Here is a 41,912-nt window from a genome sequence, read left to right on the forward strand (position 1 = left end):
ACTGAAGTTTCTAGTTTTCGCCATCGTCTTCACCTGATTCATTATGTGAGTGATCATACACTCAAAATCAGGTGGCCAGATTTACTATGCCACTACAATAAAAGGACTTAACGGCCAGGTGCACCTGGTTATTCACCGTTGGGCCCAGCCTAGCTGCAGGCTCCAATGAAGGAGAAAGAAAGGCAAGATTTGAGGAATCATCGGCCATACCACTCAGATGGTAAGGCAGCCACTCAAGGAAACGATCATAGTCGGAAACAGTTATCCCGGTGATTTCCTTACTGTTTGAGTGGAGGTAAGTCCCAAGACGAGCAACATGACGTGCATATGCCTGGATTGTATTGGGAGAGAGATTGATCTGTTCAAGATGCACGATCCAATCACGAATCTCGTCTACTGGGTTTCCGTGATCATCTATAACGGTCCATGAATAGTTAGAATCATCAAATCGGATCTTTACGAGTTCCAGCACAAGCTGCTTCCATGCAGAGTGGACAAGGTGTGCATATACTGACTGGCCATTCTGAGAAGCTCAACTACATCCTCATAATGTACACAGTGGACATAGACATGCTTGGTGTCTATATTAACATAATATACATTATGCATAGTTATCTATGCTCTCACTTGATCTAATCCAGCCACGGCGGATGACTGCCAATACGCTCGATCAGGAAATCGATAAACACCCTGACCTTGGCCGTCAGTACGTTGGATTTGGGATAGACAAGCCATAACGCAGGCTCTGCATCCATTCGATATTCTGGCAGCACCTGAACCAGGCTGCCTGCAGCCAGCTCCTTATGAATGCTCCATAATGAATGTATTGCAATGCCGGCACCGCAGCGTGTGGCAATCTTATAGCTGAGTCCGTCGTCTATGGTGAGTCGGTGTCCGGGCACGCGAGTATTAAATTCTCCACTCTTTCCGTCGAGGCCAGTCAGTTTGATGCTGGATGCAGATTTGAACGCGATCAGTTGGTGATTTACCAGGTCATCCGGGCTTTCAGGTGTGCCGTGGGTGGCGAGATATTCCGGTGAAGCGCAAAGCATCCGTTTGTCCGCAGCAAGCTTTCGCGCATGAAGATTACTATCTGGCAAAACAGCATTGCGTAAAGCCAGATCAAAGCTCCCCTGTATCAGGTCCAGTTCCATGTCAGACAGCCGCAAATCCAGGCTGATTCCCGGATGCAATGCCAGAAATTCGGGAATTAACGGAACAATGAACTGTTGCGCGAAAGTGCTGGATGCCGTGAATCGTAGATTCCCGGAAACCGTTTCATTGCCGTAGCCCAACGCCGCCAGTGCGGCGTTTTCCTGAGCCAGAATTTCGCGGGCATAAGGCAGGAATTCTGCCCCTTCCACAGACAGCGCCACCTTACGGGTAGTCCGCTTCAACAAATCTGCGCCAACGCCCTTTTCGAGCTTTGCCAGCTTGGCGCTGGCGACCGCCGGAGGCATGCCCAGCTCGCGCCCTGCGGCACTGATATTGAGCTTCTCAGCGGCCAGGACGAACAGCTTTATCCCTTCTGTGTCCATCTTTATATCCGAAATACGAATACTGAAACCCAATAGTGCCCATTTATACGTGTTAAGCGAAGCAATATGGTTGCTCCAACGAAATAATTTCCGTCCCACAAAGCTGGAGCAAGTCATGAAAGCGATGGTTCTCAATCAATATGGTCCCGATGCCAGGTTTGAGCAGGCAGAAATCAACACCCCGCAAGCGCAAGCGGGACAGGTGATTGTCCGTGTGGCAGCAGTCAGCGTTAATACCGTGGACACGATGATTCGACAGATGGGCGTGGATCTCCTCCCCCTTTCTCCTGAACTTCCTGCTGTTCTGGGCATGGACTTTGCCGGGACTATTGAATCGGTGGGAGACGGCGTAACCGGTTTTGCCCCGGGGGATGATGTCTACGGGTGTGCCGGTGGTCTGGCAGATTTGCAAGGTGCCTTGGCCGAATACATACCGGCGGATGCCCGCTTGATTGCTCACAAACCCAAAAGCCTGTCCATGCGTGAAGCCGCCGCCCTCCCCCTTGTAGGCATTACGGCCTACGAAGGCCTGCAACGTGCAGGTGTCGGTGCCGGGCAGAATGTCCTGGTTCACGGTGGCACCGGCGGTGTCGGGCATGTGGCGGTGCAGCTGGCCGGGTATCAGGGTGCCCGGGTGTTCACAACAGTATCCGGCGGCCAACCATTTGAAATTGTCCGTGGCTACGGCGCGACCCCTATTGATTACAAGAAAAACAGCGTGGCTGACTATGTCACTGAACACACTGACGGAGCCGGTTTTGATGTGGTTTTCGATTCCGTGGGTGGCGCCAATATGGCGAACAGTTTTGAAGCGGCCGCATTGAATGGTCAGGTTGTTACCACGGTTGCGATGCTGGAGCTGGATCTGAATCCAGCCCATTTCAAGGGGCTCTCAATTCATGTGGTGTTCATGCTGATCCCAATGCTGCACAACCATCAACGTGAGGACCATGGCCGGATTCTGGCTAATCTGGCAACGATCGTTGACGAAGGTGCGCTCTCCCCTCTTCTTGATGAGCAACGTTTCAGCTTCGACGAGGTGGGGCTTGCCTACGAACGCCTGACCAGTGGCCAAGCCACCGGAAAGGTGGTGGTGGAAATCTGATTTCAGACCCTTTAACCACGGTTCTAACCGCGTTTTCAGACGTGGTCACTTCGGGCCGGTGCCAATCCATTTGGGTTTCCGGTCCGGCATTAGCGCACTGATAAAACACTTGTGTGCACTGGAAAGCATCGGCTGCAAAAAGGGTAACCCACAGGGAAAATAAGGCCATACGGACGTAAACGATTCAGATTTGCATCTCAGCTCCCAGAAACGTTAAATCCCCCTGTCCGGCTTGTTCATTGTACTTTTGGGGTCACTCCATCCTATGTCCGCTTTACGCCTCTGCCTGCTCGCCATTCTGGCCCTCCCCTTGCTGGCTCTAGCAGCAACACCTGTCACCGTTGCGACTGTTGAGATGAAACAGCCTGTCCGTGAGTTGCTGATTAACGGGACACTTGCTGCCGATCAGTCTGCACGCTTATCGGCGTCCGTATCCGGTCTGGTTGACCGTGTTGGCGTGGATATTGGCGATACGGTTGGGGCTGGCGATGTGTTGCTGGAACTGGATGCAGAGTTGAATCAATTAACCCTTCAACAAGCACAGGCGAGTTATCGACAGCAGGCCGCCACGCTGAATGATGCAAAACGGCGCCTCACAGAAGCCAACTCGCTAAGCCGCAGTATTGCGGCCAGTGAAATTCGTAGCCTGCAAGCGGAAGTGGAAACCAGCACAGCCTCCCTGGCTGCCACCCAGGCGGAAGTTTCACGGCAAAAAGCGCTGCTCAAGCGCCACACGCTGTCTGCCCCTTTTGCCGGCGTAATCAGCGCGAAACTCACAGAAGTCGGTGAATGGGTTACACCAGGAACACCGGTGCTTGAATTGGTTGGCAGTAATACCCTGCATGCAGACTTTGCCGTTCCTCAGCGTTATTTTTCGCAAATCAGCCGGGAGACGCCGCTAACCATTCGCTTGGAAGGCGCGACAGCCAACCGGCCAAACAGCACGGCCCAAACGGACATTCAGGCCGAAATTGCCGCCATCGTACCGGTAAATGACCCGTCGGCACGCACCTTCGTGCTGCGTGCCAGCTTGCCTTCCAAGGGGCTGACACCAGGCATGGCCGTGTTCGGCAACCTGGCCATCCAGTCATCCAGCGCTGAGCCCGTAGTGCCCCGGGATGCCCTTCTCCGTGATGTTCAGGGCAATGTGTCGGTCTGGGTGGCGGTCCCGGAGGGCGACGCCTTGATAGCCAGTCGCCGGGCTATCAAGGTTCGGCCCGGGCAGGCTGATCCGGTGATCGTTCAAGAGGGCTTGAGCCAGGGTGACAAGGTCGTTATCCGTGGCAACGAAGGGCTGCGTGACGGTGACCAAATCCGGGTGACGAACTGATGTTTGAGCGGATTGTTCGTAACGGCACCTTGATGACGGTGATCGTCCTGATCATCACCCTGCTGGGCATTCTCGCCGCGCTGCGTATTCCGGTGCAGATGATTCCGGACCTGGAGGTTCGCACGATCAGTGTGCTGACCCGCTGGTCCGGGGCCACGCCCCAGGATGTGGAGAAAGAAATTCTGATTGAGCAGGAAGAATACCTGCGCAATCTGCCCAATCTGCGTCGCCTCACGGCAACTGCCTACAGTGGCGAAGCGGAAATCGAGCTGGAATTTCCCTTTGGCGTAGATATTACCGATGCGTTGATCCGGGTGAACAACGCGCTCAGCCAGGTGCCGGCCTACCCGGATACGGTGGACCAGCCGCAGATTCTTTCCTCCTCATTCTCCAGTAATTCCTTCATGTATTTCAGCGTCTATCCACAGCCCGGCAACCCCCGCGGGCTGGACATGGACATGATGCGTGACTTTATTGACGACGAAGTCCGCCCACGCATGGAAAGCGTGCAAGGCGTCTCCATGGTGGAAATGCGCGGTGGCGCAGAACGGCAGATCCAGGTGTTGCTCGATGCCCAGGCGTTGGCCCAGTTCGGCCTGACGGTGGTGGGCGTTCGCGATGCCCTGCGTGAGCGCAACCAGGATGTCTCCGGCGGTGAAGTGGATAGTGGCAAACGGCGCTACCTGCTGCGTACAGTGGGCCGATTCGAGAATCTGGATGATCTCAATGAGCTGATCTTGCTGCGTCAGGGCGATTCCCTCGTGCGTCTGCGGGATGTGGCGACCGTGGTTATGGATCACTTCCCGGTCCGGCAAATTTCCCGGTTCAATGGCAACCCGGTGATCATGCTGGCAGTGCGCCGGGAAACCGGCTCCAACGTGATCGATATCAAGCAGGAAATGTTGAAACAGGTCGCACTGATTAAAAAGGAGGTGCTGAAACCCGCAAGCATGGACATGTCGCTGATGTCCGATGACGTGCGTTACGTGGAAGCATCCGTGGCCAATGTGTGGATTAACCTGGGTATCGGTGCGGTGTTTGCTACCCTGGTGATGTTCCTTTTTTTGCGCTCAGTGCGCATTACTGCGGTCGGTGTCATCGGCATTCCGATCTGCACCATCGCCGCTTTCCTTGGGCTGCTGCTGGCCGGGCGAACCATCAATGTAATTTCCATGGCAGGCATTGCCTTTGCCATCGGCATGACCCTGGATAACTCCATTGTGGTGCTGGAAAGCATCGAGATGGAACGGCGCAAAGGCCTGGATCGGTTCCGCGCTGCGGTGAGCGGCATCCAGAAGGTCTGGCCGGCCGTATTTGCCTCCACCATGACCACGGTGCTGGTGTTCCTGCCGGTGGTCTTTATCCAGGAAGAAGCCGGGCAACTGTATTCCGATATCGCCATCGCCGTTTCCGCTTCGATTCTGGTATCCATGCTGGTGGCCATGACAGTCATCCCCACCCTTTCCGCCCGGCTGGATTTTGCCGCCGTGATGGAACATGACGGCGAACATAGCCGCTGGATGCAAGCAATCAACCGCTGGGCGACACGGCTATCAGCCACCCGCCCCCGTCAGCTTGCCACGCTGGCCGTTACGTTACTGATCGCCAGCGCTATCGTGATATTTCTGACTCCCCCGGCGGAATATCTGCCCGAAGGGGAAGAGCCCAAGACCTTCGCCAGCATGAATGCCCCGCCCGGCTATAACCTGGAAACCATGGCCGCAATCGCTGATGAAGTAGAAGCACAGTTGCTGCCATTGGTCGGCCAAGACCCGCAAGCCTATGACCGTGGCGAACTGGACATGCCGCCACTGAAGTACATGAACATGGGCGTCAGTGCCGAGAATCTGCGCATCATCGCTGAACCCATGGACCCGGCCCATATGGAGCCGATGATGGACGGGATCACCCAGGTTTACCGGCAATACCCTGGTATGCGCGCCTTCGCGGCACGCGGCTCGATCATTTCCAGCAACGATGGCGGCACCCGCAGCGTAACGCTGGATGTGGCGGGTAAGGATCTGGCTGAGATTTATGAGGTGGCCAGAACACTGTATCGAGAAGCGGAAGCTATCTTCGACAACCCGCGCATCCAGTCCCAGCCCGCCAGCCTGTCGTTGGCCCAGCCACTGATTGAGGTCCGTCCGATCTGGAGCCGCGCGGCGGAGGTGCGTTTCTCTACCCGAGATCTGGGTTATACCGTGGCAGCACTCACCGATGGCGCCTTCCTGGACGAGTTTTTCCTGGGCGATGACAAGGTGGATATCTACGCCTATAGCGATCGCACCGGCAGTAGCCCTTCGTTAACAACCCTCCCAGGCTTGCCAGTGCATACGCCCATTGGCGCAACGGTGCCGCTATCCTCCCTGGCGGACCTTCAGGAAACCGTAGACACCAGCGTAGTGCGCCGGGTGAACGGTCGCCGCACGGTGACGTTGAATATCATCCCGCCCCGTTCCGTGCCGCTGGAAAGCGGCGTGGCACAAGTGCGCGCCATGGTGCAGCAATTACGCGACGACGGGATCATCCCCGACACCATCAGCATCAGCCTGTCCGGCGCCAGCGACCAGCTTCAGGCCACCCAGCAATCACTCAGTGGCAACTATGTGGTCGCCCTGCTGCTGGTGTACCTGCTGCTGGTGGCGATTTTCAAGCACTGGGGCTACCCGTTGCTGATCATGACCACCATTCCGTTAGGCATTGCCAGCGGCTTGCTCGGCCTGGCGTTAATGAATGCGGCGGGGATCAGCCAGCCTTTCGACATGATCACCATGCTGGGCTTTTTGATCCTCATGGGCACGGTGGTGAACAACCCCATTCTGATTGTTCACGAAGCCACTCTGAATATTCGTGCCGGTAGCGGCGCTGCCCAGGCGGTCAGCGACGCGGTGGCATCACGACTGCGGCCGATTGCCATGACCACCATCACCACCGTGTGTGGCCTGGCGCCGCTGGTGCTCATTCCCGGCGAAGGCACTGAGCTCTACCGTGGTGTCGGTGCCATTGTTCTGTTTGGTCTGCTTGGCACAGCCATCGTGACGGTCACTTTCCTGGCATGCCTGACGGCGCTAATTTTGGGCCTGTCACGCAATTCCTGCCGGTAGATTCAAAATTATTCCACCTTCCCGTTGACCTCACCCCTTAAATTGCCCACAAAGAGAGTGTGCATTTAGACATAAAAGGGGTGGGGCAAAATGTCCTGCCTGGAAGTGTCGTATCCCTATCGCTATTTCTCTTATCGCGAAATAGTATAGCGATATACCCGTACGGTATTTATGGCTACTGCCCACTAATACCTCGGGCGCCCAGGCTTGCCGGTTAAGGCGCGAGCAACAGTCAGTGCGACTTGATCTGCATCAAAAAGGACCGCGTTTGTGCCTGCTACAGTCAGCTCGCACAAAAATCGGAAGGAAACGCACATGGAAAATGCTGTCGCTTCGCCGGATTACAACTACAAGGTTGTTCGGCAATTCACAGTTATGTCTGTGGTTTGGGGGATCGTTGGTATGGCTGTGGGGGTCTTCATCGCCGCCCAGTTAGCCTGGCCCGCCCTGAACTTCAATATCCCCTGGTTGAGCTTCGGCCGTTTGCGGCCCCTGCACACCAACGCGGTCATTTTTGCCTTCGGCGGCTCAGCCCTCATGGGCACTTCCTACTATGTAGTCCAGCGTACCTGTAGCGCAGTGCTGGCTTTCCCCAAGCTGGCGGCCTTCAGCTTCTGGGGTTGGCAGGTAGTCATTGTTGCCGCGGCCATTACGCTCCCCATGGGTTTCACTTCCACCAAGGAATACGCCGAGCTTGAATGGCCCATCGACATCCTGATCACGCTGGTCTGGCTGGCCTATGCGGCAGTGTTTTTTGCCACCATTGCCAAACGCAAGACGTCGCACATCTACGTGGCGAACTGGTTCTACGGCGCCTTCATCATCGCCATTGCGCTACTGCATGTGGTGAACAATCTGGCGGTGCCGATTTCCCTGATGAAATCCTACTCTGCCTATAGCGGCGCCATCGATGCCATGGTGCAGTGGTGGTACGGCCATAATGCGGTGGGCTTTTTCCTGACTGCCGGCTTCCTTGGCATGATGTACTACTACGTGCCCGTTCAGGCCCAACGGCCGGTGTATTCCTACCGTCTTTCCATTGTGCATTTCTGGGCGTTGATTGCCGTGTACATGTGGGCTGGCCCGCACCACCTGCATTATTCTTCCCTGCCCGACTGGGCCCAGTCCCTGGGCATGGTGTTCTCCATCGTGCTGCTGGCCCCCAGCTGGGGCGGGATGATCAACGGCATGATGACCCTCTCCGGGGCCTGGCATAAGCTGCGCACCGACCCGATCATCCGCTTCATGATCGTGGCGCTGTCCTTCTACGGCATGAGCACGTTTGAAGGCCCAATGATGGCCATCAAGACCGTGAACGCCCTGAGCCACAACACCGACTGGACCATCGGCCACGTGCACGCCGGCGCCCTGGGCTGGGTCGCCATGATCACCATCGGGGCGACCTATGTAATGGTGCCTCGCCTGTTTGAGCGCAAGCAGATGTACTCCATCGGCTGGATCAACACGCACTTCTGGCTCAGCACCATCGGCACAGTTCTCTACATCGCCTCCATGTGGGTGTCCGGCATTATGCAGGGGCTCATGTGGCGCGCGGTAAACACTGACGGCACCCTCACCTACAACTTCGTGCAGGAGCTGGTCGAGCGCCACCCGTTCTACATCATTCGCCTGCTGGGCGGGATTATTTTCCTGAGCGGCATGATCCTGATGGCCGTCAATGTCTATAAAACCGTCCGTGCCGAGCGCGACTGCCACGGTGAAGACAACGTGCAGCAGGCTGACTGAGGAGAACGACATGTCTAACGCTCATGAAGTAGTAGAAAAGAATGTCGGCCTCATGATTGTGCTGACACTGATCGCCGTCAGCTTTGGCGGGCTCGCAGAAATCGTACCGCTGTTCTGGCAGAAGGCGACCACCGAACCACTGGAAACGCTGGAACCCTACACCGCCCTGGAAATGGAAGGCCGGGATATTTATATCCGTGAAGGCTGCCACGTCTGCCACACCCAGATGGTGCGGCCGCTGCGCGCTGAAACCGAACGCTTCGGCGCGTATTCCGTAGCCGGGGAAGATGTGTGGGAGCACCCCTTCCTCTGGGGATCAAAGCGCACCGGGCCAGACCTGGCGCGAGTGGGGCTGCGCCCGATCACTGAGCAGTGGCACCGCGAGCACCTGCGCGATCCTCGACAGGTAGTGCCCGAGTCCAACATGCCCGCCTACCCCTGGTTACAGGAAACCCCGGTGGACTGGGATCTGACAGAACGCAAGCTGTCCGTATTCAAGAATGCCTTTGGTGTCCCGTACACGGATGAAGGTATCGCTGAACAGATGAGCAAGGTCAACGGCGAGTGGGCCAACGCCACCGAAGAAGACGCCCTGGTGGCCTACCTGCTGTCACTGGGACAGGAACGCAAGGAGGCTGTGCAATGAGCTATCACGCCCTGTTTACCCTGGTGTTCTTCCTGGCCTTTGTCGCCATGGCGGCGTGGGTGTATCGCCCCAGTCGCAAAAAAGATTACGAAAAACTCGGCTATATCGCGTTGGAAGCGGACGAGCGGACAGCCGGGAACCTTGATAAGGGGGACGAGCAATGAGTGACTTCTGGAGTTGGTTCATTATCGTCATCGTCGTTATCAACCTGCTGGGTTGCGGCGGCCTGCTGCTGTGGAATAACCAGATTTCTGCGGAGGAAGCCGCCAAGGAAACCACGGGCCACAGCTTCGACGGCATTCAAGAGCGCAATGCCCCTCTGCCCCGTTGGTGGCTGTTCCTGTTTATCGGCACGCTGATTTTCTCTGCGGTATATCTGGTGCTGTACCCGGGCTTCGGGAAGTTCGACGGAGTGCTGGGCTGGACCAGCGATAACCAGTACCAGAAAGAAGTAGCCGTGATGGAAAAAAGCACCGGCCCGCTGTTCGAGCAATATGGGCAGGTGGCCATCGAGGAGCTGGTGGAATACCCGGAAGCGTTGGCTGTAGGCGGTCGCCTGTTCGCGAACAACTGTGCCATTTGTCATGGCTCCGATGCCCGTGGCGCCAAAGGCTACCCCAATCTGGCCGATGACGACTGGCTGTACGGTGGCGAGCCGGACCAGATTGTTACCAGCATAACCAAAGGGCGCAAGGCAGCCATGCCGCCCATGGCCGCCGCCATCGGCAACACCGACGAAGCTGTACGTGACATGGCGCTGTATGTGCAAAGCCTGAGCCGTCCGGACCTGGCCAAGGACAGCCAGAAAGCGGCAGCGATTGAGCGCGCCAAACCCAAGTTCGCCATGTGCGCCGCCTGTCATGGGCAGGATGCCAAGGGCAATATCATGATGGGCGCGCCCAATCTCACCGATACCACCTGGCTGTACGGTCCGCGAGTGGAGGATATCGAATACACCATTCGTCATGGCCGCTCAGGGCACATGCCACCCCATGAAAGCCTGCTCAGCAAAGAGCGCATTCATGTGATCGCGGCCTACGTGTACAGCCTGTCTCAGGGCGCCAACTCCGCAGAATAATCTGCGGATCGGTTAACGCACGCCAGGCAAAGCGCCCCACCTACCCTCACAACACGTGAACGGCAGGTGGTGGCGGAATGGGTGTTAGCGGAGAGTAGTCATGTCGGACCCCAAGCGCATCAAGGTGACGGATGCCACCGATGGCGGCAGCGTAAGCCTGTACAGCAAGCGTGAGCGCATTCAGGTCAAATCCGTTTCCGGGCGGTTCCAGTTTATCCGCGACGTTACCATCCTGGGGACCATGGGTCTTTACATGATCCTGCCTTGGGTGCGCTGGGACGGTCAGCAAGCTGTGTTGTTTGATTTGCCGGGGCGCCAGTTCCGCATTTTTGGCGCCAGCTTCTGGCCGCAGGATTTTCTGTTGCTGTCGTGGGTTCTGATTCTGGCGGCGTTTGCCCTGTTTTTTGTCACTGTACTGGCGGGCCGCGTCTATTGTGGTTACGTCTGCCCGCAGACCACCTGGACCCGTTTCTTCCAATGGATCGAATTCTGGTGTGAAGGTGATCGCCACAGCCGCATCAAAATGGACAAGGCGCCCTGGACGGCCACCAAGATCATGCGCCGTGGCAGCAAACATGTGCTCTGGCTTTTCCTGGCCTTGCTCACCGGCATCACCTTTGTGGGCTATTTTTCGCCCATTACCGATTTAACCACCCGCCTGCTCACTTTTAGCTGGGGAGGCTGGGAGTGGTTCTGGGTTGGCTTTTTCACGGTGGCCACCTACGGTAACGCCGGGTTTATGCGTGAGCAGGTCTGCCTGTACATGTGCCCCTATGCGCGCTTTCAAAGTGTCATGTTCGACCGCGACACCCTGATCGTCTCCTACGATGAAAAACGCGGCGAACCCCGCGGGCGCGGCGCCAAGAAACGCCAACAAGATCAAGGCAGTGTCGTGGAGAAAGGTGACTGTATCGACTGCGGCATGTGCGTTCAGGTCTGCCCCACCGGCATCGACATCCGTGATGGGCTGCAGTATGAGTGCATTACCTGTGCGGCCTGCGTGGATGCCTGTGACGATGTCATGGACCACATCGGCAAGCCGCCAGGACTGATCCGCTACACCACCGAGAACGCACTGGATGGTTTGAAGTCGCGAATCCTGCGCCCCCGCTTAATCGGCTATGGCGCCATCCTGATTATCCTGGGCGGCGTTTTCATGGGTACGCTGTATACCCGTGTTCCCTTGCAGGTTGATGTGATCCGTGACCGAAACCAGCTGTATCGCACCGCCAGCAGTGGCGAGGTGGAAAACATCTATCGACTGGAAATTCAGAACAAGAGCCAAAGCACCCACCGTTACGAGCTCACCATGAAAGGCCCGGAGGGCCTGAGCATGAAGAACCGGACGGAATTCACCCTCGAAGGCGGCAGTAAATTGTCTCTGCCGGTGACCGTTAGCTACGACCCGTATGAAGTGGAAATGGCATCCGCCCCGATCTGGTTTACGGTAACGGCTCTGGACGACCCTGACCTGGAGAAACGTCATGAATCCCGATTCATTGCCCCAGGGCGATGAGCTCCCCTGGTACCGCTATCCCTTTCTTTGGCTGGCGATACTGCTGCCCGCCACCTCGGTGGTTGGCGGCCTGACGCTGCTGTATATCGCCATCGTTAATGCCGATACGCCGGTGGTGGATGAATGGTACAAGGAGGGACGTTCCATCAATCGCTCTGTGGAGCAGGAGCGTCTTGCGGCACGCCTGGGTATTCGCCTTGAACTTGCCCAGGTGGGGGCTGGCATTCAGGCGCGCCTTAGCAGCGAGGCGGGCATTCCCATGCCCGACACCCTGAGTGTATCCCTGCGCCACCCGACTCTCCCGGAGCGGGATGTCACCCTGACTCTGGAACATATCGAAGGCGCCCTGTACCGCAGCGACGGCACCCTCCCTCACGACGGTCGCCGCGCCGCTACGGTGACCGCCTCTGGCGATCACTGGCGTTTGTATCAGACTGTCATCACGCAAGGCGATAACCTGACATTAGGGAAAACCGCCACACCATGACCTCAGCCTGCTGGCACTGCAGCAACCCGGCCCCGGCCGGCACCTTTTCAGCGCAAACGCCTGATGGCCCCCGCGACGCTTGCTGCCCGGGGTGCGCCGCAGCCATAGAAACCATTTATGGCTTGGGCCTGGATGATTACTACCTGATGCGCCAGGATGCGGCACCACAGCCGGACGATCAGCGCCGGGCGTTGGATTGCGCACTTTTTGCGGTGCCAGAACTGATCGCTCCCCACCTCGCCAGTATCCCCGACGGCCAACGTCTGAAACTGCAGCTGGGCGGCCTTACCTGTGCCGCCTGTAGCTGGCTGATCGAGAAAACGGTTAGCCAGCAACCCGGCGTGCTACGCACTAGCGTCAATCTGGCCAGCATGACACTGAGTGTGGACTACCATGAGCAAGCGGACGCCAAGCTGACTGCTCAACGGATTCAGGCACTGGGCTATACGGTAACTCTGCCCGGCGACCCCCGTGCCCAGGTCGCCGAACAGCGTGCGCACAAGCGATTGCTGGGCCGGCTGGCATTGGCAGGGCTGGGCGCCATGCAGGCAATGATGTATTCCACCGCCCTGTATATCGGGGTATTCGACGGCAAGGACGCGCTTTACGAATGGGTGTTCCGGCTCGCCAGTTTTGTCGTTGCCACGCCGGTGGTGTTTTATTCCGGGTGGCCGTTTTTCCTGGGGGCCTGGCGTGGCCTCAGGCAAGCGCGCCTGACCATGGATGCGCCCATTGCACTGGCATTGCTGCTGGCCTGGGCTGGCAGCCTGGTCATGATGGCAACCGGCGGCAAACACGTGTATTTCGATTCCGCCGCCATGTTCGTGTTCTTCTTGCTGGCCAGTCGCTGGCTGGAGCAACGCCAGCGCATGACAATCCAGCAGGCCTACCGTCGAGTCAGCGACACCCTGCCCCAGGCCGTTCGCCGCCTTGATGGGCAGCAGACTTCGCACTGGATCAGCGCCCGCCAAGTGGCCAAGGGCGATCGTTTGCAACTGATCCAGGGCGACATTGTCCCGGTAGATGGCAGGCTCACCGAGGGGCGTGGCGCTTTCGATGAATCCGCTCTCAATGGCGAGCCTTTACCGATAAATCGTGTCGTCAACGATCCTGTGCATGCCGGCAGTCGCCTGGTGGAAGGCAATGTTGTTGTCGAGGCATCCGGATCCGCGTCCTCCAGCCTGGTCGCAAAAATTGCTGAGCAGGTGGAGCACGCCCAACATGAGCGTGTGGAAGTAGTCAGGGACTGGCAACGCATTGCGCCACTGTTTACCGGTGGCATTCTGTTGCTGGCCGGGATGACCTTTGTCTGGCACTGGTCCGCGGGGGCGGCGCTGGCGTTTGAGCATACTCTGGCCGTATTGGTGGTGACCTGCCCCTGTGCGCTCGCCCTTGCCGTTCCTCTTACACTCTCATCAACACTGGGCACAGCCTTGCGCGAAGGCATACTGGTGGCATCACCCCGGCAACTTCTGCGCATTACTGCCGTAAAAGGTGCGTTATTTGATAAAACAGGCACTCTTACCACTGGCCAGTTTCGCATCGTCGATAGCAGGACCGTTAACCACCGCGGCTCACCTCCTGTCCCGGAAGACGGCCTTCTCGCCATTGCCGCCGCACTGGAGTGGAACAACCCGCACCCCTTGGCCAAGCCATTCCAGCAATATGCTCGCCACCCCGCTCTTTCATCACTGCAAGCGGACCATACGGGTGTCACAGGAACACTGCATGGCAACACCTGGCGCATGACTGGCGCGCCTGAAATGGCACGGCCCGGCACAACCTGTCTGCAGTTGCTTTGCGATAATGAAGTACGGCTTTACACATGGCTGCAGGATCCAGTGCGCGCAGAAGCCAATGCCGTCGTGAAAGACCTGGCTTCTCTGGGCATCGTTTCGCGGCTGGCCAGTGGCGATAACGCCCAGGCCGTGGACACTGTCGCTGACAAGCTTGAAATTCGCGAGCGTCGGGCCCAGCAGCGCCCCGCTGATAAAGCCGCCTGGCTGACGCAACTGGAAAGCACTGCGCCGCAAATGATGGTCGGTGACGGCATCAATGATGCCCAGGCCATGGTCGCCGCATCGGTCTCCGTCGCGACGGGTAATGCGACCAGTCTGGCTCAGCGAGCTGCAGGGTTGTTTTTGCTGCATGACTCCCTCAGCGCTGTCCCTGCCCTGCCCCGCCTTTCACGGCTTTGCCAGCGCACTATTCGCCAGAACCTGGCCTGGGCATTGCTTTACAATGTTCTTGCTGTCCCGTTTGCGGTCAGTGGTTTGCTGCCGCCCTGGGCGGCAGCGCTGGGCATGTCTGCCAGTTCGCTTCTCGTCACATTCAACGCCACCCGGGTGACTCGATGGAAATTGTCTTCCTGCTGATTCCGCTAGCCCTGCTGTTTTTGGGTGGTGCCATCGCGGCCCTGTTCTGGGCACTGCGTAAGAATCAATTTGATGATCTGGATAACGCGGCCTGGCGAGTGGTGTTCGAAGATCGGGAACAGCGCAAGAAAAGCCGCACCATAAACGGCGCAAAGCAGGAAAAAGCTGACGCCCCGGTGGATGGCCAGAAACCGCAAGAGAGCCCGCACGATGACCTTTGATTCCCTGGGGCCCTTGATTGCCAGTGCCGCCCTGATTGCCAGCGCAGGCTCCGTGCATTGCATTGGTATGTGTGGCGGCATCAGCAGCGCACTGACCTTTTCCATCCAGGAATCACGCCGCCAGGGGGTGGCATTGTGGGGATGGCAATTACTGTTCGGGCTGGGGCGAGTGGGGACCTATTGCGCCCTTGGCGCATTAGCTGGCGCACTGGGCGGGTTGTTTCTGGAGCAACTCCCCGGCCCCACCATGGCCGTGGGACTGGCTTTATCAGGCACGCTAATGTTGCTGCTCAGCCTTTATCTGCTGGGCCAGGGTGCCTTACTGCAAAAAATCGAAAAAATAGGCCAACGATTGTGGCGAGCGCTGCAACCGATGACTCGCAAGCTGATGCCCGTCGATCATCCGGCTAAAGCCCTGGCGTTAGGCGCACTGTGGGGATTCCTACCTTGCGGCCTGATCTATACGGCCCTCGCATTAGCTGCCACCGCCGGGTCGGCATTTGCCGGCGCGCTAGTCATGCTTTGTTTTGGGCTTGTTACGGTGCTTCCAGTGGCAACAACCGGGGTGCTGGCCTCCCAGCTACAACGTTTTCGCCGCGGCGCCTGGCCAACCCTGGCAAGCCTTCTCACTGCCTGCCTTGCGCTAGTGTTTTTTTGGCAGGCCTGGAGCATGACGCAGCACAACCATGGCTCACATAGCATGCCAGCGGCCACCACGGCCCCACTGAATGACTCACGAACGCATCAGCCGCATGAGCATCACGCCCACCCTTGATCTGGATCAAATCACGTCCTGCGGGCAGGGGGATAATCAGCAACATGTTGGTGTGCGGCCGCAGGAGGCGTCCATGGTTAGCTGGAATACATCGCTCATTCGTCAGTACGGCAACCCTGGCCCCCGTTACACCTCCTATCCTCCTGCAACCAGTTTCCATGCTGACATCAGTGAAGAGGACTTCTGGCTGGCACTGGATGAAGGCAATGTGGCACGGCGCCCGTTATCGCTGTACATGCACATCCCTTTCTGTGACAGCGTCTGTTATTACTGTGCCTGCAACCGTATCGTCACCGCCAACAAGGCTCGCGGAGCGGAGTATCTACAGCTGCTGAAGCAGGAAATTAAACGCAAAGCCACGCGAGTGGATAAGCGGCGACCGGTGACCCAGATGCACTGGGGCGGCGGCACGCCCACCTTTCTCAATGACGGGGAGCTCACTGAGCTGGTATACGATCTGGCCCGTCACTTTAATCTGCGTGATGACGAGCGCAGTGACTATGCCATCGAAATTGATCCCCGCACGGTGGATCAGTCCCGTCTGGGGTTGCTCCGCGGGCTCGGCTTTAACCGGGTAAGTCTGGGCGTGCAAGATCTTGATCCTCGCGTGCAGAAAGCAGTCAACCGTATCCAGCCCTATGAACTTATTCGGGACACCATGGCCTGGAGCCGGGATTTCGGTTTCCGTTCTATCAATACAGATCTGATTTACGGGCTGCCCTGGCAATCGGAATCGAGTCTGGCGCGGACACTGGAGCAGCTATTGGCGCTCCGGCCAGACCGTATATCACTGTATAACTACGCCCACCTGCCTTCACGGTTCAAGATCCAGCGGCAAATCCAGGCACAAGCACTGCCTGGCCCGGAAGAGAAATTACGCATGCTTGCTCGGGCGGGGAAAATGCTTCAGGAGCAGGGCTACTGCTATATCGGCATGGACCATTTTGCGCTGGAGAATGACAGCCTCTCAGTAGCGCAGAAAAACGGCCTTTTGCATCGCAACTTTCAGGGGTACACCCTCCATGGCGATGCCGACCTGCTGGGGCTTGGCGTGAGCGCCATCAGCCAGCTTGGCAACCTTTATGCCCAGAACCACAAAGCACTGGATGAATGGGCCTCCGACCTGAAACAGCGGCACCTGCCGATTGATAAAGGTTTCATGCTCAATCGCGATGACCAGATCCGGCGGGCACTGATCATTCAGCTGCTGTGCGACCTGTCGGTGGAGATGTCCACGTTCAGTGAGACCTGGGGCATTAATTTTGCCGATTATTTTGCCGATGCCCTGTCTGAATGGGTGACATTCGAAGCACAGGGTCTGGTGGCCGTGGAGAAAGGCCGATTGCACATTACCGAAAGCGGGCGTCTGGTCAGCCGGGCCCTGGTGATGCCTTTTGACCGCTATACCCCACGACAGCAACAAAACCGGTTCAGCCGGATTATTTGACCTTTATTCTACTATTTTCACTCTATACTCTAAGAGTGACGCTTTACGCAGCGATCAACCGGAGTCAAACCGTGTCTCATCATGTTTCCTGCAACGACTGTAGCCTTAGCCCCATCTGTCTGCCCTTGGCGGTGGCGCCGGCACAGCTGGATCAACTGGACCGCATTATCCACCGTGGCCGCCCACTGAAACGTGGTGATCACCTGTTCCGTGCCGCCGACGGGTTCGATTCCGTCTACGCAGTGCGTTCGGGAGCATTGAAAACCTATGTGGTCAGTGATGACGGCGAGGAACAGGTCACCGGGTTTTACCTGCCCGGTGAGGTGCTGGGCATGGATGGCATCAGCACCGCACACCATGTTTCCAATGCCAAGGCACTGGAGACCGCTACCGTGTGCGAAATACCCTTCTCTCAGCTGGAAACCCTGTCGCAACAGATTCCCTCACTGCAGCATCATTTTTTCCGCTTGATGAGCAATGAAATTCGGGCAGACCGGGAGCTGCACATGCTGCTGGGCAAGAAAAGTGCAGAAGACCGCGTGGCCTCCCTGTTGCTATCACTGTCAGCCAGAAACCAGCGCCGTGGACTGAGCGACAATATCTTTCGTCTACCCATGTCCCGCTATGACATTGCCAACTACCTCGGCATGGCAGTGGAAACCGTCAGCCGTATTTTTACCCGTTTCCAGCAACAGAACTGGCTGCGCGTTACTGGCCGTGAAATTGAAATCCTTGATCGTGCTCGCCTGTGCGGCCAGAACCACGACCCTGCATTGGAGCTCACACAGTGACAGCCCCCGTCGTCGCGATCCTCGATCGCAATCTTAAAGCCGACCAACCCGCCCTGAGCAAGGCGCAGCACATCGCGGCTGCGGCCGGGGCGCCGTTGCAGATCATCGTCAATGCTTACTCTTCCGCCATGGTGCGTGCCGTTGGCATAGATGCCGAACGCCAGCAGGCGGCCAGGCAGCAGATCAGCAAAGCCTGGCACAAACGCGCCACCGCACTGCTGGGCGAAGACGCAGGTGAGATCCTGGTTCTTTGGGAAAAAGACAGCATGGACGGGCTTCGCAAGGCCATACTGGCTCAGGCTCCGTCACTGGTGGTGGTGCATACCAGCGACGACAGCGCTCTGCGTCGTCACCTCTTTACCCCACGGGACTGGCAATTAATTCGCAAGGCGCCCTGCCCGGTGCTTTGCGTTCATAACCGGGAGTGGAATGCCACTCCTCGTATTCTTGCCGCGCTGGATCCGGGCACCGGGGAAGCCTCCGATGACCGGCTCTCTGTGCGGGTACTGGAAGGCGCACGCCAACAGGCCGCCTTGCTTGGAGCTCAGCTCACGGCATGCCACGTGCTCGATGAAATGGATGAAGGCCTGATTATGGTGGCGGGCGAAGCCATTCCGGATTACACCGGCAGCATGGAAAAAGTACGCGCCTACCATCGGGACAATTTCTTTCAGTTCGGGGCCGCCCAGGGGTTGGATCAGGACCAGTTGGTGACACTGAACGGGCCCATTGCCCATAGCTTGTCCAGCTACTGCGACAAGGAAGATGTGGATCTACTGGTACTGGGTACCGTCCACCGCAACCTGCCCGAACGGTTACTGCTCGGCTCCACTGCTGAATCCGTGATTACTCGCGCCAATGCCGATGTACTGGTGATCAAGCCTGACGATTTTCAATCGCCCTGGCGCGACAATGACGATGATCAATGACGCTCACACTAGAGAGGCTCCATGATGTCAGATAAAAAGGACTTTACCGCCCGCGCCCGTCAGCAACTTGAAGATTGGGACTATCAACTCGATCGCCTGTCGGCACGGTTGAACGATTTGCGTGATGAATGGCGCGAAGAGGCCCGGGAAAAACTCAACGAAATGAAAGGCCGCCGCAGTGAATTCGAGGAAAAACTGGAGCGCCTGGAATCCCATGGTGATGACGCCTGGGATGACATCAAGGCCGGGCTTGAAATTGCCTGGGATGGCCTGAAAACCGGTTTCCTTGCCGCCAAGAGTGAATTCGAGGACAACAAGAAACATTGAGAGCTCATGAACAGATGACGCGGGCACCTAGACCGCGTCATCGCTGAGTGCCGCTCAGGCACCCTGCTCTGCCCTGCGAAACACCGGTTTCAACGCGGTGGACTCGGACTCACAATAGTGATAGCCCGCCACATCAAACTGTTTCAATTTGGCCGGATCCTTCAGCCCTTTCCTGATGATCCAGGCTGCCATCAATCCCCGCGCTTTCTTCGCGTAAAAACTGATAACCTTGTACTTGCCGTTTTTTTCGTCCTGAAAAACGGGCTCGATGATGGTGCCGGCGACATTTTTCTTTTTGACCGACTTGAAGTACTCGTTGGACGCCAGATTCACCAGGGCATCGGTTTTGGCTGCCTTCATGTCCTTATTCAGCACGTCGGTAATGGTGTCGCCCCAAAAGGCGTATAAATCCTTGCCGCGAACGTTATCCAGTCGTGTGCCCATTTCCAGCCGATAAGGCTGCATCAGGTCCAGTGGGCGCAGCACCCCATACAAGCCGGAGAGCATACGGAATCGCGACTGGGCATCATTGAGCTGGTTGTCAGTGAACGACCCAATATCCAGACCGGTGTACACATCGCCTTTGAAAGCAAACGCCGCCGGGCGCGCATTTTTCTTGTTGAAGGGGCGAGCCCACAAGGAAAAACGCTCTGCATTCAGATGGGCAATTTTGTCACTAACACTCATCAGGCTGCTGATATCTGCCGGCGAAAGCTGGCGTGCACGCTCAATCAGCACCTCGCTATGATCAAGCAAGCGGGGTTGCGTGGCTTTCAGTGCCGGTAATTCACTCTCGTAATCCAGCGTTTTTGCCGGCGAGACAACAATCAACATGCCCTTCTCCTTTACATATGCCTGCTGGGATTATATGAATCAGGAAAGGTCAGGTCTGCATCTGTGGAGGATAAATGCGCCTATTGCTTGTATTAACTGTGGTTATCGCGGTCTCTGCCCTGTTATGGGGGAGCTGGCAATGGGGCCGGCGTCCGTTTTTGCTGATCGCCAGTCTGGTGCTGGCCGGTCTGATCGTGCTGGCCGTCGGTGTCTGGCAAGGCGGCAAGGATGATCAGGTGTATTTGCCACCCAAGGGGGTGGAGCTGGCCCTTTCGGAAATTCGAGACTCGGAATCCGGCGTGCGCCTCAGCGGGACGGTTCGCAATGAAGGCAAGCAGGATGTTGCCGCACTTTCACTGCAGGCACAGGCGCTGCATTGCCAGTCAGCGGAGGATTGTCAGGTCATTTATCAGCAGCCCATTACTCTGCAGATGTATCTACCTCGCGGCAGTGAATATCAGTTTGCGGTTGTAAGCCGTCACCCGGAGGAAAAAACGCGGGTGGATCGCTGGCAACTACAGGTAGTGGAAAAGCTGGCCTACCCGGAACAGGAATAAGGCGCGCGAGACCGGGCTGGCATGATCTGGCATGAATCGTCACAATGCGGCTTCCAAACTCCCAGGAGTCATTATGGCATCACTGATTCCCGGCCAGCTCACCCCCATCGGCGACCACGCCTGGCGGGTACTGGCGCGCAACCCGGGCATGATGACCGGGCCAGGCACCAACAGTTATTTGTTTGGCAGGGACAGCCTTACCGTTATTGACCCCGGTCCGGAAGACCAGGAGCATCTGCAGGCCCTGTTGCAGGCCGCCCGCACTCTGGACAAGCCGATCACCCAGGTCATCGTCACGCACACTCACCGTGACCATTCTCCGGGTGCACTGGCTCTGGTGGCCGCCACAGGCGCCCGCTGCCTGGGCCCCTCTGTGCCGGATGACGGACTCCAGGATGAAAGCTGGAATGCGGATCGACTGCTGGGTGAAGGTGATACGGTCGACTGTGGCGGCGTCAGCCTCACCGCCATTGAAACCCCTGGTCATGTAGGCAACCACCTCTGCTACCTGAGCGAACAGGGTTTGCTGTTCACCGGCGACCACCTGATTCAGGGCTCCACCGTGGTCATCGCGCCCCCTTCGGGTTCCATGCAGGCGTACTTTGCGTCACTGAGAAAACTGCAGAATCGAGGCATCACCCTGATGGCTCCCGGCCACGGCGATGTAATCAGCCAGCCGGAGGACACCCTCTCCCAGACCCTGGCTCACCGCCAGAAGCGCGAAGACAAGGTCGTTGACTGCCTGACGGCAACAGCTCAGCCGTTGGCAACTCTGGTAACGGCGGTGTATGACGATGTACCGGTTTTTTTGCACGGCGTGGCACAGCTTTCGCTGAGCGCACATTTGATCAAGCTTGCCGCAGAAGGCAAGGCATCTGAAGCGACGGGCGGCTGGGCGTTGCCCTGACGCCCGACGCCGCGTTCCATCAAAGATCAGGACCAAAGGTCAGGCCACCCCCCCCTATAACCAGCCTTTTCGTTTGAAATACCAGTACGGTGCCATGCCGGACAACACCATCAACCCAATAGCCATCGGATACCCAAAACGGAAATCCAGCTCGGGCATAATCTCGAAGTTCATACCGTAGATGCTGGCAATCATGGTGGGCGGCAGGAACACCACCGCCGCAATGGAAAAAATCTTGATGATCTGGTTTTGCTGGATGTTGATGAACCCTTGGGCGGCATCCATCAGGAAGTTAATTTTGTCGAACAGAAAGGTGGTATGCGACATCAAGGTATCCAGGTCGTGCTGGATTTCCTCGCAGGTGCGCCGGCGAACCTTGTCCGCACGGACATAACGCTGAATGAAAGAAATGGAGCGCTGGGTGTCCATCAGGCACAAGCGGATTTTCCCGTTGGTATCTTCCAGTTGGGCCAGACGTTCGATGTCCTCTTCGAGCTCACCGTTTTCTTCTTCCAGCACGCTGTAACCAACCTTTTCCAGGTCACGGTGCACATCTTCCAGCGCATCTGCCAGGTTTTCCACTTTCTGATCCAGGATACTGAGCAGAATATCCATGGGCTGAGAAACCCTTACCCACCCCCGGCGCACTCGCAGGCGTAACAAACGAAAATCCGGCAGGCGTGAATCACGGAACGAGAGCAGCCGCCCTTCCTGCACCACAAAGGCCACCGTGGAAGTCCGGGCACGGCCTTCTGACTGGAACAGGAACAGGGAGTGAACGTGGAGGCCCTGCTCATCACTGAAAAAGCGGGCCGAGGCTTCAATTTCTTCCATGTCGTCGGAATCGGGCAGCTCGGCCTGAAGAAATTGCTGGATCAGATTCCGCTCGTCTTCCTCAGCATCAACCAGGTCGATCCAGCTGCCGGCTTCTGCCAGCGACGGCATGATGGTGTCCACATCCTTTTCGCGCAGAACACCATTTTCGATTCGAAAGATATGCAGCATGATGTTTCCCTGATCATCCTCGCCGGCAGCGGCCGGCAATCTTTGTAGAGCCGTTATGTGTTTACCGACAACCGGGCCCCAGGCTCGGCAAACTGCTTCTCTTATCGACCTGAGCAGCGATGCGCAGCTGCATCGCTGGGCGGGTTTGATGGGGCCATCGCAAGCAGACCACCTGCTGGCTACGTTAAGCCAGACTCTGGATTGGCAACAACCCAAGATTACCGTGTATGGGCGGCAGCACCCAGTCCCGCGGTTAACCGCCTGGCATGGCGATACCGGGCTGCGCTATCGCTATTCCGGGCATACGCACACGGCAACCGGCTGGCCTGCCGGGCTATTGCCGGCCAAGGCCGCGATCGAACGCGTCACCGGCAAAACATTCAACAGCGTGCTGGCCAATCTGTACCGTAATGGTGACGACTGCATGGGCTACCACAGCGATAACGAGCCGGAGCTGGGCCATGCGCCCTGGGTGGCGTCCTACAATCTTGGTGCCTGCCGCGAATTGACCTTCCGGCCGAAAGGCCCGGGCAGTCAGCGCCAGTGCCTGAGTGTGCCACTTCATCATGACGATCTTTTGTTGATGTCACCGGGCGTACAGGCCTGCTTTGAGCATGCCCTGCCCCGCCGCCGCAACCGGCCTGACCCGCGCATCAACCTGACCTTCCGCTATATCGTCCCTGACCAGAACCCGGATCTTTGAAACAGCGTCCTGTTTCACCACGGCTTTCAGGCAAAAAACAGGTAACTCAGGAAAATGGCGCTGACCAGCCCGGCGGCATCTGCCGCCAGCCCACACCACAGCGCATAGCGGAAATCACGAATCCCTACACTGCCGAAATACACGGTCAACACATAAAAGGTGGTTTCCGTAGAGCCCTGCATCACCGCCGCCATCCGCCCAGCCAGCGAATCCACTCCATGGGTCTGCATAACGTCCACCATGGCGGCCCGCGCCCCGGAACCGCTCAAAGGCTTGAGCAGGGCCACCGGCAATGCATCCACAAAGCGGGTATCCAGCCCAAGCGCGCCAACCCCGCTGCGAATGCCGTCCAGAAACAAGCCCAGCACGCCCCCGGCCCGAAGCATGGCAATGGCCGCCAGCATGGCCACCAGGTAAGGAATAATTTTTACCGCAAGCGTGAAGCCCTCCTTTGCCCCCTCTACAAAAGCATCGTAGCTATCCACCCCGGACCGCCAGGCGGCGATAAAGAACACACTCAAGACAAGCAGAAGAATGCCGTTACCCAGCAGGCTGGCGAACGTGTTGGCGGCCTCTGCCGGGGCCAGTAACACAACGGCGCCAAGCAAACCCAGAACCGCCAGCCAGACGCCCATTACCGTGAGCAATAGCGGGCTGGCCAGGGGAAGTTTTTGCACCCTGGCGGTAACAATTACGCCTACCAGAGTGGAAATGGTGGTTGCCATCAGCAAAGGCAGGTACACCAGCGCCGGATCTTCTGCGCCTTGCTGAGCGCGAAAAAGCAGTACTGTGACCGGAACCAGGGTCACCGATGATGTATTGAGCACCAGAAACATAATCTGGCTGTTAGTGGCGCTGCGCGGGGACGGATTGTCTTTCTGGAGTGACTCCATGGCTTTGAGGCCCAGTGGCGTCGCGGCGTTATCCAGCCCCAGCATATTGGCCGCCAGATTCATGGATACCGGAGCAGCCGCCTCCGGAGTTCGGGCAATACCTGGCATGACACGGACCAGCACCGGCGTCACCCAGCCGGACACCCGATCAGCCAGCCGGCTGGCTTCCGCCAGCCGAAACAGGCCGCTCCACAGCGCCAGCACCCCGACCAGCCCCAGGCTCACCTCTACCGCCAAGTCAGCGGATTCCCACAGGGCATTGATAAGACGCCCTGGTGCCTCCATGTCCCCGGCCATGAGCTGGATCACTGCCCCGGCGATACCCGCCAGGAAAAACAGGCTAAACAGTCTGTGCAAAGTATCTCCCGTGCGCTAGGGTCATAGAATTACGCCGATAGACGGCGCTAGGCACTGCAACTTCGTGCCATCACGATAGTCTACACCGATAGCCGGCGATTCAACCCTGAATGACCGCTCCCGGGCTGTCGGCTATACTGAAAAAAACTGTTTGAGAGCCAGTATGTCATTACTCCGTAAGCTGTTCCCTCTTGCACTTGCCCTGTTGCTGCTGGGCGGGGCAATCAAAGGCGGCGGCGCCCTTCACGACTCATCGCCGGATATTCAGGGCGACCTGAAGCCGACGGAAGAGCAACTGGAAGCGGCTGAAGAAATTGCTGACAAGCTCAAGTATCACTATCGCCAGCTCGATTTCGATGATCAGCTTTCCGAACAGGTACTGCAGCGCTACCTGAAAGACTTGGATCCCAATCGTCTGTATTTCCTGGCGTCCGACATCAAGGACTTTCAGCGCTATAACGAAATCCTGGATGACCAGCTGCGCAAGGGCCAACTGGAAGGCGGCTACACCATTTTCAATCGCTTCCAGCAGCGCCTGGAAGAGCGCCTGACCTGGTCACTGGAGACCATTGCCAATGACCTGGATTCACTGACATTCGATAGCGAAGAATCCGTCCGTGTAGATCGTGAAGATGCCCCCTGGGCGAAAGACAAGGCGGCACTGGATGAAATCTGGCAGCGCCAGCTGAAAAATGCGGTGCTGTCCATGCGCCTCAATGATTCCAGCGCCGAAGATATCCAAACGCGACTCACCCGCCGTTACGAGAGCCAGCTGAAGCGCATCAAGCAGAACACGCCTGAGGATGTGTTTCAGGTGTACATGAACGCCCTCACACAGACGTTTGATCCTCACACTACCTATTTCACTCCGCACAACTCAAAAAACTTCGACATCAGCATGAGCCGCTCACTGGAAGGCATTGGTGCGGTGCTGCAGTACGAAGACGGCTACACCAAAGTGGTGCGGCTGGTTCCCGGTGGCCCGGCGGCCAAGGGCGGCCAACTGAAGCCTGCGGATCGTATTGTCGGCGTGTCTCAGGATGAAGAAGAGCCGGTGCCGGTGATCGGCCTGCGCCTGGATGAAGTGGTCGACCAGATCCGTGGCCCAAAGGGCACCAAGGTGAACCTGGAAATCATTCCAGCAGGTAGCGCCAGCGAGCATGACACCCGCACAATCACCATTGTCCGCAACAAGGTGGTGCTGGAAGAACAGGCCGCCAAGAAAGACATTATCCACGTTGATCGCAATGGTCAGGACCTGAAACTGGGCATCATCGAAATACCCGCGTTCTACCTGGACTTCGATGCCTACCACCGTGGCGATCCGAAATACACCAGCACCACCAGCGATGTCGCCAAACTGCTGGTCGAGCTGCGCAAGGAGAATATCGATGGCCTGGTCATCGACCTGCGCAATAACGGCGGCGGTTCGCTGCTGGAAGTGAACAAGCTGGTCAGCCTGTTTATCAACCGGGGCCCGACGGTGCAGGTTCGTGAGTCAAACGGCCGGGTCAGTGTTGAAGGTGACAAATTCCCCGGCGTACTCTTTGCCGGCCCCATGGCGGTTATGGTGAACCGCTACAGTGCCTCGGCATCGGAGATTTTTGCCGGCGCCATGCAGGACTATGGCCGCGCGCTGATCGTCGGCGACCAGACATACGGCAAAGGCACCGTGCAAACCCTGCTGGATCTCAATCATGGCAAGCTGAAGATGACCAATGCCAAGTTCTATCGGGTGTCCGGCTCCAGCAACCAGAACCTGGGCATCGTGCCGGATGTGGATTTGCCCTCCCTGGTGGACAAGGACGACGTGGGGGAAAGCTCTCTGCCCAACGCCCTGCCCTGGGATGAAATCAAATCGGCCAATTTCCAGCGCGTCACCGATTTGGTGCCTTTCCTGCCACAACTGCGTGAGCGCCATGAAGAACGCACGGATAGCGACCCGGAATTTGTCTACGTGCATTCCCTGCGTAAATTGCTCGACGTGAACCGCAACCGCACGGAACTCTCGCTGAACGAGAAAGCCCGCACTCAAATGCAGACCGAGTTCGACAAGGAGCGGCTGGCCATCGAAAACAGCCGTCGCCAGGCCCGCGATGAAGATCCCCTTGAGAGCATCAAGGAGCTGCGCACCCTGGAAGAACAGCGAGCGCTGGATCCGGAAAGCCATGATGAAGCCATGGACGAAGACCCCTACGTTCGCGAAACTGGTGAAATTCTGGTGGATTACATGGATTTGCTGCGGGAAAACCAGGTTGCCCGCAAAGGCTGATTTCAGCCAACGCACAGACCATGGAAATAAAAAACCGGCTTTATAGCCGGTTTTTTTGTGGCGCGCCTTGGCGACATCGCGATACTAACAGCGTACTCGTCAGGCCAGTGCCTTAAAGCCCCAGCGTGCCGGGTTATCACCCAGCCCGGCTTTCAGGGTGCGCCGACCCAGTTGATGATTAAACCCCTCCAGTGCCCGCTTGGCCGGGTCCGGTAGCAAGCGTAAACCGAAGCTGGCCGTGGTGATCGCCGTTTTTACTACTCTTACGGCGGCCGTGGCCGAAACCGTGCTGTGAATATTCAGATCGTCAGCCACCTGATCACCGATCAGGTAGCGACTGAAGGCCAGCAGCACATCGTAGGAAAGATTAAACGGCGGCTTGCCGGACATGTCCTTGAGCAAGGCCTTGGCGAGAGATTCACTGTCCGGCGTGGGATCGTAGAGATGCGAGGTCAATTGCAGGGCCATCACGCTTTGCTCTTCCAGTGTACTGGTCAGCAAGGCCTCGTTCACGCCCAGTAAATACCCGGCATAACGCCAGAAATAGTGCATGGACTCATGTTCGCGCCGGGAAATCGGCAGGCCGAGACGCTTGAGCCCCCGCACCACCATGAAATCAAATTCCAGCACCGTACCTGCCATATCTTCCTGATTGATCGGCAAGTCATACTTTTCATTGTCCCAGCGCGGGTTGTTGGCCAGGAATTGCCGCACAGCCGCATGCAACAGCCGAACCTCCATCAAGGTTCGGTGCCCCAGCCCCCCGGGGCGGATGCCGTCATCCCCAACGATATTGTGCAGCATCTGCCCGGTTTCATAGATGCGCCGGGACACATCCTTTTGCAGCCGGCCGGTAGCAACCAGCACCTGGGACGGCTTGTTGTGCGCATAGCCTTCGACCAGGCTGGAGCACATCAGCACCAGCCCCTGAAGCGCACCGTTGCGGCGGTACATACGCCGCCCCAGCTCCATTTCCTCGAAATCCACCCAGCTCGGTACGGTATAGCAATGGTCCAGAAAGGCCTGAAAATCCCCCCCTTCCGCTTTCGCCCGACGCTCCACTTCATCGAGAAGCCCTGACGGACGGGTAAATTTGATTTGCGCGGCGCAGCGGTCAGCTAACGGGTCCTGTACCTGTCGCCAGGCATTCAGCTTCTCGTGGGAATAGCGGTCCCACCAGATGCGTTCCTGGGGAGATTGGGGACCTTTCGCAAAACGGGTTAATTCCTGCGGCGTTGCCATGCATACCTCTTCGTTGTTGTTCTATTCAGAACCCATGCCAGAACTCGCGGGTTCTGAATAGAACTTAGGGCAGCGGGCAATTGCGGTCAACACACTAAACAGAGGAATCTGTTACCCCCTCAAGAAGCGTATTGATAAGCCATCGGGGCGCATCCAGCGGAAGATCATGGCCCGCTTCCGCATGCATCTTCAGTGGCAGTTGCCAGGCGGCGGCCAGCCGCCGGGAGCAGCTGGGGCTGACCAGGCGATCCCCCTGCCCGTTAACAATGATTACCGGCACAGAATCCGGCAGCGCCACCGGCGCCCGGAAACGTATGGCTGCGAGAAGCTGGCGCAGGCTGTTGCCGAGCGAAACCGGCTGCGAGCCCGCATAGCCAGCCCATTTTTCCGCCAGGGCGTGCAGAAAATCACGCTCGCGCATATTCGAGGTAATCTCAAGAATGGCAGTCTCTTTACGCAGGGTGTCGCGGCTGAACACAGCCTCTCGCAACAATCGACGGTAATTCATCGGCCGCAAACGCTGCCAGAAAGGACTGAAACGACTGGCGCTGGTATTGATCAGGCCGGCAAATGCGACCTCATGGGGAGCCTGACAAAGCCACTGCACCGCCATCATCGCACCCAACGACAGGGCCACCACATGATAAGGGCCACTATGCCCTTGCGAGTGCAGCTGCTCACGGGCATGGGCCACCATGGCTGCAATCCGCGTCGGGCTGCGTTCCTGCCAGAATTCGCCGTTACCGGGCAGGTCCAGCGTAATAACCGTATCCTGCGGCACCGCAGCTTGAAACTGCTCCGGAAACCCTTCCCAATGCCGCTTTTCACGAACCAGGCCTCGCAATAACACCCAGGTTCTCGCCATGTGTTCTCTCCTTGGGACAATGACCCGCTTTACAATACGGGCTAGAATGCCACCGGCTTTCAGGATGGCAAATGGAGTTTCCTCGCGACTATGGCACGTAAAACAGTAAAACGGGTTAAAACAGGTTCTGTGGAGCGGCGCTTCTCAATGGCCAAAGCCGGCTTTCTGGCGGGTGCCAAGTATGCCACCGCCAGTGCAGGCACACTGTTCACCGCTAAAGACAAACGTGATGACCGGCGCAAGGAAATCTTGTCTGCCCGTGCCCAGGAGCTGGTGGAAGAGCTGGGCAGCCTGAAAGGTTCGGTGGTGAAAATTGGCCAGATGATGGCACTGTTCGGCGAACACTTCCTGCCCGAAGAGGTCACCACTGCCCTGCATACACTGGAAAACCAGACAACCGCACTGGAATGGCCAGCCATCGAGAGGCACCTCAAGCGCCAGCTCGGTGAAGTCAAACTGGCTGAGCTGGAGATTGAGCAACAACCGCTGGGGGCTGCCTCGCTGGCGCAGGTGCACAAGGCCGTGCGCAAGTCAGATGGCAAGGAACTGTGCCTGAAGATCCAGTACCCCGGCGTCGCTGACGCGATTGATTCCGACATGCGTGCGCTGGTACGGCTGCTGAAGTTGAGCCGCCTGGTACCCATGACCGAGCAATTCAACATGTGGCTCGATGAAGTGCGCGAGATGCTCAAGCGCGAAGTGGATTATGACCTTGAGGCTCATACCACCCGCCATTTCCGTACCGCGCTGGCCGATGACACGCGTTTTGTGGTTCCGGAAATTGTTCCTGAATTCTCAACGCACAACATCATGTGCATGACCTTCGAACGAGGCATTGGCGTCAACGATCCCGCCGTGCTTGAGCTGTCCCAGACCCGCCGCAACTTTATCGGCCGAGCCATCATGGAGCTGTGCTGCCGGGAAGTGTTCGAATGGAACAAGATGCAAACGGACCCGAATTTCGGCAACTATCTGCTGCGTATTGGGGAAACCCCGGAGCAGGACCAGATCGTGCTGCTGGATTTCGGCGCCATCCGTGATTTCGACAACGAAGTGCTTGGCCCGGGCCGGGAGATGATTCGTGCCTCCTTTTACCACGATACAGACCGGCTGATCCGGGCGCTCAACGCCCTGGACTTTCTGGCCCGTAACGCCCCGCGCAAATTGCTTGAGGAGTTCTCTGAGCTCTGTTTCGAGGCGGTTGAAGTGTTGCAGGACCCGGACCGTTTTCCGCCCCCGGCCTCCGTGCTGAATGAGAATGGCGAGTACTGCTGGGGCAAGAGCAACCTGCCCAACCGCATCATGAATCGTGCCGGTCGCAATGCTCTCTCGGTGCATTTTGATGTGCCACCCAAGGAGTTCATCTTCCTCGCCCGCAAGCTACTTGGCGCATACACATTTTTGCACGTGATCGAGTCTGAGGTCCGTGGCAACACCATCCTTGAACCTTTCATTCATATGCAGGAAGAGGACGATATCGCCCTGGTTGATCAAAAAACAATCAGTCCGGGCGGGTAATCCCCACTACAACGGGTGCCGATAGGCCAAAACGCTCATTTATCGGCCACTTATCGGTACGATAACCATTTGTCATTTGCCAAGCTGGCACGTGCACAATAAGGTTAGCACCCTGCTCATCGGCCGGTTCACCTGAACCGGCCGTTTTTCGAGGCTTTCAGAGGTTTCGGGTTGCCAATATCCTCCCTCCTGAATAGCCAATTATTTGCGAACCACAGACGGGGGTAACGCAGGTGATTATCGGTGTTCCCAAAGAAATCTGCCCTGGCGAGCAGCGCGTTGCTTTAACGCCTGCCAATGTCAGCGCACTGCTGAAAAAACAAGGTGTCGAGATCATCATCGAGCGCGGCGCCGGTGATATTGCCGGTTATCCGGACAGCACTTATGAAGCTGCCGGAGCCAAGCTGGTTGATCGCGATGAGGTGTTCTCTTCCGCTCAAGTTGTTCTGCAGGTGCAAACGCCTGGCAGCAACATCAAGAACGGTGATGAGGATCTGAACAAACTGAAGGAAGGCCAGGTTCTGATCGGCATGACCGATCCGCTGGCTAACCCGCAATTTGCCCAGTCCCTGGCCGAAAAGAAAGTCTCCGGCCTTGCGCTTGAGCTGGTACCGCGTATTACTCGCGCCCAGGCCATGGATGTGCTGTCTTCCATGGCCATGATCGCAGGTTACAAGTGTGTACTGCTCGCCGCGACCGAATCCCAACGCATGTTCCCCATGAACATGACCGCCGCCGGCACCATGAAGCCGTCACGCGTGTTCATCATGGGTGCGGGTGTTGCCGGCCTGCAGGCCTGTGCCACTGCCAAGCGCCTGGGTGCTGTCGTTGAAGCCTACGACGTTCGCCCCGCTGCCCGTGAACAGATCCTGTCTGTTGGCGCCAAGCCGGTCGAGCTTGATCTGGATACCGGCGAAGCGGAAGGCTCCGGCGGTTACGCCAAGGCCCAGGGTGAAGACTTCCTCAAGCGTCAGCGTGAGTTGATGACCGAAGTCGTGAAAGAGATGGACGTGATCGTCACCACCGCGGCGGTTCCCGGCGCCAAGAGCCCGATCCTGGTTACCGAAGACATGGTGAAAGCCATGAAACCCGGTTCCATCATTGTGGATCTGGCTGCTGAGCGTGGCGGCAACTGCGACCTCACCGAGTCCGGCAAAACAGTAGTGAAGCACGGCGTGACCATCATCGGTCCGGAAAACGTGCCCTCCTCTGTGGCGTTCCATGCCAGCCAGATGTTTGGCAAGAACATGGAAAACCTGCTTAACCTGCTGATCGACGATAACGGCGAGCTGCAGCTGGATTTCGAAGACGAAATCGTTGCCGAAACCGTGATTAGTCACGATGGCGACGTTCCCCAAGCCCGTCTGCGCGACATTCTGGGTCTCCCCGCTCTGGCCAAGCCTGAGCCGGAAGCCGCGGAAGAAGCGTCCGACGCGGACAGCAAGGAGGAAAAGTAATGGATTTCGTAGCCCAACTTACCCTGTTTGTGCTGGCGATCTTCCTCGGTGTGGAACTGATCACCAAAGTTCCGCCGACCCTGCACACCCCGCTGATGTCCGGTTCCAACGCGATTTCCGGTATCACCGTGGTGGGCGCCTTGATTGCGGCCGGGTCTGATTCCGGCATGTTGATCAATGTGCTGGGCTTTGCCGCGGTGGTTCTGGCCACCATTAACGTGATTGGCGGCTTTATGGTCACCAATCGAATGCTGGCGATGTTCAAGAGGAAGTAAACCATGCACGTTTCTCAGAACTGGATTGATATCGCCTACTTGATCGCCGCCTGCCTGTTTGTGCTGGGCATCAAGGGGCTGACCAAGCCGAAAACAGCGGTACGCGGTAACCTGCTGGCAGCAGCCGGTATGGGCGTGGCCGCCGTGGTAACCCTGCTCAACGAGCATATCGTTACCTACGAAGTTATCATTGCCGGCGTCGTCGTCGGTGGCCTGATTGGTGCCATCATGGCCAAGAAGGTTCAGATGACCTCCATGCCGCAGATGATTGCACTGCTCAACGGTTTTGGTGGCGGTGCCTCCTTTGCTGTTGCCTCAGCGGAATTCTTCCGTGGTTCCGCCAACGATACGGTATCCATCATCGCCACCGGCGCGGCCGTATTGATTGGTGCTGTTACCCTGACCGGTTCTCTTGTGGCGTTTGCCAAGCTGCAGGAGCTCATCGACGGCAAGCCCATGGGCTTCCCCGGCATGAAACTGGTTAACGCCATCCTGTTTATTGGTTCTCTCGTCGGTATCGGCTACCTGGTGGTTAACCCGGGTAACGAAATGGTGTTCTGGAGCCTGGTGGCAGCGGCCATGGTGCTCGGCCTGTTCCTGGTACTGCCGATTGGCGGTGCAGACATGCCTGTTGTAATCGCCCTGCTGAACTCCTACTCCGGTGTGGCAGCCTCTGCGGCCGGTTTCGTAATGGGCAACAGCGCCCTGATCATTACCGGTTCTCTGGTAGGCGCATCCGGTCTGATCCTGACCAGCATCATGTGTAAAGCCATGAATCGCTCTCTCACCAATGTTCTCTTTGGTGTAATGGCAGAAGCCGGCGAAGCCATGGATGCGGACGAAGTCTACGCCGGCAAGGTCAAGTCCACCTCTGCTGACGAAGTGGCGATGATGCTGGAAACCGCACGACGCGTTGTTATCGTACCCGGCTTTGGTCTGGCGATGGCTCAAGCGCAGCACGCTGTACGTGAATTGGCTGACACCATGGAAGCCGCTGGCATCGAAGTGGAGTACGCCATTCACCCGGTTGCCGGTCGTATGCCAGGCCACATGAACGTTCTGCTGGCCGAAGCCGAAGTGCCGTACGATAAGCTCAAGGATATGGATCAAATCAACCCGACCTTCGAGCAGACCGACGTAGCCATCGTGCTGGGCGCCAACGACGTAACCAACCCCATGGCCCGCGAAGACAAAGGCAGCCCGATTTACGGCATGCCGATCCTTAACGTGGACAAGGCCAAGACTGTGGTTGTGGTAAAACGCTCTCTGAGCGCCGGTTTTGCCGGCCTGCCCAACCCGCTGTTCGCCAAGGACAACACCTTGATGTTGTTCGGTGACGGTAAAGGCGCCGTGCTGGATATCACCACCGCCCTGAAAGAAGGCTGATCCACTGCCTTCGTAAAAAAGGAGCCTTCGGGCTCCTTTTTTTTGGCCACGGATTGGCCACATCGCGGGTAACGACACACTACGCACCTCACTACAAAATTCCCGCTCATTTATCACCTAATCACAGGAATCCTGAAGAGACAGCGCTTGCCAGCGTCTTTGTCATGCAAGCATGAGTCCGACACAGAGCGTGAAGCAGAGACGAAGAAAATGATGTTAACAGCGCGGATGTTTAGCGCGAATGGAGCTCCATGAGCATACGTGCTTCCCCTCCATTCAGTGCCGCTGCGCACAAAAAAAGCCCCAGCCTTTCCAGGCCGGGGCTTTTTGTAACGCAGAAAATTCGCTCTACTGAAGGGTGTAAACCACACCAACAGAGAACGTATGGTCCGTTTCCTTGGTGCCTGGCGGTACCGAGGAATTATGCTCCAGCAAGTGGCGCAGGCGCAGGGCAAAGCTGGAATTGATCGCCGTGGTCAAAGACGTTTCGGCACGTGTGTCAGCGCCCTCTTCACCTACCTCGGTAGAGAAATCTTCCTTGAAGGTGGTGTTGTCACTGACGCGCAGCTCGTACTTGATACCAATACGCGCAATCGCATCTTCTTCGGAGTTATGGCAACTCATATAGGTGTCCTGGGGCTCCAGACACTTTACGCGATAACCCGGACCGATTTCTGCATCCAGGGTCTGCAGATCCGAATCAATCCAGCGGCGACCCACACCGATGGCATAACTGGCTTCGTAGTGATAACCCGAAAAATTATCTTTCTGGTAGGTCAGCACATTGAAGAGGTAGTTTTTGGCATCTTCGCCCAGCTTACGGTCCAGCTTGTAGGAAGCGAAGTAGTTCTCATCCGTACGGTTATATTCTTCCGTATCGGGATCTTCTTCCTTCTCGTTATTGGCGTCGGCCTTGAAGGTATGGCGCCATTTCTCACTGTCCCGCGCCATATTAACGTTGGCATTGGTAGAGTCAGAATTGGTATTGCCGCGCTTGAACAACAGCCCGACACCAATATCACCAGACCATTTTGAAACTTCACTGCCCTCGTCGGTGGCTGCATCTTCTGCAGCCACCGAAACCGCCGGAAGTCCGGCGGCCAGCAGCATGGCAGCGATTGTCTTACTGCGCATGAATAACTCCTTAATCGTTTTTGTCGAGATGTACGTCCATCTGCGGGAACGGAATGCCAATGCCGGCTTCGTCAAAGCGGCGTTTCACGATTTCCGTGGTATCCCACAGAACCGGCCAGTAATCCGCGCTGTTTACCCAGGGACGGCACAGGAAGTTAACCGAGCTATCCGCAAGTTCGCCTACTACAATGGTCGGTGCAGGATCCTTGAGCACACGCTCATCCGCAGCCAGAACCTCTTGCAGCACTTTCTTGACCACAGAAAGGTCCGCATCGTAAGCGACACCAAAGACCATATCCACTCGACGAGTCGGTTTTTCCGAATAGTTGACGATATTTCCGGACATGATTGCGCCGTTAGGCACGGTCAGAACCTTGTTGTCCGGACTGTTCATGATTGTCGCAAAAATACGGATTTCCTTGACGGTACCCGATGCGCCCCCTGCTTCCACGTAATGCCCCACGCGAAACGGCTTGAACATGATAAGCATGACGCCGGCAGCAAAGTTGCCCAGCGAATCTTTCAAGGCCAGACCGACAGCCAGACCGGCAGCACCCAGAATCGCCACCAGCGAGGTCGTCTCGATACCGAGCTGATCCAGAGAAGCGATAACAACGAAAACGAACAGCAAAATATGGACAATGCGGCCCAGGAAAGTGGCCACCGTCTCATCCATGCGTTTGTTCAGCAGCTTTTGCACCCAGTTGCTCAGGCGAGCAACAATCCAGCTACCAATAATGAAAATGACCAGTGCAGCGGCAATGCTCCAGGCATAGGGCACCAGGTTTTCATTGGCAAAGGTTTCCAATTGGCTCAGATATTGATCCATTAAGCGTACTCCTCATCCAGTGAGCGCGAATTATGCCCGTTCCTGCAGCGAGCCCAAGTGGCGACGATGCGACAGCACGGGATTTTACAAAGATTTCATCTGCCGGAGGCGGGAAATGCCTGTGCTCCCGCTTGCCAGCCTGATCAATAATGAAACCTAATGATCCATATGACCACCCTGCTGCCACCGGCAGACTGGGTTTTGTCGCCGTTCCGGCCTGAAAATACGCCTGATATTGGGTATCTGGGCCTTGCCCCGCTATAATGCACGCCCCAATTCCCCGCCTTTGCCGGAGCCATCGATGTCACAGAACCCGCGCGCGAAACTTACTGCCCAACTCCAGGAACGCATTCTGATTCTTGATGGCGGCATGGGTACCATGATTCAGCGCTGCCAGTTCAGTGAAGAGGAATTTCGTGGCAGTCAATTTGCGGACTGGCCCAGTGACCTGAAAGGCAATAACGACCTGCTCAGCATGACACAGCCCGAGCGGATCAAGGCGCTGCACAAGGGCTATCTGGATGCTGGCGCGGATATCATCGAGACCAATTCGTTCAATTCCACGTCCATCGCCATGGCCGACTACGACATGCAGGACCTGGCCCGGGATATCAACGTTGCCGCGGCCCGTGTCGCCCGGGAGGCCGCCGACGAAGCCTCCACGCCGGACAAGCCCCGCTACGTGGCCGGGGTGCTGGGCCCCACCAACCGCACCGCCAGTATCAGCCCGGACGTGAATGATCCCGGCTACCGCAACACGAACTTCGATGCACTGGTAAACGCCTATCTGGAGGCCCTGGATGGCCTGGTAGAAGGCGGCATCGACATGGTGCTGATCGAAACCATTTTCGACACATTGAACGCCAAGGCGGCGGTCTTTGCGGTGGACCAGTACTGCTACGAGAACAATCTCGACTTGCCGGTAATGGTGTCCGGCACCATTACCGATGCCTCGGGCCGTACCCTCACCGGCCAGACCACCGAAGCGTTCTACAACTCCCTGCGCCACGCCCGCCCAATCAGCTTTGGCCTGAACTGTGCGCTGGGGCCCATGGAGCTGCGTCCGTATATCGAAGAGCTGTCGCGCATTTCCGAGACCTATGTGTCCGCCCACCCCAACGCCGGGCTGCCCAACGAAATGGGCGAATATGATCTGGATCCGTTCACCATGGCGAAAGAAGTGCGCGCCTGGGCAGAGAAAGGCTTCCTGAACATTATCGGCGGTTGCTGCGGGACCACCCCGGAGCATATCGCAGCCATGGCGGATGCCGTTGAAGGGCTCGCGCCACGCCAACTGCCCGACATTGAAGTGGCATGCCGGCTGTCAGGCCTCGAACCTTGCACCATCACCAAGGACTCCCTGTTCGTGAATGTGGGCGAACGGACCAATGTGACCGGCTCCAAGCGTTTCCTGCGCCTGATCAAGGAAGAAGACTACGATGCCGCACTGGAAGTTGCCCGCGACCAGGTGGAAAACGGTGCCCAGATCATCGATATCAACATGGATGAGGGGATGCTGGAATCCGCCGAATGCATGGTGAAATTCCTCAACCTGGTGGCATCAGAACCGGAAATTTCCAAAGTGCCGATCATGATCGATTCCTCCAAGTGGGAGGTGATCGAAGCCGGACTGAAATGCATCCAGGGCAAGGGGGTGGTGAACTCCATCTCCATGAAGGAAGGCGAAGAGGCATTCCTTCATCAGGCACGACTGTTACGCCGCTATGGTGCCGCCGTGATCGTCATGGCTTTCGATGAGGAAGGTCAGGCAGATACCCGTGAGCGCAAGGTGGAAATCTGTACCCGTGCCTACAAATTGCTCACCGAAGAAGTGGGTTTCCCGCCGGAAGACATTATTTTCGACCCCAACATCTTCGCCATTGCCACCGGGATCGAAGAGCACAACAACTACGCCGTGGATTTCATTGAAGCGGTTGGCGATATCAAACGCACCCTGCCCCACGCCATGATTTCCGGCGGGGTCTCCAATGTGAGTTTCTCTTTCCGGGGCAACGACACCGTTCGTGAAGCCATCCACGCCGTGTTCCTCTATTACGCCATCAAGAACGGCATGGACATGGGGATCGTCAATCCCACCATGTTGGCCATTTATGCGGACATTCCCGAAGAACTGCGCAACGCCGTGGAAGATGTGGTGCTCAACCGCCACGAAGACGGCACCGAAGTCTTGCTGGATCTGGCCGAGAAATACCGGGGTAGCGGCGGCGAGAAAGCCAAGAAGGAAGACCTGGCCTGGCGTGAATGGGCCGTCGAAAAGCGCCTTGAGCATGCCCTGGTGAAAGGGGTTGCCGACTACGTAGAAGAAGACACCGAGCTGGCTCGCCAGAATGCCGCCCGCCCGCTTCACGTCATCGAAGGCCCCTTGATGGATGGCATGAACGTGGTCGGTGACCTGTTTGGCGAAGGCAAGATGTTCCTGCCCCAGGTGGTCAAATCCGCCCGGGTCATGAAGAAGGCGGTCGCCTACCTTATGCCCTTCATGGAGAAAGAAAAGGAAGAATTAGGCACCCAGGATGAAGCCAACGGGAAGATCCTGATGGCCACCGTGAAAGGCGATGTACACGACATCGGCAAGAACATTGTCGGCGTAGTACTGCAATGTAACGGCTATGATGTGGTGGATCTGGGCGTCATGGTGCCCTGCGAGACCATTCTAGAGGTGGCCAAAGAGGAAAAAGTGGACATCATTGGCCTATCCGGGCTGATCACTCCCTCCCTGGAAGAAATGGTGCATGTGGCCAGTGAAATGCAGCGTCTGGAAATGAACCTGCCATTGATGATCGGCGGCGCTACCACCAGCCGCATTCACACCGCGGTGAAGATTGATCCGGCCTACGGCGAGGCCGTAGTCCACGTGGCCGATGCCTCCCGGGCAGTCGGTGTGGCCTCCAAGCTTCTCTCCAAAACGGCCAAGGGCGACTATGTCTCTGAACTCAAGGAAACCTACGAGGCACTGCGCGTACGGCGTAAACAACAGCAGGTGGACCGCAGCCTGATTTCCATTGATCAGGCCCGGGAGCACCGTTTCCAGCCAGACTGGCGCGACTACACACCACCTGAGCCCAAGGTGAAAGGCCTGAAGGTGCTGGACGATTACCCACTGGATGATCTGGTGCAACGCATCGATTGGACACCGTTCTTCCGTGCCTGGGAGCTGGCCGGCAAATTCCCCAAGATTCTCGACGATGAAGTGGTCGGCACAGAAGCCACCAAGCTCTACCGGGATGCCCGGGACATGCTTGAGAAAATCGTTGAAGAAAAGTGGCTAACTGCCCGCGGGGTAATAGGTTTCTGGCCGGCCAACTCGGATATGGACGACATCCAACTGTACCGCAACCCGGGTGATGAGCAGCCGTTCATGACCCTTCATCACCTGCGTCAGCAGCTGGACCGTAGCAAGAACGACAAGCCGGACTTTTGCCTGAGTGACTTCATAGCGCCCAAGGAGACCGGGCTTACCGACTGGCTGGGCGGCTTTGCGGTCACCGCCGGCATTGGTATCGACGAGCATGTCGCCCGCTTCGAAGCCGACCATGACGATTATTCTGCCATCATGCTCAAGGCACTGGCTGACCGGCTGGCGGAAGCGTTCGCCGAGCGCTTGCACGAAAAAGTGCGTAAGGACTACTGGGGCTACGCCAGTGATGAAGCACTGAGTAACCAGGATATGATCAGTGAGAAGTACCGGGGCATCCGCCCTGCCCCGGGTTATCCGGCGTGCCCGGATCATACCGAGAAAGCCTTGCTATGGCAGTTGCTGGATCCGGAAACCCATGCCGGCATGACGCTGACCGAAAGCTACGCCATGCTGCCCACTGCAGCGGTGTCTGGCTGGTACTTCTCCCACCCACAGGCCAAATACTTCGGCACCGGCAAACTGGCGAAGGATCAGATGAACGACTACGCCGCACGCAAAGGCATGACACGCAAGGAAATCGAACGGATGGTGCCCCACCTGCTGGGCTACATGGACGAGGACTAGGCCTTCAGTCTGCTCAGAAAAATGCGGGAATGGTCGCCGGAGGGGCCGTTCCCGCGTTCAATGTGCATCCTCAGCAGGAAGCGTAAAACGCGGCTCCCACTCACTGGCATCAATCACTTCGCGGTAGGCATGCCAGGTGGCATAGCCAAGCACCGGAAGCAATACCACCAGCGCCAGGTAGGCCGTTAACAAGCCCACCAACAGGCAAACACCAATCAGGCAGGCCCACACGAAAAGTGCGGGCTTGTTGCGTAGCACCGCGTTGGTGCTGGTAATGACCCCGGTCACCATGTCCGTCTTGCGATCCATGATCATGGGCAGCGAGAACGCACTGGCGGTGAAAACGATGGCGCAGAACAAGGCACCCACACTGCTGCCCACCCCGAAGAACAGCAGTACATTTTCCAGGTGCCACTCATTAACCGGGTAAAAGATATAAATCAGGTTAGCCGCCCGGGCCCACACCAGAAACACCACCACCAGAATCACGGTAAAGGTCAGGGCGTCGCCCATGCAGGCCCGCGCCTGCCGTAAACTCTCGAACAGGCTGGGCTTGCGCCCTTGCTGCAGCTGGATGCTGATATCGTAGAGGTTGAGCGCCAACAGCGGCCCAAGAAAGACAAAGCCGGAAAGCAGGCCCAGATATAGGCCCATATTACCGAACCACCAGGTGGCGGCACTGATCAGATAGCTGATGGCAACCATGATGCCGCCATACACCAGGCTTGGCCCCGGCGCCGCCCGGAAATCCTGCCAGCCCTTGCGCAGCCAGCGCAGTGGCGCGCGGGTATCGACCGTGTGGCATGGAGCCACAAACGGGCGAGTGTCTTCTTCCTGATTCGGTGGTTGCGCCATGGAACCTGCCTCTGTGGGACAAGAACAACACGTGAGCCAGAATCGCGGCCTGCACTTTTCGCCTTCCAGCCTGATCGCGTCCTAGCTGGCGTTATCGTCATCCATAACCGGGGCGACATCAAGCTGGCCCTGGGTGGCATCCAGTGTTGCCTGCAGATTGTCCTGCACGCTATGCATGACATCACTGGCAGACCAGATGGCCGGAATACCATAGGTCACCGCCAGGCTGGCGGCGCCGTTGGCAGGGTCCTGCTCGGCAATCACCAGGCCCGCTGCCTGCACCAGCCAGGGTAGCCATGCCGGCTCCACCTGATCCACCACCACGATATCGCCGGGCTGGATCTTGTTCAGGCACCAGGCGCTGCAGACCCGCCGTATTGGCCCTTCCACAGAGCCTTTGACCAATGGCAGACCGCGCAGCAAGGGGCTGAGACGCTGCCCGCCACCGAAACCATAGCCCACCTGATCCATCTTCCAGTCGGGCGCGCCTTGCAGGCCATCATCCAGATAACGGAGTTTACGGTCACCAATGATTTCTTTGCCGGCGCTGGCTGGCAGCTTTTGGCCCATCCACAGCTGCCAGAGCTCATCAAAGTACAGGAAATAAATATCGTCCGGATGCTGCAGCATGCCCTGCTCGACCGCGATAGCGCCCATGGAGCGCAGCAACTGGCGCAGCCGGTTGCCGATGGCAAAACGCAGTCCTCGGGCCGTGCGTGCCATACGCAACGCATTGGCGTCCTGCTCACTTGGCTGGGCCAGTTGCGCGTCGCTGACCACGCCCGGTTGCTGCAGGCCATTCAGGGTTGCGGCCTGGGCCGGGCCTTCATTTAACGGTGCATGCACAGGATCGGCACCCGGCCGCATCCCGGTATGGCGTACCGATTCCAGATCACCGCGGGCCAGCGCTTCCACAGCCTGCAATTCCGCAGGGGTTGTGAGCAGCGCCAGCGGTAACGGCGCGCTATAGCGCGGCAAGGCATCGGCGAGGGTCAGGTAGGCAAGCTCGCCATCCACCCGGCTGAGCGACTCCCCCATGGCATCCAGCCGCATAAAAGCCCGCCACAGCCCCTCGCGGGTCACGTCCGGCTCTTTCCAGTGGCGCACATCCAGCGACAACTGCATCAGGGTCCAGCGATGACGCCATTGTGTGACAACGTTGCGAAGGCGCGAACGCGGGCGCGCTGGTGTTACCTGATCATGGATCTCCAGCTGCCGCCAGGCCGGGGGCACGAAACGGCTCGCCCCCTGGTGCTGTTGCTGGAGTTCGCGAAAAAAGGCGCAATTAGTATAGATGTGGCTGTGCTGGCGTCGATAAGGCTCGATCTTCGCCAGTCGGCTCCAGCCGGCCTGCTCAACCAGCGGCTCCCAGAAAGCCGCCTTCAGCCAGCGGCCCGCCAGGGTG

Annotated in this window: 36 protein-coding genes; 25 read left to right on the forward strand and 11 right to left on the reverse strand. The window is 57.5% G+C overall.

Annotated elements, in window-relative coordinates; all coding sequences use genetic code 11:
• Positions 1 to 67: 67 nt before the first annotated feature.
• Positions 68 to 472, reverse strand: a complete 405-nt coding sequence (locus CL546_RS06170; RefSeq protein WP_290493704.1) for a site-specific integrase — start codon at positions 470 to 472, stop codon at positions 68 to 70.
• 160 nt (positions 473 to 632) lie between these two features.
• Complete coding sequence (locus CL546_RS06175) at positions 633 to 1,538, reverse strand: LysR family transcriptional regulator (RefSeq protein WP_290493706.1); 906 nt, start codon at positions 1,536 to 1,538, stop codon at positions 633 to 635.
• A gap of 115 nt (positions 1,539 to 1,653) precedes the next feature.
• Between CL546_RS06175 and CL546_RS06180 the strand changes: the two genes are divergently transcribed.
• The 16 genes from CL546_RS06180 to CL546_RS06255 all read left to right on the forward strand — a co-directional run bounded on the left by CL546_RS06180 (position 1,654) and on the right by CL546_RS06255 (position 19,415).
• Positions 1,654 to 2,643 carry a zinc-dependent alcohol dehydrogenase family protein gene (locus tag CL546_RS06180; protein ID WP_290493708.1) on the forward strand — a complete coding sequence of 330 codons (990 nt, stop codon included), beginning with the start codon at positions 1,654 to 1,656 and terminating at the stop codon, positions 2,641 to 2,643.
• Positions 2,644 to 2,908: 265 nt separating this feature from the next.
• The gene (locus tag CL546_RS06185; RefSeq protein ID WP_290493710.1) at positions 2,909 to 3,973 is read left to right on the forward strand and encodes an efflux RND transporter periplasmic adaptor subunit; all 1,065 of its coding nucleotides are present in this window, start codon (positions 2,909 to 2,911) and stop codon (positions 3,971 to 3,973) included.
• Positions 3,973 to 7,077, forward strand: coding sequence for an efflux RND transporter permease subunit (locus CL546_RS06190; RefSeq protein ID WP_290493712.1), 3,105 nt, complete (start codon positions 3,973 to 3,975; stop codon positions 7,075 to 7,077). Before CL546_RS06185 ends, CL546_RS06190 begins: the two co-directional genes overlap by 1 nt.
• 315 nt (positions 7,078 to 7,392) lie before the next feature.
• Entirely contained in the window at positions 7,393 to 8,823 is a 1,431-nt protein-coding gene (ccoN, locus tag CL546_RS06195; protein ID WP_290493713.1) for a cytochrome-c oxidase, cbb3-type subunit I, read from the forward strand.
• 10 nt (positions 8,824 to 8,833) lie between these two features.
• Entirely contained in the window at positions 8,834 to 9,469 is a 636-nt protein-coding gene (ccoO, locus tag CL546_RS06200) for a cytochrome-c oxidase, cbb3-type subunit II (protein WP_290493714.1), read from the forward strand.
• The gene (locus CL546_RS06205) at positions 9,466 to 9,633 is read left to right on the forward strand and encodes a cbb3-type cytochrome oxidase subunit 3 (RefSeq protein WP_290493715.1); all 168 of its coding nucleotides are present in this window, start codon (positions 9,466 to 9,468) and stop codon (positions 9,631 to 9,633) included. Before ccoO ends, CL546_RS06205 begins: the two co-directional genes overlap by 4 nt.
• Positions 9,630 to 10,547 (forward strand): cytochrome-c oxidase, cbb3-type subunit III, encoded by a 918-nt coding sequence (gene ccoP, locus CL546_RS06210; RefSeq protein ID WP_290493716.1) that lies wholly within the window; start codon positions 9,630 to 9,632, stop codon positions 10,545 to 10,547. Before CL546_RS06205 ends, ccoP begins: the two co-directional genes overlap by 4 nt.
• A 100-nt stretch (positions 10,548 to 10,647) precedes the next feature.
• Positions 10,648 to 12,063 carry a cytochrome c oxidase accessory protein CcoG gene (ccoG, locus tag CL546_RS06215; RefSeq protein WP_290493718.1) on the forward strand — a complete coding sequence of 472 codons (1,416 nt, stop codon included), beginning with the start codon at positions 10,648 to 10,650 and terminating at the stop codon, positions 12,061 to 12,063.
• Positions 12,032 to 12,550: a FixH family protein gene (locus CL546_RS06220; RefSeq protein WP_290493720.1), complete on the forward strand. Its 519-nt coding sequence runs from the start codon at positions 12,032 to 12,034 to the stop codon at positions 12,548 to 12,550. The genes ccoG and CL546_RS06220 overlap by 32 nt, the downstream gene beginning before the upstream one ends.
• The gene (locus CL546_RS06225) at positions 12,547 to 14,925 is read left to right on the forward strand and encodes a heavy metal translocating P-type ATPase (protein ID WP_290493722.1); all 2,379 of its coding nucleotides are present in this window, start codon (positions 12,547 to 12,549) and stop codon (positions 14,923 to 14,925) included. Before CL546_RS06220 ends, CL546_RS06225 begins: the two co-directional genes overlap by 4 nt.
• Complete coding sequence (gene ccoS, locus CL546_RS06230) at positions 14,904 to 15,146, forward strand: cbb3-type cytochrome oxidase assembly protein CcoS (protein ID WP_290493724.1); 243 nt, start codon at positions 14,904 to 14,906, stop codon at positions 15,144 to 15,146. The genes CL546_RS06225 and ccoS overlap by 22 nt, the downstream gene beginning before the upstream one ends.
• Positions 15,136 to 15,921: a sulfite exporter TauE/SafE family protein gene (locus CL546_RS06235; protein WP_290493725.1), complete on the forward strand. Its 786-nt coding sequence runs from the start codon at positions 15,136 to 15,138 to the stop codon at positions 15,919 to 15,921. Before ccoS ends, CL546_RS06235 begins: the two co-directional genes overlap by 11 nt.
• On the forward strand, positions 15,875 to 17,368 hold the full coding sequence (gene hemN / locus CL546_RS06240) for an oxygen-independent coproporphyrinogen III oxidase (RefSeq protein ID WP_290493726.1): 1,494 nt from the start codon (positions 15,875 to 15,877) through the stop codon (positions 17,366 to 17,368). The genes CL546_RS06235 and hemN overlap by 47 nt, the downstream gene beginning before the upstream one ends.
• A 35-nt stretch (positions 17,369 to 17,403) precedes the next feature.
• Positions 17,404 to 18,159, forward strand: a complete 756-nt coding sequence (gene fnr / locus CL546_RS06245; protein WP_290493729.1) for a fumarate/nitrate reduction transcriptional regulator Fnr — start codon at positions 17,404 to 17,406, stop codon at positions 18,157 to 18,159.
• Positions 18,156 to 19,088 carry a universal stress protein gene (locus tag CL546_RS06250; protein ID WP_290493731.1) on the forward strand — a complete coding sequence of 311 codons (933 nt, stop codon included), beginning with the start codon at positions 18,156 to 18,158 and terminating at the stop codon, positions 19,086 to 19,088. Before fnr ends, CL546_RS06250 begins: the two co-directional genes overlap by 4 nt.
• A gap of 21 nt (positions 19,089 to 19,109) precedes the next feature.
• Positions 19,110 to 19,415, forward strand: coding sequence for a sll1863 family stress response protein (locus CL546_RS06255; RefSeq protein ID WP_290493732.1), 306 nt, complete (start codon positions 19,110 to 19,112; stop codon positions 19,413 to 19,415).
• 54 nt (positions 19,416 to 19,469) lie between these two features.
• Here CL546_RS06255 and yaaA read toward each other — a convergent pair whose 3' ends face one another.
• The gene (gene yaaA, locus CL546_RS06260) at positions 19,470 to 20,249 is read right to left on the reverse strand and encodes a peroxide stress protein YaaA (RefSeq protein WP_290493734.1); all 780 of its coding nucleotides are present in this window, start codon (positions 20,247 to 20,249) and stop codon (positions 19,470 to 19,472) included.
• A 74-nt stretch (positions 20,250 to 20,323) separates the two neighbouring features.
• Here yaaA and CL546_RS06265 point away from each other — a divergent pair, with 74 nt between their 5' ends.
• The gene (locus CL546_RS06265; RefSeq protein WP_290493736.1) at positions 20,324 to 20,806 is read left to right on the forward strand and encodes a hypothetical protein; all 483 of its coding nucleotides are present in this window, start codon (positions 20,324 to 20,326) and stop codon (positions 20,804 to 20,806) included.
• Between the two features lie 73 nt (positions 20,807 to 20,879).
• Positions 20,880 to 21,713, forward strand: coding sequence for an MBL fold metallo-hydrolase (locus CL546_RS06270; protein WP_290493738.1), 834 nt, complete (start codon positions 20,880 to 20,882; stop codon positions 21,711 to 21,713).
• A gap of 54 nt (positions 21,714 to 21,767) precedes the next feature.
• On the opposite strand, the gene corA is transcribed toward CL546_RS06270, so the two are convergent.
• The gene (gene corA / locus CL546_RS06275; RefSeq protein WP_290493739.1) at positions 21,768 to 22,718 is read right to left on the reverse strand and encodes a magnesium/cobalt transporter CorA; all 951 of its coding nucleotides are present in this window, start codon (positions 22,716 to 22,718) and stop codon (positions 21,768 to 21,770) included.
• Positions 22,719 to 22,773: 55 nt separating this feature from the next.
• Between corA and CL546_RS06280 the strand changes: the two genes are divergently transcribed.
• Complete coding sequence (locus CL546_RS06280; protein WP_290493740.1) at positions 22,774 to 23,421, forward strand: alpha-ketoglutarate-dependent dioxygenase AlkB family protein; 648 nt, start codon at positions 22,774 to 22,776, stop codon at positions 23,419 to 23,421.
• 26 nt (positions 23,422 to 23,447) lie between these two features.
• Here CL546_RS06280 and CL546_RS06285 read toward each other — a convergent pair whose 3' ends face one another.
• Positions 23,448 to 24,671: a nucleoside recognition domain-containing protein gene (locus CL546_RS06285; RefSeq protein ID WP_290493741.1), complete on the reverse strand. Its 1,224-nt coding sequence runs from the start codon at positions 24,669 to 24,671 to the stop codon at positions 23,448 to 23,450.
• A gap of 163 nt (positions 24,672 to 24,834) precedes the next feature.
• Between CL546_RS06285 and CL546_RS06290 the strand changes: the two genes are divergently transcribed.
• Positions 24,835 to 26,943: a carboxy terminal-processing peptidase gene (locus tag CL546_RS06290; protein ID WP_290493742.1), complete on the forward strand. Its 2,109-nt coding sequence runs from the start codon at positions 24,835 to 24,837 to the stop codon at positions 26,941 to 26,943.
• 99 nt (positions 26,944 to 27,042) lie between these two features.
• Here the strand turns inward: CL546_RS06290 and CL546_RS06295 are convergent, their stop codons facing one another.
• Entirely contained in the window at positions 27,043 to 28,185 is a 1,143-nt protein-coding gene (locus tag CL546_RS06295; protein ID WP_290493743.1) for an oxygenase MpaB family protein, read from the reverse strand.
• 94 nt (positions 28,186 to 28,279) lie between these two features.
• On the reverse strand, positions 28,280 to 29,050 hold the full coding sequence (locus CL546_RS06300) for an alpha/beta fold hydrolase (protein WP_290493744.1): 771 nt from the start codon (positions 29,048 to 29,050) through the stop codon (positions 28,280 to 28,282).
• Between the two features lie 90 nt (positions 29,051 to 29,140).
• Here CL546_RS06300 and CL546_RS06305 point away from each other — a divergent pair, with 90 nt between their 5' ends.
• From CL546_RS06305 to CL546_RS06320, 4 genes are all read left to right on the forward strand, one after another.
• Positions 29,141 to 30,568, forward strand: a complete 1,428-nt coding sequence (locus CL546_RS06305; RefSeq protein ID WP_290493745.1) for an ABC1 kinase family protein — start codon at positions 29,141 to 29,143, stop codon at positions 30,566 to 30,568.
• Positions 30,569 to 30,801: 233 nt separating this feature from the next.
• Entirely contained in the window at positions 30,802 to 32,025 is a 1,224-nt protein-coding gene (locus tag CL546_RS06310) for a Re/Si-specific NAD(P)(+) transhydrogenase subunit alpha (RefSeq protein WP_007150483.1), read from the forward strand.
• On the forward strand, positions 32,025 to 32,300 hold the full coding sequence (locus CL546_RS06315; protein WP_007151153.1) for an NAD(P) transhydrogenase subunit alpha part 2: 276 nt from the start codon (positions 32,025 to 32,027) through the stop codon (positions 32,298 to 32,300). Before CL546_RS06310 ends, CL546_RS06315 begins: the two co-directional genes overlap by 1 nt.
• 3 nt (positions 32,301 to 32,303) lie before the next feature.
• The gene (locus CL546_RS06320) at positions 32,304 to 33,686 is read left to right on the forward strand and encodes an NAD(P)(+) transhydrogenase (Re/Si-specific) subunit beta (RefSeq protein ID WP_290493746.1); all 1,383 of its coding nucleotides are present in this window, start codon (positions 32,304 to 32,306) and stop codon (positions 33,684 to 33,686) included.
• Positions 33,687 to 34,034: 348 nt separating this feature from the next.
• Here the strand turns inward: CL546_RS06320 and CL546_RS06325 are convergent, their stop codons facing one another.
• Entirely contained in the window at positions 34,035 to 34,820 is a 786-nt protein-coding gene (locus CL546_RS06325; RefSeq protein ID WP_063518940.1) for a DUF481 domain-containing protein, read from the reverse strand.
• Positions 34,821 to 34,830: 10 nt separating this feature from the next.
• On the reverse strand, positions 34,831 to 35,649 hold the full coding sequence (locus tag CL546_RS06330) for a mechanosensitive ion channel family protein (RefSeq protein ID WP_290493747.1): 819 nt from the start codon (positions 35,647 to 35,649) through the stop codon (positions 34,831 to 34,833).
• Positions 35,650 to 35,950: 301 nt separating this feature from the next.
• Between CL546_RS06330 and metH the strand changes: the two genes are divergently transcribed.
• Positions 35,951 to 39,652, forward strand: a complete 3,702-nt coding sequence (gene metH / locus CL546_RS06335) for a methionine synthase (protein WP_290493748.1) — start codon at positions 35,951 to 35,953, stop codon at positions 39,650 to 39,652.
• A 57-nt stretch (positions 39,653 to 39,709) separates the two neighbouring features.
• Here metH and CL546_RS06340 read toward each other — a convergent pair whose 3' ends face one another.
• Together CL546_RS06340 and CL546_RS06345 are read right to left on the reverse strand one after the other, a co-directional pair.
• On the reverse strand, positions 39,710 to 40,507 hold the full coding sequence (locus CL546_RS06340; protein ID WP_290493749.1) for a DUF2189 domain-containing protein: 798 nt from the start codon (positions 40,505 to 40,507) through the stop codon (positions 39,710 to 39,712).
• Positions 40,508 to 40,588: 81 nt separating this feature from the next.
• A partial coding sequence (locus CL546_RS06345) for a PEP-utilizing enzyme (protein WP_290493750.1) occupies positions 40,589 to 41,912 on the reverse strand: 1,324 nt, incomplete at its 5' end.

Origin of the sequence: Alcanivorax sp., assembly GCF_002726155.1 — a bacterium.
Lineage (GTDB): Bacteria > Pseudomonadota > Gammaproteobacteria > Pseudomonadales > Alcanivoracaceae > Alcanivorax.

What these genes read in the sequence shown, in the direction of transcription:
- CL546_RS06175 (WP_290493706.1), bottom strand. Translation starts at nt 1,538, where the DNA reads ATGGACACAGAAGGGATAAAGCTGTTCGTCCTGGCCGCTGAGAAGCTC.
- CL546_RS06180 (WP_290493708.1), top strand. Translation starts at nt 1,654, where the DNA reads ATGAAAGCGATGGTTCTCAATCAATATGGTCCCGATGCCAGGTTTGAG.
- CL546_RS06185 (WP_290493710.1), top strand. Translation starts at nt 2,909, where the DNA reads ATGTCCGCTTTACGCCTCTGCCTGCTCGCCATTCTGGCCCTCCCCTTG.
- CL546_RS06190 (WP_290493712.1), top strand. Translation starts at nt 3,973, where the DNA reads ATGTTTGAGCGGATTGTTCGTAACGGCACCTTGATGACGGTGATCGTC.
- ccoN (WP_290493713.1), top strand. Translation starts at nt 7,393, where the DNA reads ATGGAAAATGCTGTCGCTTCGCCGGATTACAACTACAAGGTTGTTCGG.
- ccoO (WP_290493714.1), top strand. Translation starts at nt 8,834, where the DNA reads ATGTCTAACGCTCATGAAGTAGTAGAAAAGAATGTCGGCCTCATGATT.
- CL546_RS06205 (WP_290493715.1), top strand. Translation starts at nt 9,466, where the DNA reads ATGAGCTATCACGCCCTGTTTACCCTGGTGTTCTTCCTGGCCTTTGTC.
- ccoP (WP_290493716.1), top strand. Translation starts at nt 9,630, where the DNA reads ATGAGTGACTTCTGGAGTTGGTTCATTATCGTCATCGTCGTTATCAAC.
- ccoG (WP_290493718.1), top strand. Translation starts at nt 10,648, where the DNA reads ATGTCGGACCCCAAGCGCATCAAGGTGACGGATGCCACCGATGGCGGC.
- CL546_RS06220 (WP_290493720.1), top strand. Translation starts at nt 12,032, where the DNA reads ATGAATCCCGATTCATTGCCCCAGGGCGATGAGCTCCCCTGGTACCGC.
- CL546_RS06225 (WP_290493722.1), top strand. Translation starts at nt 12,547, where the DNA reads ATGACCTCAGCCTGCTGGCACTGCAGCAACCCGGCCCCGGCCGGCACC.
- ccoS (WP_290493724.1), top strand. Translation starts at nt 14,904, where the DNA reads ATGGAAATTGTCTTCCTGCTGATTCCGCTAGCCCTGCTGTTTTTGGGT.
- CL546_RS06235 (WP_290493725.1), top strand. Translation starts at nt 15,136, where the DNA reads ATGACCTTTGATTCCCTGGGGCCCTTGATTGCCAGTGCCGCCCTGATT.
- hemN (WP_290493726.1), top strand. Translation starts at nt 15,875, where the DNA reads ATGACTCACGAACGCATCAGCCGCATGAGCATCACGCCCACCCTTGAT.
- CL546_RS06255 (WP_290493732.1), top strand. Translation starts at nt 19,110, where the DNA reads ATGATGTCAGATAAAAAGGACTTTACCGCCCGCGCCCGTCAGCAACTT.
- yaaA (WP_290493734.1), bottom strand. Translation starts at nt 20,249, where the DNA reads ATGTTGATTGTTGTCTCGCCGGCAAAAACGCTGGATTACGAGAGTGAA.
- CL546_RS06265 (WP_290493736.1), top strand. Translation starts at nt 20,324, where the DNA reads ATGCGCCTATTGCTTGTATTAACTGTGGTTATCGCGGTCTCTGCCCTG.
- CL546_RS06270 (WP_290493738.1), top strand. Translation starts at nt 20,880, where the DNA reads ATGGCATCACTGATTCCCGGCCAGCTCACCCCCATCGGCGACCACGCC.
- corA (WP_290493739.1), bottom strand. Translation starts at nt 22,718, where the DNA reads ATGCTGCATATCTTTCGAATCGAAAATGGTGTTCTGCGCGAAAAGGAT.
- CL546_RS06280 (WP_290493740.1), top strand. Translation starts at nt 22,774, where the DNA reads ATGTGTTTACCGACAACCGGGCCCCAGGCTCGGCAAACTGCTTCTCTT.
- CL546_RS06290 (WP_290493742.1), top strand. Translation starts at nt 24,835, where the DNA reads ATGTCATTACTCCGTAAGCTGTTCCCTCTTGCACTTGCCCTGTTGCTG.
- CL546_RS06295 (WP_290493743.1), bottom strand. Translation starts at nt 28,185, where the DNA reads ATGGCAACGCCGCAGGAATTAACCCGTTTTGCGAAAGGTCCCCAATCT.
- CL546_RS06300 (WP_290493744.1), bottom strand. Translation starts at nt 29,050, where the DNA reads ATGGCGAGAACCTGGGTGTTATTGCGAGGCCTGGTTCGTGAAAAGCGG.
- CL546_RS06305 (WP_290493745.1), top strand. Translation starts at nt 29,141, where the DNA reads ATGGCACGTAAAACAGTAAAACGGGTTAAAACAGGTTCTGTGGAGCGG.
- CL546_RS06315 (WP_007151153.1), top strand. Translation starts at nt 32,025, where the DNA reads ATGGATTTCGTAGCCCAACTTACCCTGTTTGTGCTGGCGATCTTCCTC.
- CL546_RS06320 (WP_290493746.1), top strand. Translation starts at nt 32,304, where the DNA reads ATGCACGTTTCTCAGAACTGGATTGATATCGCCTACTTGATCGCCGCC.
- CL546_RS06325 (WP_063518940.1), bottom strand. Translation starts at nt 34,820, where the DNA reads ATGCGCAGTAAGACAATCGCTGCCATGCTGCTGGCCGCCGGACTTCCG.
- CL546_RS06330 (WP_290493747.1), bottom strand. Translation starts at nt 35,649, where the DNA reads ATGGATCAATATCTGAGCCAATTGGAAACCTTTGCCAATGAAAACCTG.
- metH (WP_290493748.1), top strand. Translation starts at nt 35,951, where the DNA reads ATGTCACAGAACCCGCGCGCGAAACTTACTGCCCAACTCCAGGAACGC.
- CL546_RS06340 (WP_290493749.1), bottom strand. Translation starts at nt 40,507, where the DNA reads ATGGCGCAACCACCGAATCAGGAAGAAGACACTCGCCCGTTTGTGGCT.